We start from the raw sequence: 55,781 nt of genomic DNA, 5'->3' as shown, positions 1-55,781 counted from the left end.
CGAACATGAACGTCAACGAGGTGATCTCCAACCGGGCTCTCCAACTCATCGGCCGTCCGCTCGGCGGCAAGGATCCCGTGCATCCGAACGACCACGTGAACATGGGACAGTCGTCCAACGACACGTTCGTCACCGCCATGCACATCGCCGCGGTGCGGGCGATCGACGGCCGGTTGCTGCCGGCGCTGACGCGGCTGCGCGACGCCACCGCGGCCAAGAGCCTCCAGTGGGAGCACGTGGTCAAGATCGGCCGCACCCATCTGGAGGATGCCACCCCGCTGACGGTCGGCCAGGAGTGGTCGGGCTACCTCGTCCAGATCCAGGACGCCGCCGACCATCTCGAACACACCCTCACCGGGCTGTACCGGCTGGCGATCGGCGGCACGGCGGTCGGCACCGGGCTGAACGCGCCACCGGGGTTCGGGGACGAGGTCGCCGCCCAGATCGCCGATCTCACCGGCTACCCCTTCGTCAGCGCCCCCAACAAGTTCGCCGCCCAGGCCTCGTGCGACGCGCTGGTCCGGGTCTCGGCGGCGGTGCGCGCCCTGGCGGTGTCGCTGTTCAAGTTCGCCAACGACATGCGCTGGCTGGGATCGGGGCCCCGGGCCGGCCTGCACGAGCTGATCCTGCCGTCCAACGAACCGGGGTCCTCGATCATGCCGGGCAAGGTCAATCCGACCCAGGCGGAGGCGATGCTGATGGTCGCCATCCAGGTGGTCGGCAACGACAGCGCGGTCTCGATGGCGGGTGCGGAGGGCAACTTCGAGCTCAACGCCTTCCGCCCTGTCATCATCAACAACGTCCTGCACTCGGTACGGATCCTGTCCGACATGATGGACCACTTCCGCGTCTACCTCATTGAGGGCGCTCAGCTCGACACCGCCAGGCTGAAGGACGACGTCGACCGGTCCGTGATGATGGTGACCGCGCTCAGCCCGATCATCGGCTATGACGAGGCCGCGCGGATCGCCCACCGAGCGCTCGACGAGGACCTCACGCTCAAGGAGGCCGCTCTCAAGTCCGGCGTCAGCCAGGCCCTCTACGACAAGGTCGTCGATCCCGAACGCCTCACCCGGCCCGGCGTGGCCGCCTCAGGTGACGGCACGCCTCCCTGAGGCGGCGGGCCGGGACAGGCTCTGTCGCTCGAAACGCGGTCGCCGCCCAGGCTGTCACGGAGGACTCCCCCCGGCGGCCGTGCCGGATGATGCGGTGAGCGGGCGTTCCCTGAGCAGCAGCGCCAGCACCAGGCCCGCCCCGAACACCACCGCCAGCCACAGGAACATCGGCACCAGCCCGTCGGCGTAGGCCCCGGCGACGAGCGCGCGGGCGGCTGGAGGCAGCGCGGCGGCGGCCTCGGGCGTCAGGCGGTGCGGGTCACCGGCCCCGCCGAGCACGGGGCCGAGCCCGGCTGCGACCCGGTTGGCGAACACCGAGCCGATCACCGCCGCCCCGACCGTCACGCCGATCTCCCTTACGAAGACGACCGTCGAGGTGGCGGTGCCGACCGAGGACTGGGGCACCGCGATCTGCACCGCGGTGATCGAGACCTGCATGAAGCAGCCGACCCCGAGGCCGAGCAGCACCAGGTAGGCGGCCAGCAGCCACGAGGGCGTCTGCGTGGTCATCGACCCGAGCAGCAGCATCGAGGCGGCCGCGAGGGCGGTGCCGACGATCGGGTAGATCTTGTAGCGCCCGAACCTGCTGATCAGGAGACCGGTGCCGATGTTCGCCGCGAGCAGGCCGAGCGTCAGCGGCACCAGGAACAGGCCCGCCGCGGTGGCACCCATCGAGTACACCATCTGGACGTACGACGGCACGTAGCTGACCACGCTGAACAGTCCGGCGCCGACCACGAGGCTCAGTCCGCCGGCGACCAGGACCGTGCGGTCGGCGAGGAGGCCGAGCGGGATGAGCGGGTCGGCCGCACGGCGCTCGGCGAGCACGAACAGGAACGTTCCCACCAGTGTGAACGCGCCCAGGCCCAGGATCGTCGGGGACGTCCAGCCGTGGAGCGTGCCACCCCAGGTGCCGATCAGGACGAGCGCGGTCGTCGTGACGGCCATCAGCGCGGTGCCCGTCACGTCGAGGGGGGCCGACAGCCGCCGCTTCGGCAGCCGCAGCGAGGTGGCGGCGAGGACGAGCGCCACGATGCCGAGCGGCAGGTTGATCCAGAAGATCCAGCGCCATCCGGCGCCGTCGGTGAGCGTCCCGCCGATGAGCGGGCTGACCACCGTGGCGACGCCGAAGACCGAGCCCAGCGGGCCGAGGAATCTGCCCCGGTCGCGCGGCGGGACCAGGTCGGCGACCACGGCCTGCGACAGGATCATCAGTCCCGCGGCGCCGAGCCCCTGCAGGGCGCGAGCCAGGACGAGCTGGACGATGTCCTGGGCCGCGCCGCACAGCGCCGACGCCACCAGGAAGACGACGATCGACCCGAGCAGCAGCGACTTGCGCCCCAGGGCGTCGCCGAGCTTCCCGAAGACCGGCATCGCGACCGCCGTGGCGAGCGCGTAGGCCGCCACGACCCACGACATGTGTTCCAGGCCGCCGAGCTCTCCGACGATGGCGGGCAGGGCCGTGGCGACGATCGTCTGGTCCAGCGCGGACAGGAAGGTGACCAGCAGCAGGGCGACGAAGATCCTCCCGAGCCGGGGAGCGGGGGCTGGAGGCGAGGCCGAGACAGGGGACTCGGACAGGGGTGAGGAAGAAGGAAGGGCCTCGGACCGCACGGAGGCGCCGGGCATGACAGGGGGATGATCCACGAGAGACTTCTCCGCGGGTCTCCGCTCGCTCTGTGCGGCGGTGACGGCGGCAGGAGGCGCGGCACGGGACATGATCGCCCCGGGCCGACGGGCGGCGATGTCAACACCGCGCCCCGTCGTCCTGACAAGTGTCCCATGCCCCCTTCCGCAACATCCGCCCCGGGTACGCCTTCCGCCACCGTGCCGCGGACGGGCGCGGTTCCGTGCCGGAGCCGGAACCACACCGGAACCGTCCCGCGTCGCGACCCCGATTCGGCGGCCCGTACGGGAAGAGCTGCCGCGCCGGACGGGCGCCGGGGAAGGCCCCTCCCGCGAGGTGGTGGCCGCTGTGGCCGCCGCGACGGGAACGGGCCTCGCGCGTCAGGTCACCGGTCTCGGTCGTTTCCACGATTCGTGTCTCCGGATTTCACAAAACGGAGCCATTCAACCGAGAAACACTTTGTTTGTTAATTCTATGTTTCTGAAAACTTCGAGTGTGCCAGGCGTTCGTCACCCCGACGGCGGGCGCCCCCCTCCGCGCCACCATTCCCGCACCATGAATTTGACCTGGAAAAACGGACTTCCGCCCTCTGGCGAGAGCATCCGCCTCCCCCGCGCGGGTGACCCGGCATCCACCTGGAGAGTGACGCCCAGCGGGCGAACGGATGATGACCATGTCGTTAGATGTCACGTTGTCCCGTTAGATGTCCCACTTCTTCGTTTCCAGGGGAACAGTTGTGTTGAACACCAGGACAAGCTCGGTAAGCGAACTGACCGTGGCCGAGTTTCTCCTTGAGCAGCTCGACGCCCTAGGGGTGGACGCGGTTTTCGGCATTCCCGGCGGAAACATCTCCGCGTTCATACAGGCTCTGCGAGAACATCCGAAAATCAAATTCATCATCGCCTCTCACGAGGGAGGAGCCGCCTTTATGGCGGACGGGTACGCGCGATCGACGGGAAAGCTGGGCGTGTGCCTGGTCACCGCGGGCCCTGGCGCCCTCAACGCGCTGACCGGGGTCGCCTCCGCTCACCGCGACCAGGTTCCGCTGCTGGTGGTGGGCGGTCAGGTCCGGACGGATCTCTTCGGCCTCAGGGCGCTCCAGGACAGCAGCGATCTCGGCACCAACATGACCGCGATGTACTCCCACGTCTCCGGGTTCTCCACCGGCCTGAGCGACCCGGGCTCCTTTCCCCGCATCCTCTCCCAGGCGATCAACGTCGCGACCGGCCCCCGTCCCTGCGCCGTGTACCTGTCGGTTCCCGCGGACATCGCCCGGATGCCGGTCGGGGACGAGAAGGCCGCCGTGATGGTCCGGCGGCCCGGCATGGAACTCGACCCCGCCGAGGCGCGGCGCGTCCTCGGGGCGCTCTCGCAGGCACGACGTCCCCTGATCTTCCTGGGGAACGGAGCGCGGCAGGCGCTGCGCTCGAACCAGTCGTCATTCCGGGAAATCGTCCACACGCTGGGGGTTCACGTCGTGACCAGCGTGCGCGCCAAGGGTATCTTCCCCGAGAGCGACGACCGCTGCCTCGGCGTGCTGGGGACGGCGGGCACCGAGCGGGCGGCGGGCTACGCCGCGGCGGGGGTCGACGCCCTCCTGGTGATCGGCAGCGGCCTGGGGGAATGGGCGACCAGGAGCTTCGACCGCAAACTCGCGGCCGTCTCGTCGTACTTCCACGTCGACCTGGATCCCACGGTCTTCGGTCAGTTCCTCAAGGGCGGCGAGCACATTCAGGCCGACGCGGAGGTCTTCCTGCGTGGTCTGCGCCGTGAGCTGCCCGGGCTGGGCGAGGTGAAGCAGGCACCCACGCTCTCGCCCCCCTCCTCGCGGCCGACGCCGGTGCCGCTCCCCCGCGACAGCGGGGCGGGCGTGTCGCCGGTGGCGGTGATGCTCGCCCTCAACGACCTGCTCACCGGTCAGGACGACCTGTACATCGACATGGGCAACTGCACGGCATGGGCCACGCACCATCTGGTGATCGACCCGCCGACCCGCATCTTCTACCCGTGCGGCCTGTCGTCGATGGGCTGGTCGTGCGGCGCGACCGTCGGCGGGAAGATCGGTGACGGCGGCCGTGTCGCGACCGCGCTCGTGGGCGACGGCGCGTTCCTGATGAACGGCAACGAGGTCAGGACCGCCGCCAAGAACCGGGTGGGCGCGATCTTCGTCGTCCTCGACGACGGCTACCTGGGGATGGTGAACCACGGGGAGCACGCGCAGAACGGTGGACGTTTCTCCCTGGAGGACGACTTCTACGGCCTGGGGGTGGTGGATCTCGCCCAGTTCTCCCGCGCGCTCGGCGCCGACGCCTACGTCGTCGAGGAGGCCGAAGCCCTGCGGGAGGCGATGGGCGAGGCCAGGTCGGCGGCGGCCAGGTGGTCGCGGCCCCAGGTGGTCGTGGTCAAGACCGACTACCGGGTGAGTCCCCCCTACGGTGAGCGGTTCACCGCGGTGGCGGGGGACGCGTGATGGCCGGGGAGGCGCGTGCCGGCATCGGCATCGCGGGACTGGGATCGGCCCTGCCGCCGACGGTCGCGGAGGCGGTCTCCACCGGGAGCGGGCCCTCGGCCGAGAGCGGGCTGTTCAGCGGGGCCCGCAGCCGCCGGGTCCTGGCGGGCGGCGAGGCGATCGAGGATCTCGCGGTGTCGGCGTGCCGCGGGGCCCTGAAGGAGGCCGGTGTCCGCGCGGACGAGATCGACAGCCTGTACGGATACATAACGGTGTCCGAGTTCCTGAGCCCGAACGGGCTGTTCCGCGTGCACCGTGACCTGGGACTGGGGAGCCACGCGCTCGTGGTGCCGATCAACTGCGAGTTCGGCACCTTCGTCATGGCGCTCGCGCTCTCCTGGGAGTCCATGCGGGCCGGGCGTTTCACCCACACGCTGGTGAGCGTCGGGGCGAGCTGGAGCCGTCACGTGGACGCCCGCAACCCGCACGCGGGGATGATCGGGGACGGCGCGGGCGCGGCCGTGCTCCGCCGGTCGGAACGGATGGTGATCGTCGACTGGATCCACGAGACGCGCAGCGCCGAGTACGGCGCGATGACGATGGCCGTCCGCCGGGACGCCGATGACGCTGTCCGGCCCGTCTACCGCATCGAGCCCGACGCGGGGGTGGGGGCGTTCCGGTCCACGGGGATGGACGGGCCGCCGGACCTGATCCGGAGGCTGCTCGGGCGTCACAGGATCGACGCCGGGGAGGTGACCGTGATCGGCCACCAGGCCTCCGACGTTCTACTGGAGCACTGGCGGGATCGCCTGCGTCCGGCCCGCTACCACGACACGCTGAGCGACTACGGCAACCTCACCGTCGCCTCCGCGGCGGTGACGCTCGCCGCCGCCGCCGACGTCATCGACACGCCGTACCTGGTCTTGTTCGGCGTGGGGATCGGCTCCTACCAGATCGCGCTGTTGATCAGGAGATGAGAGGCGGCGCGTCGGCTCCCCGTCAGCCGGTGGCCGCGGGCCGGTCGGGGTCGTTGGACCACTGCGACCACGACCCGGCGTACAGGGCCGCGTGGACCCCGATCCGCTCCAGCGCGAAGACGGTGTGGGCGGCGGTCACCCCCGAACCGCAGTAGACACCGACCGCCGTGCCCTCCTTCACCCCGAGGGCGCCGAAGCGGGCGGCGAGTGCCTCCTCGTCGAGGAAGGTCGCATCCGGCGTCAGGTTCTCCCCGGTGGGGGCGTTGACCGCGCCGGGGATGTGGCCGGCGCGCGGGTCGACCGGCTCGGTGTGGCCGAGGTAGCGCTCGGCCGCCCGCGCGTCGAGCAGCACGCCGGCGCCGGCGAGGTCGGCCGCGGCGTCGGCGTCGAGGACGGGCAGGGCGCCGGAGGTCAGCGTCACGTTCCCCGGTCCGGGCCGGACCTCGCCGGTCTCCACCGGATGGCCCGCCTCCGTCCAGCCCCGCAGGCCGCCGTCGAGCAGCCGCACCGAGGACACCCCCGCCCAGCGCAGCAGCCACCACGCGCGCGCCGCGGACAGGCCGCCACCGGCGTCGTACGCGACGACCTCGTCACCGTCGTCCAGCCCCCAGCGGCGGGCGGCGCGCTGGAGCGTGTCCAGGTCCGGCAGCGGGTGCCGCCCCTCCTCGGGAGAGGGCGGGGCTGCCAGTTCGGTGTCCAGGTCGACGAAGACGGCCCCTGGCAGGTGGCCTTCGAGATAGGCGCGGTGGCCGTGCGGGTCACCGAGCTGCCAGCGAACGTCGAGAAGCCGGACGCGCGCCCCTGACCCGAGCCGTTCGGCCAGCTCGTCCGCACCGATCAGGCCGGTCGGGCTCTCACTCATCAAATACCTCCAGCGTGGAGACCCCGTCCTGCAGGGCGGGGAGGATGTCAACGTTCCGTCCTTCTGACATTCGAATACGGCGTGGATCAGACCTTGCGGCCGGTTTCCTGAATTTGGCCGGGATTTTGGAACCAGTGGGTCACCCAGGCGTCGGGGTCACCGGCGAGTTCGCGAATATGGCCGGGCAGCGTTCCCCCGGCGATGTCGGCCAGTGTCACCGATTCGAGAATGGATCTGAGGGTGGCCCGCATGGCGATCCACACGATCTGCAACCCCTCCGAGGGCGGGCCGTACTCGATGTCCTGAGGACATTCTCCGCGAATGACGGTGAGCGGCCCGTTGAGGGCGCGGATGACGTCGGCGATGACGACCTGGTCGGCGGGGAGGCGGAGCCGGTGCCCGCCTCCGGTGCCGCGCTGGCTGGTGATGAACCCGGTGCGCCGAAGCTCCGCCATGATCGCTTCGAGGAACTTGTGCGGGATCTCCTGCCCCTGCGCGAGTTCCTCGGAGCTGACCGGGCGGTCCGCGTGCGCCGCGAGCTGCGTGAGGGCGCGCAGGGCGTAGTCGGTCTTGGCCGAGATTCGCACCTGGGCCTCAGTGGGCCCGGTCGCACGCGGGCGGCTGCGCCTGCGGGTGTTCAGGCATCCGTGGCCGCGCCGTCATGGGGGTGTGTCGCAAAGCCCTGCTCCTTCCATGCGCTGAACCCGCCAAGAATATGGGTGACGTTGGTGTACCCCAACTCCGCGAGCTTCTGAACGACCGGCCCCGAACCGCGTTCCGACGAGCAGAAGACGACGATCTCCCGGCCGGGATCGGCGGCGTCGGCCAGCAGTTCCGGGGATTCCCGGTCGAAACTCCTCAGGACGTCGACCTTCTCCACGGCGACGGCCGTGGGCAGCAGGCCGTGTTCGGCGCGCGCCTCGGGGCGGCGTACGTCGACGAAGAGCGCGCCGGTGGCGAGCTTCCCGGCGGCCTGCTCGGGGTCGATGAAAAGGTCCTCGGGCGAGACGGTCATGGTCTTCCTCTCAGTGAAGTGGCGACGGGGTGTCGAGGGACAGGTCGAAGTGGGAGCGCAGGGTGGTGCCCTGGTAGCCGGCGCGCACCAGGCCGCGTTCCCGCAGGATCGGCACGACGTGCTCGACGAAGGACTCGATGCCGCCGGGGGCGATCGGCATCATCAGGTTGAAGCCGTCGGCCGCCTCGTTCTCGAACCAGTACTGGAGCTGGTCGGCCACCTGCTCCCCGCTGCCGATGAGCGCCCACATGCCCAGCGGGGCGAGGCCGCCGAGGCGACCGGCGAGCCGGCCGAGGGTGAGGCCCTCGTCGACGGCCATGGTGCGCAGCTCGACGAAGCCGGTGACCGAGCCGTTGAAGTCCTCCGGGGCGGGGAGCAGGTGGAGTGGGACGGCGTCGTCGGGTGAGTAGCCGGACAGGTCGATGCCGAGCATGGCGCCGAGGGCGGTGAGGGCGCCGGGGTTGGTCACCAACCGGGACTCGATCTCCCGCACCAGCCGCCTGGCCTCGGCCTCGGTGGCCGCGACGTAGGGCACCACGCCGGGCAGGACCCTGATCGAGTGCGGGTCCCTGCCCAGCTCGGCGGCCCGCGTCTTGATGGAGCGGTAGACACCTCGCGTCTCGTCGATCGACATGGAGCGGGCGTAGACGGCGTCGGCGTGCGCGGCGGCCAGCTCGATCCCGGCGGGCGAGGCTCCGGCCTGCACGATCGGGGGACGTCCCTGCGGTGAGGGCGGCACGGTCAGCGGCCCGGCCACCGAGAAGTGCTCGCCGACGTGGTCGATCGGGGTGATGCCGCCGGGACGGATCATGGTGCCGGCCTCGCGGTCGGCCAGGATCGCGTCCGGCGCCCAGCTGCCCCACAGCCGCTCCAGCACCTGGACGAACTCCCGGGCGCGGGCGTAGCGGTCGGCGTGCGGGATGTGCCGCTCCCTGCCGTGGTTGCGGGCGACGTGGTCACCCGCGGAGGTGACGAGGTTGACCCCGGCCCTGCCCTTGCTGATCAGATCGAGGGAGGCGACCTGGCGGGCGACGGTGTACGGGTCGCTGTAGCTGGTGGAGACGGTGGGGATCAGGCCGATGTGGGTGGTGCGGGTGGCGATGGCCGACAGCAGGGTCAGCGGTTCGAAGGGGGTGTTGGCCAGGGCGTCGTTCGGGTCGCCGCGCAGCGCCGGGGTGTCGGCGATGAAAATCGAGTCGAACCCGCCGCGCTCGGCGGTCTGGCAGAGCCGCACGTAGTACTCGACGTCCAGGGCCTGGTCGGTCCGGCTGTCGGGGTGACGCCAGGCGGAGGTGTGGTGGCCGACGCCGCTGAGGTTGAAGTTCAGCGACATCGTACGGCGGGGCGGGGTCACGTCCAGGTGCCTTTCTCGTTCAGGCCGAGGGCGGCGCGGCCGACGGCGTCGATCACGACGTCCTCGTTGGGCGGGTTGAACAGGGCGACGCGCAGGTCACGGAAGTGGCGTCCCAGCGGGGAGGTGTTCCAGACGGAGGCTCCGCCGACCAGGCGGCAGGCGTGGTCGACGGCGTCCGAGGCGTGCTGGTGGACCAGGAGCTTGGTGGCGGTGGCCTGAACGACGTCGGCGGGTTCCGGGACACCCTCGCACCGGTGCAGGGCGTCCTCCAGCAGCAGGCGCGCCTGGAGCAGGGCCAGCTCGATACGCGCGGCGTGCTCCTGGGTGCGGGGCTGCTCGGCGCGGCTGCCCGGACGGCCGTCGCCTCGGGGACCGGTGGCGAACGCGAGGGCCACCTCGCGGGCCGCCTCGGCGATGCCCAGGTGGATCGAGGCCAGCAGCAGCGCCCACCAGGCGCCGAAGGTACGGGTGATCTCCGGGGCCACCTCGGGGTCGTACGCCTCTGCGACGGCGTCCGCGGGGACGGTGACGCCGTCGAGGATGACGTCGTGCGAGGCCGATCCGCGCATGCCGAAGGTGTCCCAGGTCGGCTCGATCCGCACACCGTCCGCATCGGCCGGGACGACGAAGGTGCGCGCCACGGGCTCGGCGGCGGTGTCGTCGTCGACCGTGGCCGACACCAGCAGGTGATCCAGGACGATGCTGCCGGTGACGTAGCGCTTGTGGCCGCTCAGCAGCCACGACCCGTCGTCCCCGCGAGAGGCGCGGGTCTGGACCGCGCCGCCCCGGCTGGGGGCGCCGCTCAGCCGCTCGCTGCTGGCGAAGTTGACCAGGCCGTCGGTGGCGGCGAGGGTACGGCCCAGCTCGGCGGCTCCCCGGCCGGGGACGTGCGGCGAGAGCAGGCGCGTGCCGTGGATGTAGTGCATGGTCAGGACCAGCGCGGCCGAGGCGTCGGCGGCGGCGAGGTTCCGGATCACCCGGCCGGCCTGGGGCAGGGTGGCGCCCCCGCCTCCGTACGCGGCCGGGATGACGAAGGAGGGCAGGCCCGCCGCCCTGAGGTCGGCGAAGGTCTCCGCGTGCGGCCGGTCCTCCCCCGCGACCCGGGCGGAGATCGCCGGAACCAGTTCCTGCAGCGCGGCGAGGACCTGCCGTTCGGTACGCGCGCCGGTCAGCGGGCTCACCATCGGGGGCTCGCGTCCGCGCCGGGCTTCAGCTGTCCGGGTACCGCCATGAGGAGTTCCTTCGTGTAGGAGTGGTGCGGGTTGTCGAAGACGCGCTCGGCCGGCCCGCTCTCGACCACGGAGCCGGCGCGCAGGATCGTGACCTCGTGCGAGATCTGGCGGACGACCGCCAGATCATGGGAGATGAACAGGTAGCTCAGCCCCAGCCACACCTGCAGCTCGACCAGCAGCCGCAGGATCTGGTCCTGCACGGAGACGTCCAGCGCCGAGACGGGCTCGTCGAGGATCATCAGCTCGGGGCGGAGCGCCAGCGCTCTGGCGATGGCCACTCGCTGCCGCTGTCCGCCGGACAGCTCGGTGGCGTGCCGGTCGAGAACCGACGAGGGCAGCGCGACCTGGTCGACGAGCTCGGCGGCCCGGCGGCGCCGGGCGGCGCGGTCCCCCTCGCCGAACGCGTCCAGCGGCTCGTCGATGAGCGCCGCGACCGAGAGCCTCGGGTCCAGGGAGGCGAACGGGTTCTGGTAGACGGGCTGGAAGCGCCGCCGCAGCGGACGCAGCGTCCTGCGGGTGGCCGTGGTGATGTCCACCCCGTCGAACAGGACCCGCCCCCGGGTGGGGGTCTCCAGCCGCAGCGCCATCCGCGCGGTGGTGGACTTGCCGGAGCCCGACTCTCCGACCAGGCCGACCGTGCGGCCCCGGCCGACGACGAGGTCCACGTCGCTGACCGCGACGGTCACCGAGGCGGCGCGCTTGAACTCCTTGGTGACCCCCCTAAGCTCCAGCAGCGGCGCCGGTACGGTTCCGCTTTCCGGCGTCTTCTCCGCGTCGGTCTCCATGTCGCTCTCCGGATGCGGACGCGATTGCGGGTATACCTCCGGGTTCGGCCCGGCCTCGGGACGTGATCGCGACTCCACACGCGGCTCCGGGCGCGCCTCCGGGTTCGGCCCGGCCTCCAGAGGCGACTCCGCCTCCGCCTCGGGACGCGGTCCGTGAACCGTCCGACCCGGTGACGAGGTGGCGATCAGTGTCGGCCCGGTCAGGGTGGGGACCGCACCGAGCAGGCGGCGGGTGTAGGCGCGCCGGGGGTCGCCGAGAATCCGCTCGGTCGGCCCCTCCTCCACGACCTGTCCCTCCCGCATGACCACGATCCGGTCCGCCCGGTCGGCGGCCACCCCGAGGTCGTGGGTGATCAGCAGCACGGCGGTGCCGTTCGCCGAGGTCAGGCGCTGGATGTGGTCCAGGATGCGGCGCTGGACGGTGACGTCGAGCGCGCTGGTCGGCTCGTCGGCGATGACCAGCCGGGGCGTGCAGGCCAGCGCGATGCCGATCAGCACGCGCTGGCGCATGCCGCCCGACAGCTCGTGCGGGTAGCGGCGGGCGTAGTCGGCGGGGTGCGGCAGCCCGGCCTCCTCCAGGATCATCTGCACCAGCCCCCGGACGTTCCTCCGGGTGGCCCGGCCGTGCAGCAGCAGCACGTCGGCCACCTGGTGCCCGATGCGCCGTACCGGGTTGAGCGCGACCGCCGGGTCCTGGGGGATGAACCCGATCTCGGCGCCGCGCAGGTGGCGCATCGCGCGGTCCGGCCAGCCGGTGATGTCCCGTCCGCCGAAGTGGACCTGTCCCGCGCTGATCCGCCCGGTGGCGGGTAGCAGCCCGTTGACGGCGTGCGCGGTGGAGGACTTGCCCGAGCCGGACTCGCCCACCAGTGCCACCACCTCTCCCCGGTCCACCCGCAGGCTGACGCCGCGTACCGCGTCCGTCTCGTGCCGGTCACCACCGCGCCGGGCCGGCCCGTACCCGACCCGCAGGCCGGTCAGGCGCAGCAGGGGCTGTGTACTCATCGGTCGTCTCCCCTGCCGGTGTCCAGGGCGCGGGCGACCCGGTTGGTCGCCAGCATGGTCGCCACGATCACCGCGCCGGGCAGGGTGGTCAGCCACCAGGCGCTCACCAGGTAGTTGCGCCCCTCGGAGACCAGCGACCCCCACTCGGGAGCGGGCGGCGGCGCGCCGAAGCCGAGGAAGCTCAGCGAGGAGACCGCCAGGATGGCCGTACCGAACTCCAGGGCGGCCATCACCAGCACCGAGCCCACGGCGTGCGGCAGCACATGGCGGATGAGGGATCTCCACCGGCCGACGCCCAGTGCCTCGGCCGCCTCGACGAACACCTGGGTGCGGGCACGCAGCACATCGGCCCGCATCACCCGGGCGAAACCGGCCACCGCCGCCACACCGACCGCGACCGCCACGTTCAGCGTGCCGAAACCCAGCACGGTGACCACGGCCAGCGAGAGCAGCAGTCCCGGAATCGACAGCAGCACGTCGACGCAGCGCATGACGGCGTCGTCGAACCGGCCGCCCACGTACCCCGAGAGCAGTCCCAGGGACGACCCGACCAGGAATCCGACCAGCACCGCCAGAGCGGTCGCGGTCAGCGAGAGCGAGGACCCGTGCACGACCCGGGAGAACAGGTCGCGCCCGAGGTGGTCGGTGCCGAACCAGTAGGTGCCGTTCGGGGGCAGCAGCTTGTCCTTCGGCGAGCCGACCAGCGGGTCGAAGGGGGCGAAGATCCCGGGTACCAGCGCCCAGGCCAGCACCAGCGCCAGGAACAGCACGGAGAGCACCAGCCCGGGGCGCCGCACGACCGCGCGGACCCCGCCGGCGCCACGGCGCGGCCGGTCGGGTCCGGGAGCGGAGACCGGGTCGGGTCCGAGACCGGAGCCGGGGTCAGGCGGGAGGCTCGGCGCCTCGGGTCCGGATGGCCCCTGCGGCGCGGGGCCGCCGGGCAGGGTCGTGGCGGGATCGGACACGCTCAGCTCCTTCACGTGGCCGCTCGTGACGGCCGGATGCGCGGATCGAGCAGCGGGTAGACGGCGTCGACCACCAGGTTCACCACCACGAAGACGAGGGCCGACAGCACGACCAGGCCCTGGATCATCGGGATGTCCTGCGCGGCGACGGCCTGCTCGACCAGGCGGCCCACCCCCAGCCGGGAGAAGACCGTCTCGACCACGATCGCCCCGGCCAGCATGTTGCCGACCGTCATGCCGACCAGGGTGAGGCTCGGCAGGCTCGCGTGGCGCAGCACGTCGACGAAGAGGATGCGCAGCCTGGAGGCGCCCTTGGCGGTGGCGGTGACCACGAACGCCTCGTCCCAGGTCTGGCGGAGGCTCTTGATCAGGACCTGGGCGATGATCGCCGCGGTGGGCAGGGCCAGCGTCACCGCGGGCAGCACCACCGAGGCGAAGCCCCGGTTGCCGATCGCGGGAAACCAGCCGAGCCGGAACGAGAAGACCTGCAGCAGGATCAGCCCCGCCCAGAACGACGGGATCGACACCAGCAGCGGGGGCAGCGACAGCAGCAGCCGTCGCAGCCGTCCCCCGCGCAGGTAGCCGGTGAGCAGGGCCAGGCTCCCGCCGAGCAGCACGGCGATGGCGAAGGCCAGCGCGGCCAGGCCCAGGGTCTCCGGCAGCGCCTGGCCGATCAGCTCGGTGACCGGCAGCCGCTGGGGAATGGAGGTTCCGAAGTCGCCCTGGACGAACCGCCACAGCGCGATGCCGTACTGGACGTAGAACGGCTCGTCGACGTGGTACTCGGCGCGCAGCGCGGCCACCGCCCCGGGATCGAGCTCGCCCATGGACCCGGTGGAGGCGAGCATGATCTCCACCGGGTCGCTGGGCAGCAGGTAGAGGATCACGAAGCCGGCGGTGAAGGCCGCCCAGAGCACGAAGGCGCCCTGGGCCGCGCGGCGCAGCAGGTAGCGGGCCATGGTCAGCCGGCCAGCCAGGTGTCGTGGAAGAAGTGCGCGGCGTAGGTGTCGAGGACGTAGCCCTTGACCTTCGGGGAGACGGCGACGACCTTGGTCTGCTCGCGCAGCGGGATCCAGTGGCCGTGGTCGATGACGTACTTCTGCAGGTCGTCCGCGGCCTTCGTGCGGGCCTCGGGGGTGGCCGCCTCGTTCAGCGCGTCGGCGACGGCCTCCAGCTCGGGCTGCTCGGCGTTGAGCAGCGCGGAGTTGCTCTTCTTGAACAGTCCGGCGAGGAAGTCGATGTCCTTGCTGGCGCCCGAGCCGGTGAGGAAGTCGTAGTCGGCCTTGGAGATGTCCTTGAGCATCGCGGCGTTGTCGGCGGGGGTGTTGGCCTTGATCTCGACCTTCACCCCGATCCTGGCGAGCTGCTGCTGGGCGAGTTCCAGTTCCTGCTGGGTGGCGCCGAAGAAGTTGCCGATGATGTAGGTGATCTTCGGCTCCAGGCGTACGCCGTCCTTCTCCCTGACCCCGTCGGCGCCCGGCTTCCAGCCCGCCTCGTCAAGGATCTTCTTGGCGCCCTCGGGGTCGTAGGCGAGGTCGGCACCGAAGTCCTTCCACCCGGCGGTGCCGGAGGAGACGATGCTGGTCGGGGCCTTGTAGATCTCCGGGTAGAGGGTCTCGGTGATCTCCTTGCGATCGGTGCCCTTGAGGATGGCCCGCCTGACCGCGTCGTCGGAGCCCAGCGGGCTGTACGGGTTGGGGCGCATGCCCGGGACCAGGTTGGGCACCACCTTCGAGACGATCGTCTGCCCGGCCGAGCGCAGCTGCGGCAGGTCGGTGATCGGGATGTCGTCGCTGATGTCGAACTGGCCGCTGACCAGGCCGCCGACCCGCACCCCCGACTCGGGCACCGCCTCGAAGACGATGCCCTCCAGGTACGACGGCCCCTGGTGCTGTACCACGCCCTCGGCGCCCCAGTTGTAGTCCGCGCGGCGCTTGAGGGTGATGGACTTGTCCTTGACGATCTGGTCGAAGACGAAGGGGCCGGTGCCGACCAGCTTGCCCGCGCAGCGCTCCTCGGTGGTCGTGGCCAGCGTGGACGCCGACAGGATCGCCAGGTAGGGGTCGCTGGCGTTACGCAGGAAGCCCAGTTCCGGCAGCTTGAAGTTCAGTTTGACGGTCAGGGGGTCGACCACCTCGGCGCCGGAGAAGCTGTTGAGCGCGTTCAGCGTCAGGGTGTCGGTCTTGCCCTCACCGACCAGCTCGGCGAGCGTGCTGAAGTTGTCGGCGACCACCTTGGCGTCCAGGGGGGTGCCGTCGCTGAAGGTCACGCCCTCGCGCAGGTGGAAGGTGAAGGCGGTGTAGTCGTCGTTCACCTCCCACTTCGTGGCCAGCCGAGGGATGATCTCGCCCGTCTTCGGGTCCTGGTCGGTCAGGGTGTCCAGGATCTGGTGGGTGACCGTGCTGTTGCGGCCGCCGGTGAGCGAGACGTCCAGGCACGGCTGGAAGCTGGAGACCGCGATGGTCAGCTTGCCGCCCTGCACCGGCGCGCCGGTGCCGGCGCCGCTCGCGCCAGTGGTGGCCTCACCGCCCGAGGAGCAGCCGACGGCCAGCAGCGCGAGCGCGGCCCCTGCGGCTGCCGCCCGGACGGGGGAAGTCGAGAACAACGGATATCCGAACATGAGAAACCCTTGTCAAAAGGACGACCTGGAAAGGTCGGTGCGGGAGAGAGAGGCCGAGGTCAGAACAGTGACCGGTCAGAGGACCGGGCAGAGGTCTGGTCGGGGATCAGGGCGAGGGCGTGGGCGAACTGGCGGCAGACCGCCGCGACGCGGGACTCGCTCGCGCCGGTGAGACCGACCCCGCAGGAGTGCCGGACGATGTCGGTGTCGAGCACGAACGCCCCCTGCCCCACCTGCGGACAGCCCAGCGCGCTCAGCACCGGCCGCAACGTGTAGTCGACGGCCAGCAGGTGCGCCCGGCTGCCGCCGTTGGCCAGCGGCAGCGCGACCTTGCCCACCAGCGCGCCCGGAGGCAGCACGTCCAGGAAGGTCTTGAGCAGCCCCGAGTAGGACGCCTGGAAGATCGGGGTGGCCACCACGACCCCGTCCGCCTGCTCGATCAACTCGATCGCGGAACGGATCTGCGGATCGGCGGAGTCCCCGGCGATCAGCGCCGCGGGCGGCAGGTCCGCCGGGCTGATCAGCACCGTGGTGTGGCCCTCCAACTCCAGCCGCTCGGCGACGTTCTCGACAAGGGCCGCGGTGGCGGAACCCGGGGTCGGGCCGCCGATCACTGCTACGACAAGGGCCATGCGAAAGATCTCCTACGGCGTGCTCGCCGGACGGATGGAGAAAGAGACGAGGTGCCCCCGCGACGTCGCGGTCAGGGCGAGTGAGGACGGCTGATCGGCGGCTTCACGACAGCCGCACGGGGCCGTCGTTGACGCTCGGTGATGGGTGGCCTCAGCGACAGATGGCGCCGTCGGTCCGTACGAAGTCGACGAACAGGCAGCGCACCAGATCGATTTCCGGCACGCGACGCCTGTTGTACGTGGTCAGTGCCGCGAACATAAAAACCATACTTCCATACCGGTTTAGTAGGTTTCAAGTCGTGGCCCGAGCCGGATCTCCGGACACCCGTGACGGAACGTGTCCACGATGGCCTTGCCCCACCGCCGAACGGCCCGCACAGGCGCCCTCCGGGGAGCGACCACCCGTCCCGTCGAAGCCGAACTCACCCGGGTCGCCGACCTACCGCGGCGCGAACAGAGCGTGTCTCCGCCCCGGAGGGCGCCCCGTGAAACTGCGCGGATTGACACCTCGGCAGGTGGTGGAGAGACTCTCGCCGGGGAGAGTGTGATCTTAAGGAAGGTCCACGATGTCACTGCGCCAGTCATGGACAACGGACCATGACTCACTGTGCTCGGGGTACTACTCGTCGGGTAACGCCCTGGATCTGCCCATCGAGGAACTCAACCTCAAAGTCCGTCCGTACAACCGCCTCAAACGCGCGGGCATCCACGCCTGCGGCGAGCTGGCCGCCCTCGGCGAACGGGATCTGCTGGCCATCGAGGGCTTCGATTCCGAGTTGGCCGAAGAGGTCGAGCAGAGGCTTGCCGACGTCGGCCTGTCCCTGCGAGCCGCCCCACCCGACGGCGTCCGCGAGCACTCCGCCTTCATCCGGCACAACTCCTGGGCGTCCGTCCGCGCGGTGGCCTTCCACCCCGGCGGCCATCTGCTGGCCACCGCCGGTTGGGACGACACGACGCAACTGTGGGACACCACCACCGGTCGGCCTGTCGGCGCCTCCCTTCCCGGCCACACCGACACCGTGCCCCTCCGGTCTGACAGCGACCACACGCGGCTGTGGGACACCAGCGCCAAGCGCACGGCACGGCTGTGGGACACCATCACCGGCAAGCCCGTCGGCATACCACTCACCGGCCACACCGACACCGTCTTGTCGGTGGCCTTCCATCCCGACGGCCACCTGCTGGCCACCGCCGGTGCGGACGACACCGCACGGCTGTGGGACACCACCACCGGCCAACCCGTCGGCACTCCCCTGTCCGGCCACATCAGATCTGTTCACACGGTGGCCTTCCATCCCGACGGCCACCTGCTGGCCACCGCCGGCTGGGATTACGGGGTACGGCTGTGGGAGGTCTCCACCTGCAGGCTCATCGCCCTGTTCACCGGCCACACCGACACCGTCTGGTCGGCGGCCTTCCACCCCGCCGGCCACTACCTGGCCACCGCGAGCGAGGACGGCACCGTACGGTTGTGGGACGCCACCGGCCAGACCGTCGCCCTGTTCAATCACCCCAAGCCGGTCCACACGCTGGCCTTCCATCCCGACGGCCACCTGCTGGCCACCGGGGGCGAGGACGGCACCGTACTGCTGTGGGACACCACCACCGGAAAGCCCGTCGGCGCCCCGCCGACCGGCCATGGCGACTACATCTGGTCGGTGGCCTTCCACCCCGAGGGCCACCTGCTGGCCACCGGAGGCGCCGATCGCACGGCGCGGCTGTGGGACACCGCTACCGGCCGGCCCCTCGCCCTGTTCAGCGGCCACCTCGGAGTCGCCTCGGTGGCCTTCCACCCCGACGGCCACCTGCTGGCCACCGCCGGCCACGATGGCGCGACACGACTGTGGGACATCTCAGCGCCACATCCGTGACCTGTCAGAGCGGAGAGTCGAAACGCACCAGGCCCTGCCTGGCGGATCCTGCCGTGGCGAGGATCGGCCAGGTGGTGCCTCGCAAGACGGAGGAGGGAACCGCGGCCAAGCGCCACCTGACCGCGGTGGGGACAGAACCTCACAGCCACGCATCACCCCCGAGCAACTGGAGGAGTACGTGTCGGCCCGGATGGACCGGCAGACCATCCTCAACCGGCCGACCCCTCCCATGCTGTGGGCGGTCATCGACGAGAGCGTCCTGTTCCGTCCCGTCGGGGAAGACAGCGTGATGGCGGCGCAGCTCAAGCACCTCGCCGAGGCGGGCGAACGTCCTGACATCGCGCTCCAAGTCCTCCCGACCCAGGCCCGCACGACGACCGGCGTCAGCGGAGGTTTTGTCATCGCGCAGGCGCACCGGGGAATGCTCAACGCGGCCTATGTCGAGTCGGCCGGTGCGGGTCAGGTAACCGATCGACCCGACGAGGTCGCCGTCCTGGCATTGAGATACGAGACGATCCGCGTCGAGGCACTTTCCCAGCGCGAATCCCTGAAACTCATCAAGGAGACGATCAAGCGATGGACCTGAACCGGGAACTGGCAGCGGCGACGTGGACCAAGTCCACCCGATCAGCGAGCAACGGCGGTGAATGCGTCGAGGTCGCCAAGCTGTCCGGCGGACGCCACGCCGTCCGCGACAGCAAGAACACCACCGGCCCCGCACTCATCTTCACCGCCCTCGCATGGACCACCTTCATCAACGGCATCAGGACCGGCGATTTCGACTGGTAATGCTTTGTCAGGTCTGTCGATAGCTGTTGCGATGTAACGGTTTCATCGTTCGGGGGCAGGTCGGGCATGCACCGGTCCAGGTTGCGAGCAGCAGTTGCAGCTCGCGATGAACAAAACCCGGCAACCCCACGACACGCCGACCTGACGAAGCACTACCGGTCCAGGTGCCATGCGCGGACGAAGCAAGCGCGGTCGACCGACAGGAGGGTGCGCTCGTCGGGCGAGACGAAGAAGGCCGACACCTCCTCACCGTGGCCGACGAAGTGGTCGAGGAGTTCGCCGCTCGTGCGGGCGACGACGACGCGCCGCGCGCCGCGGTCCCACCCGATGACGCGGTCGGCACCGATCTCCTGGTACCAGCGGACGTCGCCGATCGGGTCGGGGAATTGACAGGTCCCCGGCTGGTCGGCCGGGTTCTCCAGGTCGATCACCGCATAGCCGCCGGGGATCCGGTGCAGCACGCGGCGGCCGTCGTGCGGGTCCCGGCCGATGTCCCGGGGCAGTTCGTGGAGCAGGAGGCACCGCTCGGGATCGATCAGGAACGCCCGTTCCGGGCGGGAGTGGGTCTCCAGCACGATGTGCGGCCCGATCGCGGAGATCCTCGGCCAGTTGACCGGAGCGATGCTCAGGTCGATGGACGCCTCGTCGATCGCAAAGTGCTGAGGGTCCGTCGTCTCACGGGTGTTCAGATCGATTCGCAGCAGGGGGAAACCGGACCGGGGGTGGTAGTGGCCGTCGATCATGTAGGCGGTGTCGCCCGCGATCCGTGGCGGCCCCGGGGTCTGGGCGTGCCACACGAGCCGTCCTGTCGCCACCTCCCAGGCCCGCAGCGTGTCCCAGGTCGCGTGCCAGACGAGGTCGCCGCGGAAGAACAGCGTGGCCTGGCGGCCGACGAACCTGTCGAGAGCAGGGAAGTCCTCCAGGGCCACCCCCCGCATCCGGTCCGGCCACTCGAAGTCGAGCCTGGCGAGCGTGCCCTCGCGGACGATCCAGTGCTCGCCGTCGCGGACGCCGTGCGCGACGCCTCCGGTCCACCGGGTGACCATCGCGCCTCGTGGAGGTGCCAGGAGTCGGGGCTCGCCGAGCCGCTCGATCGCTCCGGTCGCGGTGTCGCAGCGGTGGACGACGCCGTCGCGTCCGCCGAGGGCCACCATGGCGCCCCGTTCGGCGACCGCGAGGGCGGTCACCGCCGCGTCGCGGTCGGGCTGGCGGCGGCTGCCCGTCCGCCTGAGGACTCCCGGGCTCGCGGACGCGAATGTCGGGACGCGGCTGAGCGAGGCCAGCACCTTCTCCTGGGAACGGTCGGCTACCGGTTCCACGTAGAAGACGGCGGCGTCGGCCTCCAGGTCCCAGACCTGAACGTCACAGCCGGTCTGCAGGACCGCCAGATGCCCGCGGTCCGGGCTGAACGCCAGCGGGCCCGCCCATGCGCTGGCCAGCTCCCGGTCCCGGTCTCTGGTCTGTCGCCCGCTCTTCGCGGAGACGCGCCGCAGCCACCAACTCCGGTTGTCGGCCTCCCACAGGTGATCGGGCTTCTCGGCGAAGCGCACCGACACCTGCCGGACGCCGTCCCTGCCCCTGCGGTCCCAGGCGTGGAGTTCGACGCCGGTGCGGGCGTCGTGGACACGGACGCGGACGCGGTCCTTGACCACCACGAGGCGCCGCCCCGAGGGATGAACGTCGAAGTCGGTGGTCTCTCCGTCGGCGATCGGCGTCCATGTCGACTCTCCCAGCTCGCGGTCGAGCCGGGCGACGTGCGAGTCACCAGCCAGCCACACGTCGCGCGGCGTCACCGTGACGAAGTGCGCGGGATGGTCGAGCGCATGATCGGCTTCGACCTCCATGGCCGCGTTCCAGGCGATGACACGCCGCGCCGACACGCCCAGGATCCGCGGGCCGTCGGTCACCAGGTCCAGCACCGGGTCCTCCGAGCCGTCGCGCACCACGCGCACCGTGCTGGGGGATCCGATGTCCCAGGACTCGATCCGCCCGTCCTCGCGGGCCACGACCAGGAATCCGGTCTGCCCGAACGCCATCGCGGTGATTGCCGCAGCCATCCGCTCTTCCTCCCGGTGTCACGCGTGGGTATGGATCTGCTCCCGCCGTGCCGCTTCGAGCGCGCGGGACCAGAGAGAAGCTAGAGGCCGCGACTGGTGAGCGGCTTGTCGATCACTGGGAGGCCACGGGCCGGTCAGGTAATGGCCGCACCAGGCGGGCAACAGGCCCTACCAGCCTTCCTTGCGGCTCACAAGCGTTTTCCAAGCATGATCACGCACTCTGCCGGCAGGACATCACGTGTTCGGGACGCGATTCTCACCGGAGTCGTCTTTCAGGTGGCACGTGCTTCTTCACGAAGGGCAGGAAGAAAATGAGAACTCGTCGTCTGGCCGCAGCGGCGCTGATAGCCGGTGGACTCGCCGTTGGCACCATGGCCGGCCCCGCCGCAGCCGCCACCACGGCGGCGGCCTCCGCGCAGGCCGCCCCATCCTGGCACCTTGCGGGCCACTACCAGTACAAAAACGACTGCAACAGAACCGGTTTCAAAGCCATTACCAATGGCGGCATCGTCCAGGCTTACAGGTGCGACCTCGAGGGCTCTCTCTTCGCCCTTTATCTCTACTACTAAAATAGTCTGAGTAAACGTCGGCTCGGGACGGATCTCTCCGTGAGTCCGTTCCGAGCCGACCGTGCAGGCCGCCCGTGTTGGCAGGCCAACTCAAGAACACCACCGGCCGGGCCCGATATCGGCGTGCGGGAATGCGTGGCCTCCTGGAGAAGGCACCGGCGTAAACCACACGGCACCGTCAGCGGCCGACTCGTTCTCGACGCCGGGCAGGCCCCGCCGGCCTTGCCCGGCCTCGTTGCCGCCTCATCGCGACGAGGCGGGCCGCGACGGGCTGCCCGAGGAGGATGCCGAGGAGGGTCAGCATCAGCCCGCAGAGCTGTTGCGCGGTGAGCACCTCTCCGGCGATCGTCGTGCCGAGCAGCACCCCGGTCACCGGGTTCAGCAACCCGACGAGTCCCACCGTTCCCGCCGACAGGTGCCGCAGTCCGGCGAACCAGGCGACGAAGGCGAGAGCCGTCGCGATGACGCTGAGATAACCGAACCCGAGGATCTCGGGTCCGTCCAGGCTCGGCGGCGAGCCCTCCACCGCGACGGCGAAGGGCAGCAGGACGACGCCCCCGGCGATGAGCTGCCACGAGGTCGACGACAGCACGTCGACCTCGGCGCTCCACCTCTTGGCCAGCACGAAGCCGAACGACGACATCACCATGGCCGCGACGGACGCGAGCACGCCCAGGGGGTCGACGGCGGCCGCGCCGGTGAGCAGCATGAGGCAGACCCCCGCGATGCCGACGCCGGCTCCGGTCAGGTGCAGGACCTTCGGGCGCTCCGAGAGCAGTGACCAGGCCAGCAGCATCATCACGACGGGCGACGTCGCCATGATCGTCGAGGCGACGCTCGTCGGAAGCAGCTGGGCCGCCAGGTAGACGAGCGCGAAGAACGCGCTCATGTTGATGGTGCCGAGGACCAGGGATTTCCACCACCACGCCCCCCGAGGAAGCTTCCTGCCGATGAGGAGAAGCAGCAGTCCCGCGGGCAGCGCCCTGATGACCGCCCCGTACAGGGGGTAGCCGGGCGGGAGGAACTGGTGGGTGACGAAGTAGGTCGTCCCCCACGCGATCGGCGCCATCGCCGTGACCAATGCCCAGCGAAAATTAACTTCCATGGAAGACAATATAGCTTCCTTGGAAGCTATACTCCAGACATGAGCGAACCTCTGGATCACGTAGCCCGCATCCAGCAGGAATGGGCTCGCGAGCGGCCGGACCTGGACGTGAGCCCGCAGGGTGTGATCGGGCGCCTGCACCGCCTGGCCGGGCACCTCACCGAACAGCTCTGCGTCGTCTACCGGCGGTACGGGCTCGGGGAGGGAGAGTTCGACGTCCTCGCCACCCTGCGGCGCGGTGGCGCACCGTTCGAGCGCGCCCCCGGAGAGCTGGCCGCCTTCACCATGGTCACCACCGGCGCGATGACCAAACGCATCGACCGGCTCGAACGTGACGGGCTGGTCACCCGTCGCCCGAGCGAGAGCGACGGCCGCGGCCGGGTGGTCGCGCTCACCGCCGTGGGCAAGGAGCTGATCGACCGGGCGTTCACCGAGCACATACGCAACGAACGCCGCCTCCTCGACGAGCTGACCTCCGAAGAGGCCACGCAGCTCGAATCACTCCTCGCCACCTGGCTGACCCGCTTCGAAACCCCGCTCCGGACGGATACCTGAGCCGCTCGCGGACGGACGAGAGCGGGCCCCCGCTCGAAGAGCGAGGGCCCGGTCGTGGTCTGAGCCGGTCAGACGGGGTGGTGGACGTGACGGGTGGTGCCCGGCCCCGGCTCCGTACTCGTCAACACAGGTAGAGGCGGAGCAGGTCCTCCTCGGTCTCCCGGCGCACGATCGCCCTGGCGGCCCCGTCGCGGACGGCGACCACCGGGGGCCGCGTCACATGGTTGTAGTTGCTCGCCATCGACCGCTGGTAGGCCCCCGAGGCGGGGATCGCCAGCAGATCGCCGGGCCGTACGTCGGCGGGCAGCGGCAGGTCTCGGACGAGCACGTCGCCGCTCTCGCAGTGCTTGCCGACCACGGTGACCTTACGCAGCGGGGCATCCGAGGAGCGGGAGGCCAGGAGCGCGGTGTAGGCGGCGCCGTACATGGCGGGGCGCGGATTGTCGCTCATCCCGCCGTCCACGCTGACATAGGTGTTGACGCCGGGGATCTCCTTGACCGTGCCCACCTCGTAGAGGGCGACGGCGGTGGGTCCGGCGATCGAGCGGCCCGGCTCGACGGCGAGCCGCACCCGGGCGGGTACGGCCTCACGCAGCGCCGCGACCACCTCGGCCGGGCGTGGCGGGACCGGGTCGCCGGGCCGGTAGACGATGCCCAGGCCGCCGCCGAGGTCGAGCTTGGGGATCGTCACGCCGTGCTCAAGCTCGCAGGCCAGCAGGAAGTCGGCCATCCTGCGGGCGGCCAGGGTGAAGCCGCCCAGATCGGTGATCTGCGAGCCGATGTGCGAGTGCAGCCCGGTCAGCTCCAGTGAGGTGGTGGCCAGGACCCGGCGGACCGCCTCGGCCGCCAGTCCGGCACTGAGCGAGAACCCGAACTTCGAGTCGTCGCCCCCGGTGGCGATGAACTCGTGGGTGTGCGCCTCCACCCCGGGGGTGACCCGGATCATCACGCGCTGCCGTACCCCCGTCTCGTCCGCGAGGGCGGCCAGGCGCTCGATCTCGGTGAAGGAGTCCACGACCACGCAGCCGACGCCCCAGGTGACGGCGCGGCGCAGCTCGGCGACCGACTTGTTGTTGCCGTGGAAGACCACCCGCGCGGGGTCCATGCCCCCGGCCAGGGCCACGGCCAGCTCGCCCCCGGTGCACACGTCGAGGCAGAGTCCGGCCGCCTCCAGCCAGCGCACCACCTCGGGACAGAGGAAGGCCTTGCCGCCGTAGTGCACCTCCCCGTCGGGGAGCACCTCCCGCCACTCCGCGCAGCGGCCCTGGAACTCCTCCTCGTCGAGGACGTAGGCGGGCGTGCCGAACTCGGCGGCGAGCTCCCGCACGCCGATCCCGCCGATGCGGAGTTCCCCGCCGGTCCATGCCGCAGTGCGCGGCCAGCCGTTCTCCATCACCAAGGTCATGGTGTCGAAGGTAGAGACTGATGGCTTTTGTCCGGTCTTAGCAGCGAAGTTTTCGATGCCAAGGCTCGCAAGCATTCACGTGTGTTGGGGCCGTTACCTCCCGTCGACACCATAAGCTCAACTATTCGCAAACTGGGAGATTTCGTGACAAAGCGCCTGTATTCGGTCATCGCTGTCGCGCTGGCGGTGTCGGCATTCGCCGGCGGCTGCGGGCGCTCGTCGTCGGGAACCGACGCCGGCGCGGGCGCCGCCTCGGCGGCCGGCAAGACCGCCAAGGACCTGGTGCCCGAGGCCGTCCGCAAGACGGGCGAGCTCCGGATGGCGACCTCGGAGGGCTACCCGCCGATGGAGATGTACAAGCCGGGCACCCAAGAGCTCACCGGCGTCGACCCGGACCTCGCCGAGGCGATCGCGGCCAAGCTCGGCCTGAAGGTCAAGGTGACCAACGCAGCCTTCGACGGCCTGATCCCGGGTCTGCAGGCGGGCCGCTGGGACGTGGTGATGTCCTCGATGAGCGACACCGAGGAGCGCCGCGCGGCCGTCGACTTCGTCGACTACTTCAACGCCGGCGGGGCCATCATGGTCAAGAAGGGCAACCCCGAGGGCATCAAGACCCTTGAGGACCTGTGCGGCCGTACCGTCGTGCTGGCCAAGGGCAGCTCGAACCTCGCGATCGGGCAGCGGCAGGACGAGAAGTGCGCCAAGAAGATGCAGATCATGCAGAGTGAGGACGCGCCGACCGGCCTGCTGAGCATCGACTCCGGCCGCGCGGTCGCCACCATCGTCGACTCGCCCGTCGCGGCGATGTACGCCAAGGAGACCGGTAAGTACGACGTGCTGCCCGAGCAGTACGACGCCGGTCCCTGGGGCATCGCGATCGACCGGCGCAACACCGCGCTGCGCGACGCCGTGGCCAAGGCGATGCAGGAACTGACCGCCGACGGCGGTTACCAGGCGGTCCTGGAGAAGTACGGCGTCGCGAGCAACGCCGTGCCCGAGGTGACGGTCAACACCAAGCCATGGAAGTGACCGGAACCACCGCGGGCACCGAGAATCCGCACCTGCCGATCGACGCGCTCCGCCCGCCGCGGCCCGGCCGGTGGATCATGGCGACGGTCGCCGGATTCGTCCTGGTCTGGCTGGCCTACACGATCATCGTCAACGAGAACCTGCACTGGGACGTCATCGCCGCGTACCTGATGGACGGCAGGGTCCTCGGCGGCCTGTGGGTCACGATCCAGCTCACCGTGCTGTCGATGGTGATCGGCCTGGCGCTGGGCATCCTCGCCGCGGTGATGCAGCTGTCCGGCAGCCCCGTACTGCGGGGCGCCTCCGCGCTCTACACCTGGTTCTTCCGCGGTACCCCGCTGCTGGTCCAGCTCATCTTCTGGTTCAACATCGGGCTGGTCTTCCCCTCCTTCGGCATCGGCGTGCCGTTCGACGGCCCCAAGCTGATCGAGTGGCAGGCCAACGAGCTGATCACGCCCTTCACCGCGGCCCTGCTCGGTCTGGCGATCAACGAGGGCGCCTACATGGCCGAGATCGTCCGGGCGGGCATCCGCTCGGTGGACCCCGGCCAGCGCGAGGCGGCCGAGGCGCTCGGCATGTCGCACCGGCAGGTGCTTCGCCGGGTGGTGCTTCCCCAGGCGATGCGGGTGATCATCCCGCCCACCGGCAACCAGTTCATCTCGATGCTCAAGACCACCTCGATGGTCTCGGTCATCGCCGGGGCCGAACTGCTGACCGTCTCCCAGCGCATCTACCTCGGCAACTTCGAGGTGATCGCGCTGCTCGTCGTGGCCTCCATCTGGTACATCGTGCTCACCACCATCGCCAGCGTCGGCCAGCACTTCATCGAGAAGCGGTTCGAGCGCGGCCACCACACGCTGCAGGTCAGGGTCCGCCGCAACCTGCGGCCGTTCAGCAGGGGGAACGTCTGATGACCGAGCCCATGGTGAGCATCCGCTCGGTGCGCAAGCGCTTCGGCTCCGTCGAGGTGCTCAACGGCATCAGCCTGGACGTGCCCGTAGGCGGCGTGGTCTGCGTCGTCGGCCCGTCCGGGTCCGGCAAGTCAACACTGCTGCGCTGCGTCAACCGGCTGGAGACCATCGACTCCGGTCGCATCCGGGTGGACGGCGACCTGATCGGCTACGCCGAACAGGGCGACCGGCTCCACCACCTGAGCCCCGCCCGGCTCTGCCGCCAGCGGCAGGACATCGGCATGGTGTTCCAGCGCTTCCACCTCTTCCCGCACCGCACGGCGCTGGAGAACGTCATGGAGGGCCCGGTGGTCGTCAAGGGCGTCTCCAAGGGGGACGCCAGAAGGAGGGCGCTGGAACTGCTGGAAAGGGTGGGCCTGGCCGACCGCGCGGACCACTACCCCGCCCAGCTCTCCGGCGGCCAGCAGCAGCGCGTGGCGATCGCCCGCAGTCTGGCCATGGACCCCAAGCTCATGCTCTTCGACGAGCCGACCAGCGCGCTCGACCCCGAGCTGGTCCAGGAGGTGCTCGCGGTCATGCGGGACCTGGCCGTCAGCGGGATGACGATGATGGTCGTGACCCACGAGATGAGCTTCGCCCGCGAGGTCGGCGACAACCTGGTCTTCATCGACGGCGGAGTGATCGTCGAGCAGGGCCACCCCCGCGACGTGCTCGCCAACCCGCGCCACGAACGCTTCCGCACCTTCCTCGGGCAGGTCCTGTGATCCCCCACTTCGATCTGCTGCTCCGAGGCGGCCTGGTGGTCGACGGTACGGCGACGCCCGACGCCGCCCGCCCCGCCGACGTCGGTGTCCTCGCCGGTCGCCTCACGCTGCTGCCCCCGGGAACCCCGGCCGGCTCCCGCCACACCGAGGACGTGACCGGCCTCGTCGTCGCCCCCGGCTTCATCGACGTGCACACCCACTCCGACGGCGTCACCCTGATCGACGGGGAAGTGGGCGGCGACATGGTCCAGGCCGCCGTCCTGCAGGGTGTCACCACGGAGATCTGCGGCAACTGCGGCTCCAGCCTCTTCCCCGCCCTGCCGGAACGGCTGGCCGCGATGCGCGCGGAGAGCCGGGTCTACTTCGGCGGCGATGTCGGGATGTACGAGGGCTTCGCCGAGTTCGCCGCCGCGCATGCGGCCGTGCCCCGCGCCAACCACCTCACCTCCCTCGTCGGGCACGGCACGCTCCGCGCCGGAGTGATCGGCCCCGTCGATCGGGCCGCCACCCCCGGCGAGCTGGAGACCATGTGCGCGCTGCTCGACCGAGCGCTCTCGGCGGGCGCGGCCGGGCTCTCCAGCGGGCTCATCTACACCCCCGGCACCTACGCGAGCACCGACGAGGTCGTCGCGCTGGCCGCCGTCGCGGCCGGGCACGGCAAGCCGTACGTCACCCACCTGCGCGATGAGATGTCACGCGTGGAGGAGGCTCTGGAGGAGGCCGTCGAGATCGCGCGCAGGAGCGGTGCCCCACTACACGTCTCCCACCACAAGACGGCGGGCAAGTACGCCTGGGGACGCACCGAGCGCACCCTGCCCAGAATCGCCGGGCTGCGGGCCGAGGGCATGGACGTGACCTGCGACGTCTATCCCTACACCGCGGGAAGCACGGCGCTGGGCGCGATGCTCCCGCCCTGGGCCTCGGACGGTGGGGTGTCCGCGCTGATGGCGCGGCTGGCCGACCCCGGCCAGCGCGATCGGATGCGCCGAGCCATCGCCGAGGGCGTCCCCGGCTGGGAGAACACCGTCGGCAACGGCGGCTGGGACCGCATCTCGATCGCCTGCGCGCCACGCCACCCCGAGACGGAGGGGCACACGATCGCCGAGCTGGCCGCCACCCGCGGCCAGGACCCCCTCGACGTGGCCGCCGCCCTGCTCGTCGCCGAGCGGGGCGAGGTCACGATCATCAGCCACTCCATGATCGAGGACGATGTGCGGCGGGTGCTGGCCGCGCCGTACTCGATGATCGGCTCCGACGGCGTGCCCAAGCCCGGCGGCCGTCCCCACCCGCGCTGGGCGGGGACGTTCCCCCGCGTGCTCGGGCACTACACCCGGGAGCTGGGACTGCTCGACCTGGAGACGGCGGTGCACAAGATGACCGGCATGGCCGCGGCCAGGTTCGGGCTGACGGGGCGTGGCGTGATCAGTGACGGCGCCCATGCCGACCTGGTCGTCTTCGACCCCGGCTCGATCGCCGACGGCGCCACCTTCGCCACGCCGCTGGTCCCGCCGACGGGAGTCCACTCGGTGATCGTCGCCGGTGAGAGCGTGGTCCGCGACGGTGCCGAGACCGGCGCCCGGCCGGGGACGGTGCTGGCCACGTGATCGACGGTGACGGTGACCTCGGGAAGGACGACGGGTTCCGGGAGGATGAGGCGATGACAGAGTTCGGCCTGCCGGGTGAGAGCGGCGCCGCGGTGATCTCCAGGGTGGCCGTGTCGGTGCCGGGGCTGATCTCCGTCCACGAGGACACCGAGTTGCCCCTCGCCAGCGTCGGCAAGCTGCTGCTGCTCGCCGTGGTGGCACGGGGGATCACCGAGGGGGAGCTTGATCCCGCCGAGATCGTGGAGCTGCGGGAGGATGACCGCTGCGGGGGTTCCGGTCTCCTCGGCGTCCTGTCCGGCCGCCGCTGGGCGATCGGGGATCTCGCCGTGCTCACCGCGTCGGTGAGCGACAACACCGCGACCAACGCGCTGCTGCGCCGGCTCGGCCTGGACCGGGTCGCCGAGGGCGCCGCCGCGCTCGGCTTCGCGCGGACGCGGATCCTCGACCGGATCCGCGAGCCGCGCCTGCCCTCGCACCCGCCGACCTTCGCCGTCGGTACGGCGGGCGAGCTCGCCCGGTTCGCGGCCGGGCTCGACGGCCGGCGGGAGTGGACCCGGCTCCTGCTGGGCTGGATGGCCTGCAACACCGACCGGAGCCTGGTTCCCGCCCTGCTGCCGAGCGAGCCGGAGGAGCGGGAGATCCCCGGCTCCGTTCCCGCCGGGACGGTGTGGGTGGCGAACAAGACCGGCACCGACGTCGGGGTGCGGGCCGACGTGGGTGTGATGATCGGCGCCGGGCGCCGGATCGGCTACGCCGTGCTGGCCAGCGGTCCCGCCGGTGGCGAGCACGCCCTGGTGGGGCGTGCCCGCCAGGCCGGCCTGGCCATCGGCCGCCTGGCCGGCCTGCCTCCCGACCGCTGACCGAGAGGCGGGGCGAGCCGCCACGGCGACCGCTGGTCATGCCGGCGATCACCAGGGCGGCATGCAATGTCGCTGTCAACTGGTCATTTAGCGAGCCCCGCCCGCCGTCGCCGGTACGTCAGGTTGCCCTGGCCGGTCAAGGTGGCGGTGTGATCGGGGCCCGGCACCTGCAGGCACTTGGTCAGCAGGTCTTTCAGCGTCGATGCAGGTGGCGGCTCCACGGGTTCCGGCAGGTGCGAAGGGCCGGGTGGCGCGCAACGACTACGATGCGCCGCCTGAGCGGCGGTCCGGGCGGTCCCGTAGATGGGCCGGCGGAGCACTGGCGTCGTCGAGAGCGACGAGCAGTTGGAGCTCGTCCGTGATCGGATTCGGGAGATCGGCGCCGGTGTCCGGCTGCGCCCGCAGACCATCAAGGATGAGATGCAGGTAGCGCCGCCACAGGTTCGGGTGCCCGGTGTGTTCACTGATCGCGGCCACCATCAGCTGGATCATCGGCATATCCCAAGGTTGCACGTCCGGCCGCAGGGCGCCTTCGTCCTTGGCGCGTTGCAGCAGGTTGTCCGCGGCGGGGGCGACGCGGCTCAGCACCTGGTCGCGGCGTTGGGGCCCCCGGCCGGTGCCGAGCATCACCTCGCGCAGCCCGCGATCGAAAGCTTGAAGCTCGCACACCTTTTCCAGAGCGCTGGTCAGCGCGCTCCAGGCGTCCTTGCCGAGGGTGGCCTCGTGCAACATCGCCTCGACATTGTCGATCATGTCCTCGAAGAGGGCGTCGACGAGCTCCTCCTTGTTGGCGAAGCGCCGATAGACGGTGCCCACGCCGACGCCCGCGCGCTCGGCGACGTCGTCCAGGGTGGCGCGCACGCCTTGCTCACGGAACACCTCGTGCGCCGCCGCAATGATCTTGCGCCGGTTGAGCTCGGCGTCTCGCCGTAACTTCCCCCGGCGTTCCTCGCCCGGTGCCGACATGCACACTCCCTTCTTTCCAGCCCTCACCAGCCCATCGCCGCCGCCGAGAACCGCCGCCCCATGCTAGACGCTCCCAAGACGACGTCCCGGCGACCCGAGGTGAACGCGGGCCCAGCGGGCCCCACAACCACCACAAGTGGAGATTTTATCTCCACATAAGCTACGGTGATAAGCGGAGAAGACGTCTCCGATTCAGCTCACCTCAAGGACGTTCAACCATGCCGCAAAAGAAGATCATCTCGGGGATCGCCCTCATGTGCATCGGCCTCAGCGCCTGTTCGGCCGGTTCTGAGGGAGCCAATGGCGCCGGCACGGGCAGCGCCGCCCCCGTAACGAGAACCACCGACTCCTGTCCCACCAGCGCGCTGGGCATGCCGCCCGGGCAGGGCCCCGGCGGCACGCCGTCCCAACCGGCCAGCCCGCCCGCCAACCCCCCGGGCGGCAACGCCGGCGGCGGCTCGCAGCGTCCCGCCATCACGTTCGCCACGACCATCAAGCCCTCCGACACCAGCACCAGCACCGTGATCAAGGCCGACGGGCCGCAGATGCGGTGCGACAGCACCGAGATCACCACAGCAAAAGACATCGTCTACGCCAAGTCCGACGGCAACGGCCAGCCGGTAGAGCTGAAGATGGACGTACTCACCCCCGCCACCGAGGGCGAGCGGCCGCTCGTGGTGTATCTGTCCGGCGGCGGATTCGTGATGTCCACCAAGGAAGCCGCCCTCGACCAGCGCACCTACATCGCCCAGCAGGGCTACACCGTGGCCAGCATCCAGTACCGGACCGTGACCACCGGCGGCACGTACACCGAGGGCGTCTCCGACGTGAAATCAGCCATCCGCTACCTGCGTGCTCACGCCGACACGTACGGCATCGACCCGACCAAGGTCGCCGTCTGGGGCGAATCAGCCGGCGGATACCTGGCCGCCATGGCCGGGGCGACCAACGGAGTCAAGACCTTCGAGCGCGGTGACAACCTGGATCAGAGCAGCGACGTGCAGGCCGTCATCGACAAGTTCGGCGCCGCCGATCTGACCAAGATCGGCGACGACTACGACCAGGCCGCCAAGGAAGCCGGGCTAACCCCCGGCCACGCCCTGGCCCAGTACGTGTTCGGGCCCGGCACCACCAAGTCGATCCTGGACGACCCCAAAGTGACCGCAGCCGCCGACCCGGCCAGCTACCTCGACGGCGCCGAACCGGCCTTCCTCCTCCTGCACGGCAGCGCCGACCGTCTGGTCTCGCCGTCCCAAACCCTGCGGCTACACCAGGCCCTGCGGGCCAAGGGCGCCGACAGCACCCGACTCATACTCCAGGACGCCGACCACGGCGACCTGGCGTTCACGGGCAACCCCACCGCGGGCAAGCCCTGGACCAGCCAGGAAGTCATGGACGCCCTGGCCGGATTCCTTGACAAGCAACTGAAGGGCTAAAGACACCCGATGCCCGCCCCGCAAGCCCGCCGGCCCGTCCTCGGCGTCATCGCCCTGCCCTCGGCCCAGCAGGAAACTGCTGACCACCACGTTTCCGCACGGCCGGGACCGAGCCCGGGCCTTCGGCGTCTACGGGGCAGTGGCCGGCAGCGGCGGTGGCGTCGGGCTCATCCTCGGCGGGTTCCTCACCGAGTACCTGACCTGGCGGTGCTGCCTGTACGTGAACGTGCTGTTCGCCGCCGCCGCCCTGCTCCTGCCGCCCCGCCTGGAAGGCCGACTCGCGAGGTCTCCGCCACGCTCGGCGCCGCGGGTCCGATCCCAGGTTCGGCCAGGTCGCCGAGGAGTCAGCGCAGGGCGTTGCGGATCTGGGCCGAGGCGTCGCGCAGGTAGTCGATGAAGGAGCGCAGCGCCGGGTTGGGATTGGTCGGACGGGTGGCGGCGCCGATCCTGCGATAGAGGCGGGGCCCGTCCAACCTGCACACCTGGATGCCCGAGGCCCCCTGCGCGCCGAGGCTGGGCACCAGCGCCACCCCCAGTCCGGCCCTGACCAGTCCGAGCGTGACCTCGTAGTGATCGCTACGGCAACGGATCATCGGGCTGAACCCCTCCAGCGCGCTGGCACGCTCCAGCACCGAGACCGGGGTGTCGGTGCCGTACGTGGTGATCCACGGCTCGCCGGCCAGGTCGGCGAGCCGTACCCGCTGCCGCTGCCCCGCCGGATGGCCCGGCGGCACGACCAGAAGCTGCGGCTCGTCGAACAGGTGGGTGACCTCGACCCCCTCCGGCGGCTTCCAGGGATCGAGCGCGTGCTCGAAGACGACCAGGACGTCCAGCGCGCCACGCTCCAGGTCGGGCAGGAGCTCGTGCGGCTGGCCGAGCACCAGGTCGAGCTCCACGGCGGGGTGGCGGGCGGTGAAGGTCGACAGCGCCAGCGGCAGCAGCCGGTATCCCGCGGAGGCGAAGAAACCGATCCGCAGTTGCCCGGCGTCGGCCCTGGCCTGCGCCAGCAGATCCTTCTCCGCCGCCTCGATGATGTCGAGCACCTCCTGCGCCCGGGTCGCGAGCCGCCGCCCGGCCGCGGTCAGCCGCAGGCTCTGCGCGCCCCGCTCGACCAGGCCCACACCGGCCTCCTCCTCCAGCTTGGAGAGCTGGTGGGACACCGCGGAGGGCGAGAGCCGCAGGGTACGGGCGGCTCCCGCGATGCTCCCCGTCCTGAAGATCTCCAGAAGCACCCGTAGGCGTTGGCTGCTCAGCACCGTTCCAGTATCGGCACCGGCGAGGCGGCCGGACGGCCGGGGTCCTCGGATGGCTTGTCAGCCGTCCAGACGGACGGTGACGGTGACGCGGCCCGCTTCGTCACGTCTGGCGATCGCATGCCCGGTGCGATCGATCCCATCCAGCTGCAGCGATATCGGACCACCCTCGGCCAAGAAGTTGCGCCACCACATCTTGGCGTCGGGGAACTGAACACCGATCGTGATGGTGCCGGCCGCGCGCCGGAAGGCGACGGGCGTGCTGAAGGTGCGTCCCGAGCGGCGTCCCGTATAGGTGACGACCGTGAGGCGTCCGCTGATCAGCCGGCCCCATCGAGGAGAGGAGCGCAACGTCAGGACACAGGTGTTGAAACGGCCGATCGCTCGCTTCGGAAGCGGTCCCCGATATCGCACAGAACCTCCATCACGACGGATATCTCTTGCTGGCCAGCGTAACCGGGCGGATCCTTGTGCTCTGTGCCGTACCGGCCCCGTTGGTGTTCCGTGCTGGATCAGGCGGCGCGGCCGGCCTTGAGTGAGGCCGCGGTGTCGACGACGCGGCGGGCCTGGTAACGGGCCGCCTGCAAGGCCACCTCGCTGGGTGGGCCATCGCCGGCCACGTGGGAGGTGCCGTAGGGATTGCCCGACTGGAACTGGATGGGGTCGGTGTAGCCGGGGGGCACGATGATGCCGCCCCAGTGGTAGAACGTGTTCCCCAGCGCCAGGAGGGTGGATTCCTGTCCGCCGTGGGCGGTGTTGGAGGCGGTGAAAGCCGAGTACACCTTGTCCGCGAGCTTGCCTTGGTACCACAGGCCACCGGTGGTGTCGATGAACGCCCTGAGCTGGCCGGCCGGGTTGCCGAAGCGGGTGGGGGTACCGAACAGCACCGCGTCGGCCCAGTCCAGGTCGTCGAGGCCGGCCTCGGCGACGTCGGCGGTGTCCTGGAGGTGCTGGGCCCAGTCCGGCCTGGCGCTGATCGCCTCCGGTGGGGCCAGTTCGGCGACCTTGCGCAGTCGCACGTGTGCGCCGGCCTTTTCCGCGCCCTCGGCGGCGGCTTGCGCCAAGGCGTGCACGGTGCCTGTGGCACTGTAGTAAATGATCGCGACGTTCACGGGTTCCATGATCGGTTTCCTTCCTTCGCGTTCGGTTCATCGGTACGACGACACAACCCTCCGGAATGTGAGGCGATTCGCCGACCTCACAGTTCGGTGCGCTGTCTCGTCGAACTGGTGAGGGAAGATGCGACCAAGGAAAGCCGGGGACACCGTGACCACCCCATCCGAGCCAGGAGACGGCCGGCTCGATCCGGGCCTGAGCGCGATCATGAGCGAGCGGCGCCGGCTGACCAATCTCGCGTACCGGCTCCTCGGCTCCCTGGCCGATGCCGAGGATGTCGTCCAGGAGACCTACGCCCGCTGGTACGCCATGTCCCGGCAGCAGCAGGAAGGCATCGAATCCCCCGGCGCCTGGCTGACGAGGGTCGCCGGTCGCATCTGCCTCGACCTGCTCGGCTCGGCACGGGCCCGGCGGGAGAGCTACGTGGGCGAGTGGATTCCGGAGCCGCTGCCCGAGCGTACGGAGTGGATCAGCGGGCGGTGCGGCGGCACCACGGCCGACCCGGCCGACCGGGTCACCCTGGACGAGTCGGTCAACATGGCCTTCCTCGTCGTGCTCGAATCGATGACCCCGGCCGAGCGGGTCGCGTTCATCCTGCACGATGTCTTCCGCTACTCCTTCGCCGAAGTGGCCGAGATCGTCGGCCGTACCCCGGCGGCCTGCCGCCAGCTGGCCTCCTCGGCCCGCCGTCGCATTCGCGCGTCGCAGGCTCCCGCGGCTCCGGCGGCCCAGCGCGCCGGCATCGTCAGAGCCTTCAAGCAGGCATGGGCGGCCAAGGACATCGACGCCCTCATCGGTCTGCTCGACCCCGACGCCACGGCGACCGGCGACGGTGGCGGACTCGTCAGCGCCGTACTCCGCCCGATCGAAGGCGCCGAGCAGATCGCGCGCTTCTTCGCCGATCGGACCAGTGCGGTACCCAAGGCGACGATCCTGGAGTGTACGGTCAACGGTCAGCCCGGTCTGGTGGCCCAGCTGGACGGCGTCACCGTGTCGGTGCTGGCGTTCGACGTCGCAGGCGACCGGATCAAGCGCATCTGGGCAGTACTCAACCCCGACAAGCTCCGGCCTTGGACGGCGGGCTGACACGCGCCTTCGCACCATCGGGTCCGCCCGCTGCCTCGAACGCGGCTGCCTGGCCGCCGCGTTCGTCACCGTCCGCGCACTCGTCCGCCGAGCAGGACCCCGCTACCGCCGGGACACCCGACCCACATCACGCCGACTCCGGTGACCAGCTACCGGCGGCCGCTCTTAAAACAGGCGCCACCAGCTGCGATCGCTTTCAGGACGAGGACGGCCCGCACGATCGCAGTGCCGCGGCGAGGAGTGCTGATCGGCCGTCCTGACCGGGTTCCGATGACCCGGTCAGGACGGGCCGATCAGCGTTCCTTGTCGTCGCTGAGCAGGAAGCCGGGCCGGGAACGATCCCAGCCCGGCACGTTCAGCGCGTTGAGCGCCGAGACGATGCGTTTCTCCTCGTAGACGAAGTGCGTCTCCATCAGCGCGGCGAGGCTGTCCAGCTCGCTGCGCACCACGGCCGGATCCGTCTCCTGGTCCAGGCCGCCGACGAGCGCCTCCAGCCTCCTGAGGGAGTCCTCCACCAGCCGGTGGTCGCGACGCAGTTCGTCCAGTACCGGACGCAGTTCGGGAAACCGCGCGGCGAGCTCGGGGAACGCGCCGTCGTCCTCACCGGTGTGGTGCCGGTTCAGGGCGGAACAGAAGGTCAGGCAGTGGGCCCGCAGTTCGCGGGGGCGCGCGCCGCCGTCGAGGTAGGCCTCGACGTTCTCGCGGAGTGCGTCGAGCTCCTCACGGAGCCAGAGATGTACTTCGATCAGTTGGTTGCCGAACGCCATCAGGCGTCCATCGGGTGTTTCCAAGGTCGTCCAGTGTTCCGGCGCCTCCATGCCCTCGGCGATCTCTTTGCCGGGTGCACCGCGACGCTGGCACAGAACCTCATCATCATCGCGACGATCGGTCAACCCGCACTCGCACCGGCCGGAGAAAGGGCGACCCGCCCCGTTTCGCGCCCACGGTGAGGGGATGCCGGTGCGATCCACGTACAAGATCGCGCTCATGATGGAGACAGATCTCCGTGTCCGGCGAAACCAACGATCTCGTCGGCCCAGCGATCCAGCAGGATCGGGTCGTGACTGATCGCCAGCACTCCCGCCCCGGTACGCTCCCGGTAGGCGTTCACCACCCCGACCAGGTGTGCCTGCGTGGAGGCGTCCAGCATGGTGGTCATCTCGTCGCAGATCAGGTAGCGGGGTTCCAAGGTCAGTGCCCTGGCCACGCAGGCCCGCTGCAACTGCCCGTCGGAGACCTCGTGCGGCCATCGGGTGAGCAGGTCGCCGGTCAGACCTGTCTCCCTGGCCAGCTCGTTGACGCGCTCCTCGTCCGGCCGGCCGTTCGCGGTCAGCGGCTCGCCGATCACTTCGGCGAGTTTGAGACGCGGGTCCACTGAGAGCCTGGGCTGCTGGTAGATCAGGGCCACTCGGGTGCGCAGGTCGCGGGCCGCGCGCTGCCGCCAGCGCGTCACGATCGTGCCGTCCACGGTGAGCGTGCCCGACGCCGGACGCAGCATCAGCGCCATGACCCTGGCCAGCGTCGACTTCCCGCAGCCGCTCGGCCCGGCCAAGCCGGTCACCTTACCGGGCATGATCGTCAGGGACGTCTCGTCCAGTGCGGTGTGCCTGCCGTACCTGACGGTGATTCCGGACGCTTCAAGCATGCCTGTCCTCCAGGGCGTGGTGGCAGGCCACGCCGCCGTCCATCGGTGGCGGCACGGCGCACCGCTCGGTTTCGTGGCCACAACGCGACCGGAACGCACACCCTTCGGGCAGCCGGGTCAGCTCGGGCGGCAGGCCGGGGATGGGGACGAACGCCCGATCCGGCTGGGCCGCCACCAGCCCCGCCGTGTACGGATGGCGGGGGCGCCCGAGTACCTCGGCCACCGGCCCCACCTCGACCAGGCGGCTGGCGTACATCACCGCGAGGTCGTCGGCGACCCGCTCGGCGGCGCGCAGGTCGTGCGTGATCAGGAGTACGGCACGTCCCTCGTCGCACAGCTCGCGCAGCGTCGCCATCGCCCGGTCCACCAGCGGCCGGTCCAGCCCGCTGGTCGGCTCGTCGGCCAGCACCAGCCACGGGTCGCCTGCCAGCGCGATCGCGTTCGCCACGCGCTGGGCCATGCCGCCCGACAGCTCGTGCGGGTAACGGTCCAGCTCCTGCGGGCGCAGGCCGTACCGCGCCGCCAGGTCATCGGCCGTGGCGTGCGAGCCGAGCTCGCGCATGGCCTCCTGGAGTTGCGCCCGTGCCGTGCGCACCGGCGTGAGGTGGGTGGCCGGGCTCTGCGGGATGAGCCCGATCGCCCGCCCGCGCACCCGCCTGGCCAGTACGGCCTGCGAGGCGCCGAGGAGTTCCATCGACTCCTCGCCGTGCTCCAGCCATGCCTGGCCGGAGACGGTCGCGTTGTCCGGCAGCAGGCCCAGCAGCGCGTGCGCGAGCACCGACTTGCCGCACCCGGACTCACCCACCAGGGCCAGGCAGCTACCCGGCCGTACCTCGAAGGTCGCCTCGCTGACCGCCTGCACCAGCGCGCCGGGGATGCGGAAGCCGACGCTCAGCCCCTGAACCCGTAGCCGTCTGCGGCCGGTCACAGTTCCGGTCACAGTTCCAGCTCCGATCTCCAGCGAGGGTTACGGCGGTCACGCCAGTGCTGGGCCAGCACCGATACCGCCAGCGTGGGCACCAGGATGAACAGGCCGGGCATCAGGCTCGACCACCAGTCGCCGGTGAGCAACGAGCGCTGCCCATCGTTGATCATGTTGCCGAGTGAGGCCAGGTGCGGCGGGAGTCCCAGGCCGAGGAAGCTCAGCGCGGTCTCGTGCCAGATCGCGTGGGGCATCATCAGCACCGTCGCCAGCATCAGGTGGGGGAAAAGGTGCGGTAGTAGATGGCGGCGGACCACCCGCATCCTGGTCGAGCCTCCGGAGATCGCCGCCTCCACGAACGGGCGCGAGCGCAGCGAGAGCACCTCGGAGCGTACGATCCGCGCCGCCGTGGTCCAGTGCGTCACACCTACGGAGACCACCACGGCGGCGGCGCTCGGCGCGAACAGTGCGACGATGAAGATGCCGAACAGCAGGTGCGGCAGGGCGTTGAAGCCGTCCACCACCCGCATGAGAAGGCGGTCGGGCAGTCCTCCCAGACTGCCGGCCGCCAGGCCCACGAGTCCGCCGATCACCATGCTGACCAGCGCGGCCACCAGGCCCACCAGGAAGGAGACGCGCAGGCCGTAGATCGACCGGATCAGCACGTCCCGCCCGACCTCGTCGGTGCCGAGGGGGTGTGCGAAAGAGGGGGGCTGCCCGGCCGCGCGCAGGTCCACCAGGCTCTGGTCGAGTTGCACGACAGGCGGCACCAGGAGTACGGCGAGCGCCAGCAGCACCAGGGTGCCGGCCGCGAACTTGAACTTCACCGGCATTCAGCCCACCCCCAAGGTGCGCACCCGCGGATCGGCCACGGTGTAGGCGATGTCGGCCAGCAGGTTGCCGACCAGCACCGCCGCCGTGCCCAGCAGCGTGAGCGCCGCCAGCAGCGGGAAATCCACGGCCAGCGCCGCCTGTACCGAGGCCGCGGCGACGCCGGGCCAGGAGAAGATCGTCTCGACCAGGATCGCGCCGGTGACCAGTTCCGGCATCCGAGCACCGAGCAGGGTGAGAAAGGGCAGCAGCGCCGACCTCAGCGCATGCCGCACGATCACGGTTCGCTCGTGCAGGCCGCGGGCGCGCGCGCCGATCACGAAGTCCTCCCGCAGCACCCCGATGACCGACTCCCGCACGTAGAGCACCAGCCACGAGGACTGGGAGATCGCCAGCACCGCGACCGGCAGGACCATGTGCGCGGCCACATCAGCGGGGCTGATCGTGGTCGACGCCGCGTCGGTCAGGCCCCCCGCCGGCAGCCAGCCCAACTGGACCGCGAAGACCCAGATGGCCAGCAGCCCCAGCCAGAACACCGGGGCGGCCTCGTTGGCGAACGCGCCGCCGGTGATCGCCCGGTCCACCCAGGAGCCGCGCCGCCAGGCGGCGAGGGTACCCACCACCAGGCTGCCGACGAACATCAGCACCAGCGCCGAGCCGGTGGCCAGCAGGGTCCAGCCCAGCCGCTCGCCGATGATCTCGCCGACCGGCCGATGCAAGGAGCGCGACTCGCCCAGCTCGCCGCTGACCAGGTTGCCGAACCAGGTGGCGTACTGCTCGAGGACCGGCCGGTCCAGGCCCCAGTTCTGCCTGATCGACTCGACCACCTCAGGAGAGGTGACCAGCGCGCGTTCGCCGAGGTACTGCCTGACCGGGTCGAAGGGGGAGGCCTGGGCCAGCGCGAACATGCCGATCGTAACGGTCACCAGCAGTGGCACCGCGAAGGCCACCCGCCAGGCGATCATCTTGAGTACCGCTCTCACGCGACCGGCTTCCAGGTGTGGATGCCGGCGAACAGGCCTCCGGTGGCGTGCTCGTGACCGTCCACGCCCGGCACGATCCCTTCGTACCTGCCGCGGATCACGTACACGTGCTTGAGGAAGACCAGGTACGAATAGACCTCGTCGTCCCTGATGACCTTCTGGAAGTCGGCGTAGATCCGCTCGCGCTCCGCCTGCTCGCCCGAGGCCCTGCCCTGCTCCAGCAGCCTGTCGGCCTCGGGGTTGTCGTAGCGGCCCGGGTTGAAGAAGCCCTGGCCCTTGAAGTCGGAGTGAAACAGCTCGTAGTTGACGTAGTCGGGGTCATACGGGCTGCCGAACCCCATGACCGCCGCGTCCCTGTCCAGTCGCGCTTCGATCGCGTCCCAGTCCAGGCCGATCGGCTCGACCCGCAGACCGATCCTCTTGGCGTCGGAGGCGGCGGCCAGCGCGAGTTCCTTGCGCAGCGAGTCGCCCGCCGGATACATCAGGGTGAACTCGGCACTCCTGCCGTCCTTCCCCCTGATACCGTCCTTCCCCATGATCCAGCCCGCCTCGTCAAGCAGCTTGCCGGCGGCTTCGGGATCGGTGTCACCGGTCACTTCGGGGTTGTGCCATCCAGTGTCGGGCGAGATCGGCCCGTAGGCGGGAACACCCGCGCCGGCCAGGATCGTGTCGACCATCGCCTGCCGGTCGAGGGCCAGGCTGAACGCCTTGCGTACGGCCCGGTCGCCGGTCACCGGCTGAGTCATCGGGAACATGATCGCGCGATAGTCCGCGCTCGGTACGTCATACACGGTCACGTCCTGCCGGCCGCGTAAGCCGACGGCGGCCTTCGGCGGCAGCACGGTGGCGTCGAACTCGCCTGCCCGAACCCGGGTCGCGCGCACATTGTCGTCGGGGGCGAAGGCGAGCACCAACCTGGAGATCGCCGGAGCGCCGCCCCAGTACTCCTTGTTCGCCTCCAGCACGATCTTGTCTCCGGGCGTCCAGGAGACGAACCGGTAGGGGCCGCTGCCGACCGGCTTGGTCTTCTCCATCGTGCCCATGGGCACGATGCCGAGCGTGCTGCGCTGCACGAACGGCGCATAGGGATACCGAAGACCGAACACCACGGTCCGCGCGTCGGGAGCCGCCACATCCTTGATCGCCGAATAGTCGCTCCTGATCGTGGAGTTGTTGGCGGGATCGAGCAGCGCCTCGTAGGTGTACTCCACGTCCTTGCTGGTCAGCGGCTTGCCGTCGTGGAACTTCAGCCCTTCCTTCAGGGTGAAGGTGACGGTCGTCCCGTCCTCGGAGACAGTGGGCGGCTCAGCGGCGAGCGCGGGCTTGATCGTCAAGTCGGGCGCCCGGCTCATCAACCCGTCGAAGATCAACGATCCCCCGTCGGGAGAGAACCCGAGCACCGGGCTCAAATTGTCGAATTCCGAGCTCAGGCCGATGACGAACGTGTCATCCGGCGGGTCGGCCGGCCCCTGCGGGGCGGAACAGGCCGCACCGGCCAGAGCGAGGACGACGCACAGCGTGGCGGACTTCTGGAGAAGTTTTGTCACAAGAGAAGTTCTATCAGTTGCATATTACTTGCAATAACTTGGGATGAACCCCCCATGGAGATCACGTTGCATCTGTCCCCGCTACGCGCCGTGGCGGCGAGGACGGCGGAGATCGGCCCCGGTGATCCGCGCCGACGAGAGCCTCACCGTCGCGACCTGGCCGCGACGGGACGGCGGGGACGGCGCCTATACGATCAACGAACGGAAGGACACCCACCAGGCACCCGACCACCTTGACATCAAGTGTCTCCAAGAAAGGATGGGCACAGGATTGAAGATCGCAGTCGATGACCTCTCCGGTCCGGAGATCGCCGGATTCCTTGACGAGCACGTCCAGGAGATGCGGTCCATCACTCCGCTGGAGAGCAAGCACGCCCTCGACCTGGAGAGCCTGCGCAGGCCCGAGATCACGTTCTGGTCGGTCATGGACGGTGACAGCCTGGTCGGCTGCGGCGCGATCAAGAGGCTGGACGCGGACCACGCGGAGGTCAAGTCGATGCGCACCAGGCCGACGCGCAAGCGGAGCGGAATCGCGTCCCTCCTCCTGGAGCACATCGTCACCGAGGCCAAGCGCATGGGATTCACCAGGCTGAGCCTCGAGACCGGGGCGGCCGAGTTCTTCCTGCCGGCCCGGAAGCTGTACGAGAAGTTCGGGTTCGAGTACTGCGACCCGTTCGCGGACTACAAACCCGACCCGAACAGCGCGTTCATGACGAGAGTGCTCTGAGGACCTGCACAACCCCGACCGTCAACCACCTCAACGCCGCCGTGAGGACGTTCAGCCTTCTCGGGTGGTGAACAGCTCCTGGATCCCGGCGCTGCCGCCTTGCCGGAGCCAGGAGGAGAAGTCCAGCAGGCCGGGGTGGCGTTGGCGCAGCGCCGCGATGTCGGCCCGCCACAGGCCTCGCTCGTCGGTGAAGGCGCGTGCGGTGTCCTCACCCAATCCGGCGCTCTCGACGGCGACCTGCCGGTAGGTGATCTCGCGGTCGATGCTCCGGCTGATGAGCTCCACGGCCTGGAGAGATGTCAGTTCGTCGCCGGCGAGCTCGATGGCCTGCCCGAGGTAGTCGTCCGGGTGGGCGAGGGCGAGGGCGGCGAAGGCGCCGATGTCGGTGACCGCGATGAGTTGCACCGGCGTGTCGGGGGCGAAGAGGTGGACGAGCTCGTGTCCGTCGATCCCGCCGAGGGGCAGGCCGGGAATGGCGTGGTTCTCCATGAACCGGACGGGCCGCAGGATCGTGGCGGGCAGGCCGAGCTTCTGGATGTGCTGCTCGATGCGCCATTTGCTCTCCCAGTACGGGATGCCGGTCCCGCGTTCCGCACCGCCGACCGAGGCGAACACCAGGTGCGAGACACCAGCCGCGACGACGGCGTCGGCCAGGGCGATGCCGCGCCGGACCTCGCGGTCGGAGTCCTCGTCGTCGGGCGTGACACCGAAGACCCCGTACGCACCGGTTGCGGCCCTGGCCAGCGAGCCGGGGTCGTCAAGGTTCCCGATGTGCAGCTCGGCCCCCGCCGCCGCGAGCGCCTGGGCGGCGGGGGCTGCGGGGTCGCGGACCAGGGCTCGTACCGGCCGGCCGGCCGCCAGCAGGTGGGTGACGGCCGCGCCGCCCTGGCGGCCCGTGGCGCCGATCACGAGGACGGGTCTGTCCATGGTGTTCATGGGGATCCTTTCCTGGGCCCGGATGAGGGCCGATAAGCTGAGACTGCCTCAAGAAATATATTGAGATAGTCTCGACTTAGCAACCGAGGAAGACACCGTATGGCAAGCACCGACAGGCCGCGCCGACGCCCCATGCGCGCCGATGCGCGCCGCAACTACGAACGGCTGCTCGCCGAGGCGGCGAACGCATTCGCCGAGCATGGCGTGGACGCCTCGCTGGAGGACGTCGCCCGGCGCGCCGGTGTCGCGAACGGCACCCTGTATGCCCACTTCCCCACCCGGCAGGCCCTGCTGGAGACGCTGATGCGCGACCGCATGGAGGCGCTGTCCGGCACCGGCCGTGACCTGCTCGAGCAGACGTCCCCCTACCAGGCCCTGGTCGCCTGGACAAGGACGGCGATCGCGCACACCGCCACCTATCGGGGCCTCGCCGCGTCGCTGATGCACGCCATCGAGGATGAGACGTCCGAGCTGCACGCCGCATGCCGGTCGGTGCTCAGCGCAGGCGAGCAGCTCCTGGATCGCGCGCGGGCCTCGGGCGCGATACGCGCCGACGTCACGGCATCGGACCTGTACGCCCTGATCAACGCGGTGGCCTGGGCCGGAGAGCAGACCTCCGCCGCCCAGGGCGAGCGTCTGCTCGCCTTCGCTCTGGACGGACTGCGCCCACCGAGCAGTAGCCGCGGCTGAGGCCGATCGGGGGGCTTGGCACAGCGTTATGGAATGAATGAGGGTGATCGCGCCGGCCTGCGCCGTTCTGTGAATCCGGGCACCGGCCAGGGGTGCCCCTGAACCGCCGTGAACGAACGCGACCGGGCCACGCTCTCGGAGAGCGGGGCCCGGTCGCGTTCCGAAAGAACCGGTCAGGCGATGCCGGTGGGACGGTGGATGTAGCGGCCCACCGGGTCGCCGACGATCTTTCCGCCGTCCAGCACCCGGTGACCTCGGACGAAGGTGTCGGTGACCTGGGCGGTCAGCTCGAAGCCCTCGAACGGGGTGTACTCCTGGGTCGACTCCGACTCGGCGGCCCGGACGGTCCAGGTCTTGTCCGGGTCGACGAGGCACAGGTCGGCGTCCAGGCCGACCGCGATGGCGCCCTTGGTGCGCAGGCCGTAGCGGACGGCCGGGTTCCGCGCGGTGAGCGCCGCGATGCGGCCGTAGGACAGGCCACGCCGACGGCCCTCGGTGATCATCCCTGGGAGCAGGTACTCCGCCCCGCCGAAACCGGACTTGGCCACGAAGATGTCGTCGCGCGGCTCGCCGAACTTCGTCTCGTCCCGGCAGCAGGCGTGGTCGCTGACCACCCAGTCGACCGTGCCGTCCAGCACGTACTCCCACAGGGCCTCGACGTCCTCGCGGGGCCGCAGCGGCGGGTTGACCTTGCCGCCGAGGCCGTGCGCGGTGGTGATGTCGGCCAGCAGGTGGCCGACGGTCACCTCGCGCCGGAAGTTGATGTGCGGGAACGCGCCGGCCATCCGGACCGCGGCGTCCACCGCCTTCCTGGACGACAGGTGCAGCAGGTTGATGGTGGGCAGGCCGGTCTCGTGGGCCAGGTAGGAGGCGATGGAGACCGCCAGGCCCTCGGAGTGCGGCGGCCGGGAGGCGTGGTAGGCGGCCAGGCCGCTCAGGTCTCCGGCGTCCTCCACCATCTTGGTGTACGCGCTCATGATCTCGGCGGTCTCGCAGTGCAGCGACAGCGAGATCTCGTCGGCGAGGTCGGGGAAGCGCTCCCTGGCCGCCTGCACGCCGCGCATCACGAACTCGAAGTGCGCGTAGTCGTAGCGCTCCCCTGGCGGGATCATCAGGAAGGAGTTCTGGTCGGCGGAGCGGCCGTGCAGGCCGTGGCTGCCGTAGAACATGAAGACCTTGAACGAGGTGACGCCGAAGCGCTCGATCAGGTCGGGGATCTCCCCGATGTGGCCACGCGACATCGGCGCGAGGTGGAAGCCGTAGTCGACGTAGGCGCGGTCGGCGGCGGCGTCGAGCACCTCGGGGAAGAAGTCGGCGTACTCGCCACCCTTGTTGAGGTAGTACTGGCCGGTCCGCATGTAGGTCAGCGCGGTGGTGACGCCGCCCTGGGCGCTGGCCCTGCTCTCCGAGACGGTGTCCTCGCCCAGCGGGTTGTAGATGCCCCAGTGCTGGTGGGCGTCCACCACGCCGGGGAAGGCGAGCTTGCCGGCGCCGTCGACGACCCCGCGGGCCGCCGAGGCGTCCAGGCCGGGCTCCACCCTGGCGATCCGCCCGTCCTTGATGGCGATGTCCGCCTCGACGGGCTCGTCGCGGTCGTGCGAGACCACGCGGACGTTCTTCACCAGCAGGTCATACTCAGTCACGGCCGTCTCCTGTCGCGTGCTGCGGCTCCGCCACCAGGCGGAGCAGGTCTCCGATGTCGTCCAGTTCGTCGAGCCGTGCCACCCGGTCGGTCACGGCGTCCATGGCGGCGGCCGACAGCCGCCCCTCGGCGTTGTCGCGGAACTTCGCCGCCAGCTCGCCCGCCGAGAGCGGCCGCTGGGGGCCGCCCCTGTTGGTGAGCACCTCCTGGCTCCACTCGCGGCCGTCGGCGTCGCGGGCGCGCAGCACCGCGGGGAACTGGTGGGGGAAGATCTCGGTGGCACGCTCGTCCGCCACCACCTCGACCTTGGCCATGAGGTCCCTGCGGAGCGGGTCGCGGGCCAGTTCGTCGGTGAAGTCCGCCAGCCCCACGCCGAGGCCGCCGCCGCCCAGCAGCCCGGCCGCGACCGCGTACGGACCGCTGAACTGCGCCTGGTAGCCGGTCTCGGGAGCGCGCTTGCCCTCGATCGGCTCGCCGATCGTCCGGATGACGGGCGCGGGGACGCCCAGCGTCAGGCTCTCCACCCGCGAGGGGTCGAGCCCCTGCTCGCGCAGCCCGATCGCGGCGTCCACGGCGGTGTGCACGAAGTGGTTGGCGGGGTAGGGCTTGAAGAAGATCCCGGGGACCGCCCAGTCGGTGCCGAGACCGGAGGTGATCTCCGAGGCCTCGTACCGCCCGTGCAGGAACGCCTGGAAGAAGCCGAACCTGCCCTCAAGCACGGTCGGCGGCCCGGTGAAGCCGCGCCTGACCAGCTCGGCCGAGGTCACCGCCGACTGCGCCGCCCACCCGCAGTGCAGCCGCTTGACGGTGCCGCCGGTGCGGTTGGCCTCGATGATGCCCGAGGCGGTGGAGGCGGCGACGCCGAGCGCGTCGAGCACTCCCTCGCGCGGCAGGCCGAGCAGCACGGCCGCGGCGACGGCGCCCCCCAGGGCACCGCAGATGGACGTGGCGTGCTGGCCGTGCTCGAAGAACGTCGAGTTGCCGGCCTCACGGTCGTAGCCCGCCATGCCGATCCGTACGCACACCTCCAGGCCGACCGCGATGGCGTGGATCGTCTCGCGGCCGGACGCCCCGGCCAGCTCGGCGGCGGCCAGCGCGGCCGGGACCACCGAGGCGCTGGGGTGCAGCACCGAGGGCAGGTGGGTGTCGTCGTAGTCGAGGGAGTGGGCGAGCACCCCGTTGGCGAGGGCGGCCAGCGGTGCGGGCACCGCGGAGCCGCCGCTCACGATGTGGGCCTGGGGGCGCCCGCCCTGGTCGCGGACGTACTCCACGATGGCGGCGCTGGTCGGCAGCCGGTGCGCGGCCACGCACAGCCCGATCACGTCGAGCACTCGCTTGCGGACGCTGTCGACGACGTCGGCGGGCAGCGTCGAGTAGGAGGTGTCGGCGGCGAAGTCGGCCAGCTGGCGGCCGAGCGTCGGCTCAGCCACGGCGATCCGCCTCCCCGGCGGCCTCGGCGCTCCGGCCGACGATCGCCAGCGGCCGTACCGGCGAGCCGGTGGCGCCGAAGAGCGCCAGCGGCGACAGCACGAAGGTGAACTCGTGCACGCCGTGCAGGGCCGGCTCCTCCAGGTTCATCGTCTCGATGATGTAGACGCCGGACTCCACCAGCAGCACCCGGTGCGCGGGCAGCACGCTGTGCCCCTGCCCCGGAGCCAGGCACTCGAAGGCGATGGTGTCGGCCCCGGCGGCACGCACCCCGCGCTCGGCCAGCCAGTACGCCCCCGCCTCCCCCACCCCCGGGACGCCGGACTCGGAGCCGATGTAGACCGTGCGGTCGGGGTCGGAGAAACGGCTGCCCCACCCGCTGCGGATCAGCACGACGTCACCGGCCTCGACCTCGGTGCCCTGCTCCCGTACGGCCCTGTCGAGGTCGGCCGGGGTGATCTCGTAGCCCGGCTCGCAGCAGGCCACTCCGAGCGCGGCGGGCAGGTCGAGCAGCACGCCTCTGCACACCATCGGCGCGACCGTGTGGATGCCGTGCTCGGGGTAGCGGCCCCCGACACAGGCCGCCGCCGCGTCCGCCCCGCCGTGCAGCCTGCCGTCGTGGGACACATGGGCCAGCGCGTCGATGTGCGTGCCCACGTGGGTGCCCATGACGAGCATGTCGTTGGCCGCCGACCCACCGTCGGGACGCACCTTGTCGCCGTGGCGGCGCGGGAGCGTGTGGGTGTACGCGGGGTGGTTGGGCGACTGTGGCATGCCCGCGTAGAACGGGCGGCCCAGGTCGTACACGGTCACGCCGCCGCGTACCGCCTCCAACAGGGGGTCGCGTACCGTCTCTCCCGGCGAGGTGGCCAGGGTGGTGGATGTGCTCACGTCGTCTCGTCTCTCCCGATGTCCGTCTGTCCCCCCGATCGACGCGTCACCGCGCCGTCGCGGATCAGGCGATGATCTTTCGTTCTCGTAGGTCGCCCAGGGTCGCGGGGTCACAGCCCAGCTCCTCGACGAGCACACGGTCCGTGTCGGCTCCCAGGTCACGGCCGGTGAACCGGATCCGGCCCGGTGTCCGCGACATCCGCCACATCACGTTGTGCATCAGCACGGAGCCGAGGTCGGCGTCGTCGACGGAGGTGAGCATCCCGGTCTCGCGGACGTGGGGATCCTCCACGAGGTCCCGGGCGTCGTAGACCGGGGCGACCGCGGCGCCCGCCGCGGTGAACTCCGCGACGACCTCCTCCCGGGTGCGCTCGGCGACCCAGTCGCCGAGCAGCCGGTCCAGCAGTTCCACGTGCTGGACCCGGCCCGCGCCGGTGGCGAACCAGGGCTCGTCGATCACCTCGGGGTGCCCGACCAGGCGCATCACCCGCTCGGCGATCGTCTGGGCACTGGTCGAGACCGCCACCCAGTGGCCGTCGGAGGTGAGATAGGTGTTGCGCGGCGCGTTGTTGGTGGAACGGTTGCCGTGCCGGTGCGCGATGGTCCCGAGCTGCTGGTAGACGGTCGGCGAGGGGCCGACGGCCGTCATGATGGGCTCCAGCAGGCTCATGTCGACGACCTGACCGCGCTTTTCCGGGTCACGCTCGCGGTCCCACAGCGCCATCATCGTCGCCGACGAGGCCGCGATGCCGCAGATGCTGTCGGCCAACCCGAAGGCGGGCAGCGTGGGCGGTCCCTCGGCCTCGCCGGTCAGGTGGGCGAAGCCGCTCATCGCCTCGGCGAGCGTGCCGAACCCGGCCCGCCCCGCGTACGGCCCCGTCTGCCCGAAGCCGGTGATCCTGACGATGACCAGCCCGGGGTTGACCTCGTGCAGCCTGTCGGGGCCCAGCCCCCAGCGCTCCAGAGTGCCCGGCCGGAAGTTCTCGATGAGCACGTCGGTGCGTTCCATCAGCCGCAGGAAGAGCGAGGCCCCCTCGGGCGCGGACAGGCTGAGCCCGATCGTCTGCTTGTTTCGGGAGATCTCCTTCCACCACAGCGAGACACCGTCCTTGGACTCGCCGTGGCCGCGCATGCCGTCGCCCGCCGTCGGATGCTCGATCTTCACCACCTCGGCACCGAAGTCGCCGAGGATCTGGGCGCACAGCGGCCCGGCCAGGATCGTCGAGGCGTCGACGACCCGCAGGCCCTCCAGTGGTCCGTCGCGCATGCTCACTCCCAGGTCAGAAAAGGTTTCGTCGATGTTCTTCCGGACGGGTGTCACCCGATGTCCCCCCCGTTCCGGCCTGTTGTGCGAAAGCCGAGGTCGGCCGAGATGTCGGCGGCCGCGGTGGCCACCCACTCCCCCAGCAGTTCTCTGCGGCTGCGAATGAACATGTCCTGCGCCCCGCACAGTGACACCGATCCGACGACCTGTCCGGTCGCGCCGCGGAAGGCCGCCGCCACACTCGTCGCCCCCGACTGCCGCTCGCCGAAGCTGACCGCGTAGCCGAGGGTGCGGATCCGGTCGATCTCCTCGCCCAGCGCGGTCGTCGAGGTGATCGTGGCGTCGGTGACGCTGTCGAGGCGGTGGTGGGCCACGTAGTCGTCCACCTCCGCGTCGGGCAGCGCCGCGAGGATCGCCTTGGAGGAGGACCCCGCGTGCAGGGGATGGCTGGTGCCCAGCGCCACCGACATCCGGATCTCCTGGTCGGAGAGGACCTGGTCGACGTAGACCCGCGACCAGCCCTGGCGGAGCGAGAGCGTCGCCGTCTCGCCCGCCCGCTCGGCCAGCGCCACCAGGTGCCGGTGCGCGACGGCGGGCACGTCGAGTTCGCGCATCGCGGCCAGGCCGATGCTCAACGCCCCGGGGCCGAGGCGGTAGAGCTTCCTGTCCTCGTCGAAGCTCAGGAACTGGCCGACCACCAACTCCCGCAGTATGCGGTGTGTCACGGCCTTGGGCAGGCCGGTCTGCCGCGCGATCACGGAGACGCCCTGAGCCTGAGGCGACCTGCCGATGACATCGATCACGGCGAGAGCCCGCGCGATACCGGAGCGGGAACGCTCCGGCTCCTGCTCCTCTCCGACGTCATCGACGGTCATGGTTTCCTCGTTGGTCAGGACGCGCGCGGCAGGCGACGCGGTAGGGGGAGAGATCATGTGAATGTCATAGGGCAGCGCTGTCCGGAGGGCCGCCGAGGACCTCAATCGTGACCTCAGCGTTACCTCGGATCGCGTTGGAGTAGGGGCACAGGCCGTCGGCGATGCCGACGATCCGCTCCAGGTCCGCCTGCGGGACGTGCGGCGCGGAGATGCCGAGCGCGGCGGCGATCGCGTACTTCCCGCCGGGCACCGAGCCGAGGGTCACCGACGTGGTGATGCTCACCGGGTCGAGGCCGATCCGCTCGCGCCGTGCCACGATCCCCAGGGCACTGGCGAAGCAGGCCCCGTATCCCGCGGCGAAGAGCTCCTCGGGGTCGGTGCCGGTGTCGCCGGGCGTGCGGTCGGCGGGCCTGGTGAGGGCGAGGTCCAGCGAGCCGGTGAGCGAGCGGGCGCTACCCGCGCGACCGCCCTGGACCTCGACGGTCGCGGTGTAGATCGGCTTGAACGTCGCCTCCGGCCGCTCGGCCCCGTGCGCCAGTACGTGTTCGGCCACCGCCTTGGCGAAGATCTCCGGCTGCTCCTCGGCGACGAAGTCGGTGCCGCCGGGGATGGTGACCAGCGGCACGCCCGGCAGCGCGGCCTGGACGACGTCGTTCATCCTGGCCACCACGTCGTCGCCGCCGTGCAGCAGCAGCATGGGGATGCCGGCGAGCGCGGCGGTGTCCAGGTGGTGGTCGAAGACCGCCCGATAGGCGACCGCGTAGTCGGGACCCACGCTGAGATACTCGGCGACCTGGCGGCTGGCCGACTCCGCCGAGATCCTCGGATAGAGCCAGTAGACCCGCTCCCAGATCGTCGTCAGGTGGCTGCCGTCGTGGGCGACCTGGTAGCCCGGCGCGTAGCCGGCCTTCTTCTTCGCACGCTCGGCGTCGTCGTACAGCGGCAGCCCCTGGAAGATCAGGCCGCTCACCCGGTCGCGGGCGGTGAGCGCCGCCTCGGCGGCGATCACGGCGCCGGTGTGCTGCCCGAGCAGATGCACCTTCTCCAGGCCGAGCGCGTCGGCGATCCGCCACGTCGCCGCCGCGTAGTCGGGGATGGACCACTGCTCACCGGGCGCGTCCGACATCCCGAAGCCGGGGGTGTCGACCGCGACGACGTACAGGCCGTGCGCGGCCAGGGCGGCGAGGGCGCGCTCGTAGGTCGCCGACGACAGCGGCGACTGGTGCAGGATGAGCAGCGGGACCGCCGCGGGGTCGCCCGCGCGCCGGTAGTGGACCTGACCCCAGGGCAGCTCCAGGTAACCGCGCTCGGAGGCACCGCGCAGGTGGGTGGCGCTCATCGGTCCACCGCCATCGCGGCCATGACCTCGACGACGTGCTTGATACCCATGCGGTAGTCCTCCACAAGAATGTTCTCGTTGGGGCCGTCGACCCCGGAGTCGGCGCGCGAGACGCCGACGCCGACGATCGGGCGCCCACCCATGACGCCCTGGTTGCCGATCCACTGCGTGTACGGCTCGATGACGGGCTCGGCACCGTAGACACGGCGGGCCGCGTCGGCGACCAGCGACACGAACGGGTCGCGGTGGTCGGTGGCGCTCGGACTGCTGGTGGCCATGACCTCGATCGCGATGTCACCGAAGCCGCCGTCGGCCAGGTGCTTGCCGAGGGCCCGCAGCACCCGCTCGGGGTCCTGCCCGGCGACCAGGCGGATCTCCACCTTGGCGGCCGCGGTGGCCGGGATGCCGAGGGTGATGTCGTCGCGGTTGTCGCCGCCGACGATGCCGGCGACCGTCAGGGTCGGGCGGGTGCGGATCTCGACCGCGGCCTGGGCGTCGTCGAGGCCGCCGATGAAGGAGTCGACTCCGGCCCGGGCGCGCAGGAAGTCGCCGTCGAAGTGCAGCCGGGCCAGCAGCTCCCGCTCCTCGTCGGTGGGCACCCGCGCGTCGTCGGCGAAGCCCGCCACGGTGACGGTGCCGTCGGGCCGCTGCAGGCTCGCCAGCGCCGCGGCCAGGCGGGTGGTCGCCGACGGCAGCAGCGCGGTGTTCTGGCTGGTCAGCTCACGGGTCAGGGTGGTGGCGGTCAGCCTGAGATAGAGCACGCCCTTCTCACTGAGCTTGAGCAGCGGCCTGCCCTGCTCGTCCACCCAGGAGTTCTCCCACAGGGTGCCGTCGCTCGTCAGCCGGTCGGCGTGCGCGCGGACGAACGAGCCGAGGCCGGGGCTGTGCAGCCACTGCTTGCCCTCCATGATGTAGCGGCTGGTGACCGGCGCCTTCTGGCCGGACAGCCGCCACGCGGCGGCGGCGTGCACCCGCGACATCAGGGCGCCCTTGTCGTCGGCGACGCCTCGCGCGTACAGCCGTCCGTCGTGGATCTCCGCCGCGTACGGGGGGCTGATCCACCGGTCGTCGTCGCCGGTCGGCTCCACCTCGACGTCGTAGTGGTTGAAGTGCAGCAGGGTGCGCTCCCCGCCGCCGATCTCACCCAGCACGTACGGGTGGGAGTGTTCCCAGGGGATGACCTCGGCGGTGCCGCCCCAGCGGCCGACCGAGGCGGCGAGGAACTCGGCGGTGGCCACCATCTGCTCGGGTTCCTGGCGGCGGCTGCGGATCCGGCAGAGCTGCTGCAGCTCCTCGACGAAGGTGTCGAGGTGGGCGTCGACGGCGGCCAGTGCGGCGGCGACATCGGGCTTGGACATGGAGTGCTCCTCACGCGTCACTGGGTGATCACTCCGCCGTCGACGTAGATCGTCTGACCGGTGGTCATGGCGGCGGCGGGGCTGAGCAGGAAGGCGACCGCGTTGGCGACGTCGCCGGCCCCTGCCATGCGGCCCAGGGGGATGGTGGCCATTTTGTCTTTCATGTACGCCTCGTTGGCGCGAACGTCGGCCGTCATGTCGGTGGGCACGATCGTGGGTCCGACGGCGTTGACCCGGACGCCGTCGGGGGCCCACTCCAGAGCGAGCACCTTGGCCATGTGCATCACCCCGGCCTTGCTGACGCAGTAGCCGAGGGTGTCCAGGACCGCGATGTGGCCGTTGGTCGAGCCGATGTTCACCACGCTCGCGGCGCTCTCACCGCCCTCGCCGGCCGCCTTGGCCGCGTCGCGCAGCGCCGGGTAGGCGGCCTGGGACATCCGGAAGGTGCCGGTGAGGTTGACGTCGAGGACGTCTGTGAAGTCACCCTCGCTCATCGTGGCCGCCGGCCCCCGCCGTACGATGCCCGCGTTGTTGACCAGGTGGTCGAGGCGGCCGTGCGCGGCGAGCACCTCGGCGACCAGCGCGCGGCAGGACTCCGCCGAGCGGACGTCGACGTGGTGGCGGGTGTGCCCGTCGCTCTCGGGCAGCGGCGCCTGCCAGTCGTCGCCGGAGGTCACGTCTGCCTGGGCCACGCGGGCGCCGCGGGCCGCGAGCGTGGCGGCGATCGCCGCACCGATGCCCCGGCCCGCGCCGGTGACCAGGGCCACCCTGCCGTCGAAGCGGTTCGGATCGCTCATGCGCCGATCACCCGGCTGTCCTCGGCCCAGAAGGCGAAGCGCCGCTGGGCGAAACGGATGAGGGAGTGCGCGATGAGGCCGAGCACGGAGAGCACCACCAGGACCGCGAACATTCCGGAGATGTCGAAGTTGTAGTTGGTCTGCAGGAGCAGGTACCCAAGCCCCTCCTTCGCGCCGATGAACTCGCCGACGACCGCGCCGAGGATGGCGAAGACGATCCCGATGTCGAGCCCGGCGAAGATGAAGGGCAGCGCGCTCGGCAGCCGGACCATGCGGAAGACCTGGAACCTGCCCGCGCCGAACACGGTCAGCATCTGGATCCGGTCGGCGTCGGCCGAGCGCAGCCCCTCGATGACGTTGACCAGCATCGGGAAGAAGGAGATGACCGCCGCCATGACGATCTTGCTGGTCATGCCGAAGCCGAACCAGACGACGAACAGCGGCGCCAGGGCGACCTTCGGCACCGTCTGGAAGGCGACGATGTACGGCATGAGCGTGCGCTCGGCCAGCCGTACCTGCGAGATCAGCGTGCCCAGCACCATCGCCGCGCCGACACCGATCACGAAGCCGATCAGGGACTCCTGGAGCGTGACCAGCAGGTGCGACCAGAACTGGTCGTCGGTGAGCTGGGTGACCAGCGACGCGACGATCTGCGAGGGCCGGGGCAGCACGTAGTCGTCGATGCCGAGGGGCTGCACGAGGAACTCCCAGGCGAGCACCGCGGTCACGAAGACCCCGGGGACCATGATGAGCTCGGGGCGCTCGCGGAGGTCGAATCCCCTCAGGCGGCTCTTTTTCCGTTCCTGGCCCGGCGGACGGGCGGGTCGGCCGTCGGTGGCCTTGGTCATTGTCATGGTGGTGTACCTCGTCAGTCGATGACGCCGGCGGCGTTGAAGTGCTGGCGGATTCGCGTCACGTAGACCCCTGCGCGATCGGAGGACATGACGCTGAGATCGCGCGGGCGCCCCAGCTCGATCGGGACGATCTCGGCGATCCGCCCGGGACGGGAGCTGAGCACGATGACCCGGTCGGACAGGAACACCGCCTCGGGGATGGAGTGGGTGACCAGGACGACGGTCTTGCCGCTCTCCTTCCAGATGCGCAGCAGCTCGACGTTCATGTACTCCCTGGTCATCGCGTCCAGGGCACCGAACGGCTCGTCCATGAGCAGTACGGACGGGTCGTGCACCAGGGCCCGGCAGATCCCGGCGCGCTGCTGCATGCCGCCGCTGAGCTCGTGCGGGTACTTGTCGCCGAAGCCGTCCAGGCCGACCATGTTCAGCAGGTTCCTGGCCTGCTCGCGGTAGACGGCCGCGTCGAGTTTCTGCACCTCGACGGGGACCATCACGTTCTCCAGGATGGTTCGCCAGGGCAGCAGGGTCGCGGCCTGGAAGACCATGCCCACCTCGGGGAGCGGCTTGGTCACGTCCCGTCCCGCGACACGGACGACGCCCTCACTCTTGGGGATCAGCCCGGCAAGGATCTTCAGCAGGGTGGTCTTACCGCATCCGGAGGGTCCGACGATGGAGATGAACTCCCCCCGCCTGACGGTGAAGCCGATGTCGGAAAGCGCATGGGTGGGCTCCGACCTGCGGGGCCGGTACAGCTTCTGCAGGCCGGCCACCTCGATCCATGCGTCTTCGTCCACCGATGCCGATGCGGCGGTGGCCTGGCGGCGGCCGGGGGTCCTGATGGCCATCGGCCCTCCTCTTCGATGCTCGGGTGCTGGTCGGTCGTGGTCGCCGGTCGCTCCGGCCCTGATCCACTTCTGGTGGTGCGGCCCCGGGTCCCGGGGGCCCACCCCGGGGTGTGGGGGCCCCCGTCACCGAAGGCGTACCACCCCCGGAAAATCGGGCTGTAACGCAGGGGCGGGGGGACAACCCCGGCGGAGT

Annotated in this window: 53 protein-coding genes (1 of these 53 running past the window's edge); 18 read left to right on the top strand and 35 right to left on the bottom strand. The window is 70.5% G+C overall.

Annotation, left to right across the window (positions count from 1 at the left end; translation table 11 throughout):
* A protein-coding gene (locus tag ACWD3H_RS17155) for a class II fumarate hydratase (RefSeq protein WP_355551363.1) crosses the window boundary here: on the top strand, positions 1 to 1,115 show its 3' portion. Its footprint begins 370 nt before the window's first position; only the last 1,115 of its 1,485 coding nucleotides appear in the window; the start codon falls outside the window, past its left edge; it ends in the stop codon at positions 1,113 to 1,115.
* Positions 1,116 to 1,169: 54 nt separating this feature from the next.
* Here the strand turns inward: ACWD3H_RS17155 and ACWD3H_RS17150 are convergent, their stop codons facing one another.
* Positions 1,170 to 2,762: an MDR family MFS transporter gene (locus ACWD3H_RS17150; protein WP_451955641.1), complete on the bottom strand. Its 1,593-nt coding sequence runs from the start codon at positions 2,760 to 2,762 to the stop codon at positions 1,170 to 1,172.
* A gap of 683 nt (positions 2,763 to 3,445) precedes the next feature.
* Between ACWD3H_RS17150 and ACWD3H_RS17145 the strand changes: the two genes are divergently transcribed.
* Positions 3,446 to 5,212: a thiamine pyrophosphate-binding protein gene (locus ACWD3H_RS17145; RefSeq protein ID WP_451955640.1), complete on the top strand. Its 1,767-nt coding sequence runs from the start codon at positions 3,446 to 3,448 to the stop codon at positions 5,210 to 5,212.
* On the top strand, positions 5,212 to 6,168 hold the full coding sequence (locus ACWD3H_RS17140) for a hypothetical protein (RefSeq protein ID WP_451955639.1): 957 nt from the start codon (positions 5,212 to 5,214) through the stop codon (positions 6,166 to 6,168). The genes ACWD3H_RS17145 and ACWD3H_RS17140 overlap by 1 nt, the downstream gene beginning before the upstream one ends.
* Before the next feature lie 22 nt (positions 6,169 to 6,190).
* Here ACWD3H_RS17140 and ACWD3H_RS17135 read toward each other — a convergent pair whose 3' ends face one another.
* From ACWD3H_RS17135 to ACWD3H_RS17090, 10 genes are all read right to left on the bottom strand, one after another.
* The gene (locus tag ACWD3H_RS17135; protein WP_451955638.1) at positions 6,191 to 7,030 is read right to left on the bottom strand and encodes a sulfurtransferase; all 840 of its coding nucleotides are present in this window, start codon (positions 7,028 to 7,030) and stop codon (positions 6,191 to 6,193) included.
* Positions 7,031 to 7,116: 86 nt separating this feature from the next.
* The gene (locus ACWD3H_RS17130; protein WP_350916541.1) at positions 7,117 to 7,617 is read right to left on the bottom strand and encodes an RrF2 family transcriptional regulator; all 501 of its coding nucleotides are present in this window, start codon (positions 7,615 to 7,617) and stop codon (positions 7,117 to 7,119) included.
* A 50-nt stretch (positions 7,618 to 7,667) separates the two neighbouring features.
* Positions 7,668 to 8,045: a rhodanese-like domain-containing protein gene (locus ACWD3H_RS17125; RefSeq protein ID WP_355615732.1), complete on the bottom strand. Its 378-nt coding sequence runs from the start codon at positions 8,043 to 8,045 to the stop codon at positions 7,668 to 7,670.
* A 10-nt stretch (positions 8,046 to 8,055) separates the two neighbouring features.
* Positions 8,056 to 9,399: an LLM class flavin-dependent oxidoreductase gene (locus ACWD3H_RS17120; RefSeq protein WP_451955637.1), complete on the bottom strand. Its 1,344-nt coding sequence runs from the start codon at positions 9,397 to 9,399 to the stop codon at positions 8,056 to 8,058.
* Positions 9,396 to 10,583, bottom strand: coding sequence for an acyl-CoA dehydrogenase family protein (locus ACWD3H_RS17115; protein WP_451955636.1), 1,188 nt, complete (start codon positions 10,581 to 10,583; stop codon positions 9,396 to 9,398). The genes ACWD3H_RS17120 and ACWD3H_RS17115 overlap by 4 nt, the downstream gene beginning before the upstream one ends.
* Positions 10,577 to 12,421, bottom strand: coding sequence for a dipeptide ABC transporter ATP-binding protein (locus ACWD3H_RS17110; protein WP_451955635.1), 1,845 nt, complete (start codon positions 12,419 to 12,421; stop codon positions 10,577 to 10,579). Before ACWD3H_RS17110 ends, ACWD3H_RS17115 begins: the two co-directional genes overlap by 7 nt.
* Positions 12,418 to 13,386, bottom strand: a complete 969-nt coding sequence (locus ACWD3H_RS17105; protein WP_451955634.1) for an ABC transporter permease subunit — start codon at positions 13,384 to 13,386, stop codon at positions 12,418 to 12,420. Before ACWD3H_RS17105 ends, ACWD3H_RS17110 begins: the two co-directional genes overlap by 4 nt.
* Before the next feature lie 11 nt (positions 13,387 to 13,397).
* Positions 13,398 to 14,345: an ABC transporter permease gene (locus tag ACWD3H_RS17100; protein WP_350916523.1), complete on the bottom strand. Its 948-nt coding sequence runs from the start codon at positions 14,343 to 14,345 to the stop codon at positions 13,398 to 13,400.
* Positions 14,346 to 14,347: 2 nt separating this feature from the next.
* Positions 14,348 to 16,006, bottom strand: coding sequence for an ABC transporter substrate-binding protein (locus tag ACWD3H_RS17095; RefSeq protein ID WP_451955633.1), 1,659 nt, complete (start codon positions 16,004 to 16,006; stop codon positions 14,348 to 14,350).
* Positions 16,007 to 16,065: 59 nt separating this feature from the next.
* On the bottom strand, positions 16,066 to 16,638 hold the full coding sequence (locus tag ACWD3H_RS17090; RefSeq protein WP_451955632.1) for an NAD(P)H-dependent oxidoreductase: 573 nt from the start codon (positions 16,636 to 16,638) through the stop codon (positions 16,066 to 16,068).
* A 566-nt stretch (positions 16,639 to 17,204) separates the two neighbouring features.
* On the opposite strand from ACWD3H_RS17090, the gene ACWD3H_RS17085 reads away from it, so the two are divergent.
* Genes ACWD3H_RS17085 through ACWD3H_RS17075 form a run of 3 tightly spaced genes read left to right on the top strand, consistent with a single transcriptional unit; the run spans position 17,205 to position 19,298 of the window.
* Complete coding sequence (locus ACWD3H_RS17085) at positions 17,205 to 18,509, top strand: WD40 domain-containing protein (protein WP_451955631.1); 1,305 nt, start codon at positions 17,205 to 17,207, stop codon at positions 18,507 to 18,509.
* Positions 18,466 to 19,095, top strand: a complete 630-nt coding sequence (locus tag ACWD3H_RS17080) for a DUF5753 domain-containing protein (RefSeq protein WP_451955630.1) — start codon at positions 18,466 to 18,468, stop codon at positions 19,093 to 19,095. The genes ACWD3H_RS17085 and ACWD3H_RS17080 overlap by 44 nt, the downstream gene beginning before the upstream one ends.
* On the top strand, positions 19,086 to 19,298 hold the full coding sequence (locus ACWD3H_RS17075; protein WP_451955629.1) for a DUF397 domain-containing protein: 213 nt from the start codon (positions 19,086 to 19,088) through the stop codon (positions 19,296 to 19,298). Before ACWD3H_RS17080 ends, ACWD3H_RS17075 begins: the two co-directional genes overlap by 10 nt.
* 152 nt (positions 19,299 to 19,450) lie before the next feature.
* Here the strand turns inward: ACWD3H_RS17075 and ACWD3H_RS17070 are convergent, their stop codons facing one another.
* The gene (locus ACWD3H_RS17070) at positions 19,451 to 21,355 is read right to left on the bottom strand and encodes a hypothetical protein (protein ID WP_451955628.1); all 1,905 of its coding nucleotides are present in this window, start codon (positions 21,353 to 21,355) and stop codon (positions 19,451 to 19,453) included.
* A 311-nt stretch (positions 21,356 to 21,666) separates the two neighbouring features.
* Between ACWD3H_RS17070 and ACWD3H_RS17065 the strand changes: the two genes are divergently transcribed.
* Complete coding sequence (locus ACWD3H_RS17065) at positions 21,667 to 21,924, top strand: hypothetical protein (RefSeq protein WP_451955627.1); 258 nt, start codon at positions 21,667 to 21,669, stop codon at positions 21,922 to 21,924.
* 178 nt (positions 21,925 to 22,102) lie between these two features.
* Here ACWD3H_RS17065 and ACWD3H_RS17060 read toward each other — a convergent pair whose 3' ends face one another.
* The gene (locus ACWD3H_RS17060; RefSeq protein WP_451955626.1) at positions 22,103 to 23,029 is read right to left on the bottom strand and encodes an EamA family transporter; all 927 of its coding nucleotides are present in this window, start codon (positions 23,027 to 23,029) and stop codon (positions 22,103 to 22,105) included.
* Positions 23,030 to 23,068: 39 nt separating this feature from the next.
* Between ACWD3H_RS17060 and ACWD3H_RS17055 the strand changes: the two genes are divergently transcribed.
* Complete coding sequence (locus ACWD3H_RS17055) at positions 23,069 to 23,584, top strand: MarR family winged helix-turn-helix transcriptional regulator (RefSeq protein ID WP_451955625.1); 516 nt, start codon at positions 23,069 to 23,071, stop codon at positions 23,582 to 23,584.
* A gap of 121 nt (positions 23,585 to 23,705) precedes the next feature.
* On the opposite strand, the gene lysA is transcribed toward ACWD3H_RS17055, so the two are convergent.
* Entirely contained in the window at positions 23,706 to 24,989 is a 1,284-nt protein-coding gene (gene lysA, locus ACWD3H_RS17050) for a diaminopimelate decarboxylase (protein ID WP_451955624.1), read from the bottom strand.
* A 144-nt stretch (positions 24,990 to 25,133) separates the two neighbouring features.
* Here lysA and ACWD3H_RS17045 point away from each other — a divergent pair, with 144 nt between their 5' ends.
* Genes ACWD3H_RS17045 through ACWD3H_RS17025 form a run of 5 tightly spaced genes read left to right on the top strand, consistent with a single transcriptional unit; the run spans position 25,134 to position 30,157 of the window.
* Positions 25,134 to 26,018 carry an ABC transporter substrate-binding protein gene (locus ACWD3H_RS17045; RefSeq protein WP_350916496.1) on the top strand — a complete coding sequence of 295 codons (885 nt, stop codon included), beginning with the start codon at positions 25,134 to 25,136 and terminating at the stop codon, positions 26,016 to 26,018.
* Complete coding sequence (locus ACWD3H_RS17040) at positions 26,009 to 26,929, top strand: amino acid ABC transporter permease (protein WP_451955623.1); 921 nt, start codon at positions 26,009 to 26,011, stop codon at positions 26,927 to 26,929. Before ACWD3H_RS17045 ends, ACWD3H_RS17040 begins: the two co-directional genes overlap by 10 nt.
* Complete coding sequence (locus ACWD3H_RS17035) at positions 26,929 to 27,693, top strand: amino acid ABC transporter ATP-binding protein (RefSeq protein ID WP_451955622.1); 765 nt, start codon at positions 26,929 to 26,931, stop codon at positions 27,691 to 27,693. Before ACWD3H_RS17040 ends, ACWD3H_RS17035 begins: the two co-directional genes overlap by 1 nt.
* Positions 27,690 to 29,297, top strand: a complete 1,608-nt coding sequence (locus ACWD3H_RS17030; RefSeq protein WP_451955621.1) for an N-acyl-D-amino-acid deacylase family protein — start codon at positions 27,690 to 27,692, stop codon at positions 29,295 to 29,297. Before ACWD3H_RS17035 ends, ACWD3H_RS17030 begins: the two co-directional genes overlap by 4 nt.
* Before the next feature lie 53 nt (positions 29,298 to 29,350).
* Entirely contained in the window at positions 29,351 to 30,157 is an 807-nt protein-coding gene (locus ACWD3H_RS17025) for a serine hydrolase (protein WP_451955620.1), read from the top strand.
* 261 nt (positions 30,158 to 30,418) lie between these two features.
* Here ACWD3H_RS17025 and ACWD3H_RS17020 read toward each other — a convergent pair whose 3' ends face one another.
* Positions 30,419 to 31,123: a TetR/AcrR family transcriptional regulator gene (locus ACWD3H_RS17020; protein ID WP_451955619.1), complete on the bottom strand. Its 705-nt coding sequence runs from the start codon at positions 31,121 to 31,123 to the stop codon at positions 30,419 to 30,421.
* A 218-nt stretch (positions 31,124 to 31,341) separates the two neighbouring features.
* On the opposite strand from ACWD3H_RS17020, the gene ACWD3H_RS17015 reads away from it, so the two are divergent.
* Positions 31,342 to 32,559, top strand: a complete 1,218-nt coding sequence (locus ACWD3H_RS17015) for a prolyl oligopeptidase family serine peptidase (protein WP_451955618.1) — start codon at positions 31,342 to 31,344, stop codon at positions 32,557 to 32,559.
* A 76-nt stretch (positions 32,560 to 32,635) separates the two neighbouring features.
* On the top strand, positions 32,636 to 32,956 hold the full coding sequence (locus tag ACWD3H_RS17010) for an MFS transporter (RefSeq protein ID WP_451955712.1): 321 nt from the start codon (positions 32,636 to 32,638) through the stop codon (positions 32,954 to 32,956).
* Here the strand turns inward: ACWD3H_RS17010 and ACWD3H_RS17005 are convergent.
* The 3 genes from ACWD3H_RS17005 to wrbA all read right to left on the bottom strand — a co-directional run bounded on the left by ACWD3H_RS17005 (position 32,904) and on the right by wrbA (position 34,933).
* Positions 32,904 to 33,815, bottom strand: coding sequence for a LysR family transcriptional regulator (locus ACWD3H_RS17005; RefSeq protein ID WP_350916480.1), 912 nt, complete (start codon positions 33,813 to 33,815; stop codon positions 32,904 to 32,906). The two genes, ACWD3H_RS17010 and ACWD3H_RS17005, sit on opposite strands and share 53 nt — an antisense overlap.
* Before the next feature lie 57 nt (positions 33,816 to 33,872).
* Positions 33,873 to 34,226 carry a hypothetical protein gene (locus ACWD3H_RS17000; RefSeq protein ID WP_451955617.1) on the bottom strand — a complete coding sequence of 118 codons (354 nt, stop codon included), beginning with the start codon at positions 34,224 to 34,226 and terminating at the stop codon, positions 33,873 to 33,875.
* Positions 34,227 to 34,324: 98 nt separating this feature from the next.
* Positions 34,325 to 34,933: an NAD(P)H:quinone oxidoreductase gene (gene wrbA, locus ACWD3H_RS16995; RefSeq protein WP_451955616.1), complete on the bottom strand. Its 609-nt coding sequence runs from the start codon at positions 34,931 to 34,933 to the stop codon at positions 34,325 to 34,327.
* Between the two features lie 145 nt (positions 34,934 to 35,078).
* Here wrbA and sigJ point away from each other — a divergent pair, with 145 nt between their 5' ends.
* Positions 35,079 to 36,014 carry an RNA polymerase sigma factor SigJ gene (sigJ, locus tag ACWD3H_RS16990; protein ID WP_451955615.1) on the top strand — a complete coding sequence of 312 codons (936 nt, stop codon included), beginning with the start codon at positions 35,079 to 35,081 and terminating at the stop codon, positions 36,012 to 36,014.
* Positions 36,015 to 36,307: 293 nt separating this feature from the next.
* Here sigJ and ACWD3H_RS16985 read toward each other — a convergent pair whose 3' ends face one another.
* The 6 genes from ACWD3H_RS16985 to ACWD3H_RS16960 all read right to left on the bottom strand — a co-directional run bounded on the left by ACWD3H_RS16985 (position 36,308) and on the right by ACWD3H_RS16960 (position 41,942).
* On the bottom strand, positions 36,308 to 36,781 hold the full coding sequence (locus tag ACWD3H_RS16985; RefSeq protein ID WP_451955614.1) for a hemerythrin domain-containing protein: 474 nt from the start codon (positions 36,779 to 36,781) through the stop codon (positions 36,308 to 36,310).
* Between the two features lie 218 nt (positions 36,782 to 36,999).
* A complete protein-coding gene (locus ACWD3H_RS16980; protein ID WP_451955613.1) occupies positions 37,000 to 37,659 on the bottom strand; it encodes an ABC transporter ATP-binding protein in 660 nt (219 codons plus the stop codon).
* A complete protein-coding gene (locus ACWD3H_RS16975; protein ID WP_451955612.1) occupies positions 37,652 to 38,599 on the bottom strand; it encodes an ABC transporter ATP-binding protein in 948 nt (315 codons plus the stop codon). Before ACWD3H_RS16975 ends, ACWD3H_RS16980 begins: the two co-directional genes overlap by 8 nt.
* Positions 38,596 to 39,414, bottom strand: coding sequence for an ABC transporter permease (locus ACWD3H_RS16970; protein WP_451955611.1), 819 nt, complete (start codon positions 39,412 to 39,414; stop codon positions 38,596 to 38,598). The genes ACWD3H_RS16975 and ACWD3H_RS16970 overlap by 4 nt, the downstream gene beginning before the upstream one ends.
* Positions 39,415 to 40,395: an ABC transporter permease gene (locus tag ACWD3H_RS16965; protein ID WP_451955610.1), complete on the bottom strand. Its 981-nt coding sequence runs from the start codon at positions 40,393 to 40,395 to the stop codon at positions 39,415 to 39,417.
* Positions 40,392 to 41,942, bottom strand: coding sequence for an ABC transporter substrate-binding protein (locus ACWD3H_RS16960; protein ID WP_451955609.1), 1,551 nt, complete (start codon positions 41,940 to 41,942; stop codon positions 40,392 to 40,394). The genes ACWD3H_RS16965 and ACWD3H_RS16960 overlap by 4 nt, the downstream gene beginning before the upstream one ends.
* A 271-nt stretch (positions 41,943 to 42,213) precedes the next feature.
* Here ACWD3H_RS16960 and ACWD3H_RS16955 point away from each other — a divergent pair, with 271 nt between their 5' ends.
* On the top strand, positions 42,214 to 42,669 hold the full coding sequence (locus tag ACWD3H_RS16955) for a GNAT family N-acetyltransferase (RefSeq protein WP_350916447.1): 456 nt from the start codon (positions 42,214 to 42,216) through the stop codon (positions 42,667 to 42,669).
* Between the two features lie 51 nt (positions 42,670 to 42,720).
* On the opposite strand, the gene ACWD3H_RS16950 is transcribed toward ACWD3H_RS16955, so the two are convergent.
* The gene (locus tag ACWD3H_RS16950; protein WP_451955608.1) at positions 42,721 to 43,605 is read right to left on the bottom strand and encodes an NmrA/HSCARG family protein; all 885 of its coding nucleotides are present in this window, start codon (positions 43,603 to 43,605) and stop codon (positions 42,721 to 42,723) included.
* Between the two features lie 99 nt (positions 43,606 to 43,704).
* Between ACWD3H_RS16950 and ACWD3H_RS16945 the strand changes: the two genes are divergently transcribed.
* Entirely contained in the window at positions 43,705 to 44,295 is a 591-nt protein-coding gene (locus ACWD3H_RS16945; RefSeq protein ID WP_451955607.1) for a TetR/AcrR family transcriptional regulator, read from the top strand.
* A 173-nt stretch (positions 44,296 to 44,468) separates the two neighbouring features.
* Here the strand turns inward: ACWD3H_RS16945 and ACWD3H_RS16940 are convergent, their stop codons facing one another.
* The 10 genes from ACWD3H_RS16940 to ACWD3H_RS16895 all read right to left on the bottom strand — a co-directional run bounded on the left by ACWD3H_RS16940 (position 44,469) and on the right by ACWD3H_RS16895 (position 55,588).
* Positions 44,469 to 45,938 carry a dihydroorotase gene (locus ACWD3H_RS16940; protein ID WP_451955606.1) on the bottom strand — a complete coding sequence of 490 codons (1,470 nt, stop codon included), beginning with the start codon at positions 45,936 to 45,938 and terminating at the stop codon, positions 44,469 to 44,471.
* Positions 45,931 to 47,367, bottom strand: a complete 1,437-nt coding sequence (locus ACWD3H_RS16935) for an MmgE/PrpD family protein (RefSeq protein WP_451955605.1) — start codon at positions 47,365 to 47,367, stop codon at positions 45,931 to 45,933. The genes ACWD3H_RS16940 and ACWD3H_RS16935 overlap by 8 nt, the downstream gene beginning before the upstream one ends.
* Complete coding sequence (locus ACWD3H_RS16930) at positions 47,360 to 48,256, bottom strand: cyclase family protein (RefSeq protein ID WP_355551444.1); 897 nt, start codon at positions 48,254 to 48,256, stop codon at positions 47,360 to 47,362. The genes ACWD3H_RS16935 and ACWD3H_RS16930 overlap by 8 nt, the downstream gene beginning before the upstream one ends.
* Before the next feature lie 64 nt (positions 48,257 to 48,320).
* Entirely contained in the window at positions 48,321 to 49,523 is a 1,203-nt protein-coding gene (locus ACWD3H_RS16925) for a CaiB/BaiF CoA transferase family protein (RefSeq protein WP_451955604.1), read from the bottom strand.
* A 50-nt stretch (positions 49,524 to 49,573) separates the two neighbouring features.
* Positions 49,574 to 50,452, bottom strand: coding sequence for an IclR family transcriptional regulator (locus tag ACWD3H_RS16920; RefSeq protein WP_451955603.1), 879 nt, complete (start codon positions 50,450 to 50,452; stop codon positions 49,574 to 49,576).
* Positions 50,453 to 50,459: 7 nt separating this feature from the next.
* Positions 50,460 to 51,734 carry an Ohr family peroxiredoxin gene (locus tag ACWD3H_RS16915; protein WP_451955602.1) on the bottom strand — a complete coding sequence of 425 codons (1,275 nt, stop codon included), beginning with the start codon at positions 51,732 to 51,734 and terminating at the stop codon, positions 50,460 to 50,462.
* Complete coding sequence (locus ACWD3H_RS16910; protein WP_451955601.1) at positions 51,731 to 53,092, bottom strand: M20/M25/M40 family metallo-hydrolase; 1,362 nt, start codon at positions 53,090 to 53,092, stop codon at positions 51,731 to 51,733. Before ACWD3H_RS16910 ends, ACWD3H_RS16915 begins: the two co-directional genes overlap by 4 nt.
* A 17-nt stretch (positions 53,093 to 53,109) precedes the next feature.
* Complete coding sequence (locus tag ACWD3H_RS16905) at positions 53,110 to 53,889, bottom strand: SDR family NAD(P)-dependent oxidoreductase (RefSeq protein ID WP_355551454.1); 780 nt, start codon at positions 53,887 to 53,889, stop codon at positions 53,110 to 53,112.
* Complete coding sequence (locus ACWD3H_RS16900) at positions 53,886 to 54,743, bottom strand: ABC transporter permease (RefSeq protein WP_355551456.1); 858 nt, start codon at positions 54,741 to 54,743, stop codon at positions 53,886 to 53,888. Before ACWD3H_RS16900 ends, ACWD3H_RS16905 begins: the two co-directional genes overlap by 4 nt.
* A 14-nt stretch (positions 54,744 to 54,757) precedes the next feature.
* Entirely contained in the window at positions 54,758 to 55,588 is an 831-nt protein-coding gene (locus tag ACWD3H_RS16895; protein WP_355551458.1) for an ABC transporter ATP-binding protein, read from the bottom strand.
* Between the last annotated feature and the right edge of the window lie 193 nt (positions 55,589 to 55,781).

The organism is Streptosporangium sp. NPDC002607 (genome assembly GCF_053592655.1).
This window is presented reverse-complemented; position numbering and strand designations above follow the sequence as displayed.

What these genes read in the sequence shown, in the direction of transcription:
- ACWD3H_RS17015 (WP_451955618.1), top strand. Translation starts at nt 31,342, where the DNA reads ATGCCGCAAAAGAAGATCATCTCGGGGATCGCCCTCATGTGCATCGGC.
- ACWD3H_RS17065 (WP_451955627.1), top strand. Translation starts at nt 21,667, where the DNA reads ATGAGAACTCGTCGTCTGGCCGCAGCGGCGCTGATAGCCGGTGGACTC.
- ACWD3H_RS16950 (WP_451955608.1), bottom strand. Translation starts at nt 43,605, where the DNA reads ATGAACACCATGGACAGACCCGTCCTCGTGATCGGCGCCACGGGCCGC.
- ACWD3H_RS16895 (WP_355551458.1), bottom strand. Translation starts at nt 55,588, where the DNA reads ATGGCCATCAGGACCCCCGGCCGCCGCCAGGCCACCGCCGCATCGGCA.
- ACWD3H_RS17140 (WP_451955639.1), top strand. Translation starts at nt 5,212, where the DNA reads ATGGCCGGGGAGGCGCGTGCCGGCATCGGCATCGCGGGACTGGGATCG.
- ACWD3H_RS16925 (WP_451955604.1), bottom strand. Translation starts at nt 49,523, where the DNA reads ATGCGCGACGGACCACTGGAGGGCCTGCGGGTCGTCGACGCCTCGACG.
- wrbA (WP_451955616.1), bottom strand. Translation starts at nt 34,933, where the DNA reads ATGGAACCCGTGAACGTCGCGATCATTTACTACAGTGCCACAGGCACC.
- ACWD3H_RS17060 (WP_451955626.1), bottom strand. Translation starts at nt 23,029, where the DNA reads ATGGAAGTTAATTTTCGCTGGGCATTGGTCACGGCGATGGCGCCGATC.
- ACWD3H_RS16980 (WP_451955613.1), bottom strand. Translation starts at nt 37,659, where the DNA reads ATGCTTGAAGCGTCCGGAATCACCGTCAGGTACGGCAGGCACACCGCA.
- ACWD3H_RS17100 (WP_350916523.1), bottom strand. Translation starts at nt 14,345, where the DNA reads ATGGCCCGCTACCTGCTGCGCCGCGCGGCCCAGGGCGCCTTCGTGCTC.
- ACWD3H_RS17025 (WP_451955620.1), top strand. Translation starts at nt 29,351, where the DNA reads ATGACAGAGTTCGGCCTGCCGGGTGAGAGCGGCGCCGCGGTGATCTCC.
- ACWD3H_RS16915 (WP_451955602.1), bottom strand. Translation starts at nt 51,734, where the DNA reads ATGAGCGCCACCCACCTGCGCGGTGCCTCCGAGCGCGGTTACCTGGAG.
- ACWD3H_RS16910 (WP_451955601.1), bottom strand. Translation starts at nt 53,092, where the DNA reads ATGTCCAAGCCCGATGTCGCCGCCGCACTGGCCGCCGTCGACGCCCAC.
- ACWD3H_RS16900 (WP_355551456.1), bottom strand. Translation starts at nt 54,743, where the DNA reads ATGACAATGACCAAGGCCACCGACGGCCGACCCGCCCGTCCGCCGGGC.
- ACWD3H_RS17095 (WP_451955633.1), bottom strand. Translation starts at nt 16,006, where the DNA reads ATGTTCGGATATCCGTTGTTCTCGACTTCCCCCGTCCGGGCGGCAGCC.
- ACWD3H_RS17135 (WP_451955638.1), bottom strand. Translation starts at nt 7,030, where the DNA reads ATGAGTGAGAGCCCGACCGGCCTGATCGGTGCGGACGAGCTGGCCGAA.
- ACWD3H_RS17080 (WP_451955630.1), top strand. Translation starts at nt 18,466, where the DNA reads ATGGCGCGACACGACTGTGGGACATCTCAGCGCCACATCCGTGACCTG.
- ACWD3H_RS17110 (WP_451955635.1), bottom strand. Translation starts at nt 12,421, where the DNA reads ATGAGTACACAGCCCCTGCTGCGCCTGACCGGCCTGCGGGTCGGGTAC.
- ACWD3H_RS16945 (WP_451955607.1), top strand. Translation starts at nt 43,705, where the DNA reads ATGGCAAGCACCGACAGGCCGCGCCGACGCCCCATGCGCGCCGATGCG.
- ACWD3H_RS17040 (WP_451955623.1), top strand. Translation starts at nt 26,009, where the DNA reads ATGGAAGTGACCGGAACCACCGCGGGCACCGAGAATCCGCACCTGCCG.
- ACWD3H_RS17115 (WP_451955636.1), bottom strand. Translation starts at nt 10,583, where the DNA reads ATGGTGAGCCCGCTGACCGGCGCGCGTACCGAACGGCAGGTCCTCGCC.
- ACWD3H_RS16905 (WP_355551454.1), bottom strand. Translation starts at nt 53,889, where the DNA reads ATGAGCGATCCGAACCGCTTCGACGGCAGGGTGGCCCTGGTCACCGGC.
- ACWD3H_RS17035 (WP_451955622.1), top strand. Translation starts at nt 26,929, where the DNA reads ATGACCGAGCCCATGGTGAGCATCCGCTCGGTGCGCAAGCGCTTCGGC.
- ACWD3H_RS17085 (WP_451955631.1), top strand. Translation starts at nt 17,205, where the DNA reads ATGTCACTGCGCCAGTCATGGACAACGGACCATGACTCACTGTGCTCG.
- ACWD3H_RS17145 (WP_451955640.1), top strand. Translation starts at nt 3,446, where the DNA reads ATGTCCCACTTCTTCGTTTCCAGGGGAACAGTTGTGTTGAACACCAGG.
- ACWD3H_RS16985 (WP_451955614.1), bottom strand. Translation starts at nt 36,781, where the DNA reads ATGGCGTTCGGCAACCAACTGATCGAAGTACATCTCTGGCTCCGTGAG.
- ACWD3H_RS17125 (WP_355615732.1), bottom strand. Translation starts at nt 8,045, where the DNA reads ATGACCGTCTCGCCCGAGGACCTTTTCATCGACCCCGAGCAGGCCGCC.
- ACWD3H_RS17055 (WP_451955625.1), top strand. Translation starts at nt 23,069, where the DNA reads ATGAGCGAACCTCTGGATCACGTAGCCCGCATCCAGCAGGAATGGGCT.
- ACWD3H_RS16920 (WP_451955603.1), bottom strand. Translation starts at nt 50,452, where the DNA reads ATGATCTCTCCCCCTACCGCGTCGCCTGCCGCGCGCGTCCTGACCAAC.
- lysA (WP_451955624.1), bottom strand. Translation starts at nt 24,989, where the DNA reads ATGACCTTGGTGATGGAGAACGGCTGGCCGCGCACTGCGGCATGGACC.
- ACWD3H_RS16970 (WP_451955611.1), bottom strand. Translation starts at nt 39,414, where the DNA reads ATGCCGGTGAAGTTCAAGTTCGCGGCCGGCACCCTGGTGCTGCTGGCG.
- ACWD3H_RS17020 (WP_451955619.1), bottom strand. Translation starts at nt 31,123, where the DNA reads ATGTCGGCACCGGGCGAGGAACGCCGGGGGAAGTTACGGCGAGACGCC.
- ACWD3H_RS17070 (WP_451955628.1), bottom strand. Translation starts at nt 21,355, where the DNA reads ATGGCTGCGGCAATCACCGCGATGGCGTTCGGGCAGACCGGATTCCTG.
- ACWD3H_RS17090 (WP_451955632.1), bottom strand. Translation starts at nt 16,638, where the DNA reads ATGGCCCTTGTCGTAGCAGTGATCGGCGGCCCGACCCCGGGTTCCGCC.
- ACWD3H_RS17075 (WP_451955629.1), top strand. Translation starts at nt 19,086, where the DNA reads ATGGACCTGAACCGGGAACTGGCAGCGGCGACGTGGACCAAGTCCACC.